Genomic DNA, 42596 nt, shown 5'->3' with positions numbered 1-42596 from the left:
TAGGAATGGATAAATTATCAAAAGGCGGGATCTATGTAATTATGTATCTATTGATGGTAGCGATACATTTTGCGATATGGAAATGGTTGGATGCGGGTCCGACATCAATTTTTATTAGGTATTACATTTTTATGACGATGCTTTTTTTTACGGTCTTTACGGTTTTGACTTTAATGAAATCTATTTTTCCTCAATATATAGGGTTTGCATTTTTGGGTCTTCTATTCTTCAAATTGTCTATTATTTTATTGGTAATGAAAAAGTTAAATCTTTCCGAAGTTCCTCATTATAAAATGCATTTTATTCCACCTTATTTGATTTCACTAATGATCGAAACCTTCTATGCGATTCATCTGTTAAAAAATGAAAAAAATCAGTAAGCCTTTATTTGTAGAGTTAGTTTTTTTACCTACTTTTGCAAAACTTTAAATGAAATATGTCAATGCTGAAACAAATTGTAGTATTCGTAGGTCTTTTTATCTCATTTTCTTTTGCATCTGCGCAACATTCTGAAGGTGCTGCTCCTGAAAATCACGAGGTTACCGAAAGTAAAGCTTTAACTCCTGAACAACAGGAAAAAGTAAAAACCCAAAAAGAAAACAAAGATTTTATTGATCATCACTTGTTGGATGGTCACAGCTTTGATATCATGGTGGAAAAGAAAGAAGATGGATCAGAGCATCACATCAGATTCTCTCTACCAGTTATTTTTTATGATCAAGATAATGGATTGCATTATTTTATGAGTTCTAAGTTTCATCATGGTGAAGAAAAACTAGATGCTCACGGAAAGAAATATCAAGTGATTGAAAGCAAAGGTCAAAAATATGCTTTATATCACGAAAAAATCTATAAAACAGATGCAGCAGGAACGATCAATCTTGATAAGAGTGGTCATGCAGAAAATGCTAAAGTAATTGATTTGTCAATTACGAAGAGTGTATTAATGATCTTGGTTGTATCATTAATGATGATTTGGTTGTTCGGCTCTATGGCTAGAAATTACAAGAATTCGGCTTTACCTAAGGGTGCTGGTAGGTTCTTGGAGCCAATGATTATTTTCGTAAGAGATGAAATTGCAAAACCAAATATTGGTGCGAAATATAAGAAGTATATGAATTACCTTCTAACGGTTTTCTTCTTCATTTTATTCTTAAATATTTTTGGATTAATGCCTTTTGGTATTAATGTTACAGGTAACATAGCTGTTACTGCTTCTTTAGCTCTTGTAACTTTTATCTTAACTCAATTTACTGCAAATGGTAATTATTGGAAGCATATTTTCTGGATGCCGGGTGTTCCTGTTCCAATGAAAATCGTAATGGCTTTCATCGAAATTATCGGAGTTATTATTAAGCCTTTCTCATTGCTAATACGTCTTTTTGCAAATATGACAGCTGGGCATATTGTAATCATGACTCTAATTGGACTAATCTATATTTACAAAAACTGGATAGCAGGGTCATTATTTCCTTTGTTAACCGTAATGTTATATTTAATTGAAATCCTTGTTGCATTTCTTCAAGCGTACATCTTCACTATGTTATCTGCGGTATACTTTGGTATGGCTAATGAAGAGCATCATCATGAAGGTGAAGAAGGAATGGCACATTAATCTAGAAACTAATTTTTAAAATTATATTATTATGAACATGCCAAGAATTATTGGAGCAGGTCTAATCGTAATCGGAGCTGGTATTGGTATCGGTAAAATCGGTGCATCAGCTTTAGAAGGGATGGCTCGTCAGCCAGAACAAGCAGGAAAACTTCAAACTGCGATGTTGATCGCTGCTGCTCTTGTAGAAGGGTTAGCGTTTGCAGCTTTATTTGCAACAAGCGAAGGTTAATTCCTTGAAAAATTTATCATTGACCGATTAACGGTTGGTTACGGTCAATGATTTAATTCAATTTTAAAAATTATACAAACTTATATTAGATCATAAATCATGGCAGATTTACTTAATCAATTTTCATCAGGATTATTTATTATCCAATCCATCATCTTTGTATTCCTACTTTTTGTTTTAGGAAAATTTGCATGGAAGCCAATTCTTAATTCAATTAACGAGAGAGAAGTTTCTATTCAAGATGCTTTGAATCAAGCTGAATTAGCAAGAAAAGAAGTTCAAAATCTTAAATCTGAGAACGAGCACATCATCCGTGAAGCAAAAATGGAAAGAGATGCTATTTTGAAAGAGGCAAGAGAAATTAAGGACAAAATCGTTAACGAAGCAAAAGATGCTGCTAAATCAGAAGGAGATAAGATGATTGACAATGCAAGACAATCTATCCAGGCTGAGAAGTCTGCAGCTATGGCTGATATTAAGAACCAAATTGGTGCTTTGTCAGTGAATATTGCTGAACAGATTTTGCAACAAAAATTAGACAATAACGATGCTCAGAATGCATTAGTTCAAAATATTCTTAACCAATCTAATCTTAACTAAAAATGCGTACATCTAAAGTAGCAAAAAGATACGCTCAAGGTTTGTTAGAATTTTCACAAGAAACTGGTGTTACTTCTACCGTTTTTGGTGAGATGAAGGATATCGTGAAGATTATGAAGGAATCTAAAGAGTTGAATCAATTTTTTGGAACTCCTTTTATTGATGCTAAAAAGAAGATTGCTGTAGCAGCTCAGATTTTTAATCAATTTTCGGTTTCTTCACGTAACTTTATTACTTTGGTGATAAGACAAGGAAGAGAGAAACAATTGGGAGGTATTGCACAAGAATTTATAAAAAAAGTGGAAGATATCAATGGAATCCAAAGGATAACATTGACTTCAGCTACTGCTCTTACGTCACAAAATGTAGATGCTATTCTTAAGAATTCTGGAATGTTGAAGGAAGGGAAGCAATTTGATTTGACGACTAATATCAAACCTGAGATTCTTGGTGGATACATTCTTAGAGTAGGAGACCAGCAAATTGATGCTTCTGTTCAATCTAAATTGAATGGAATCAGAAAGAATTTTCAGATGAATTAATATCTTTTTGTGATGAAAAAAATATTATTATTATCATTATTCTTTTTTTCTTGTTTTGCTTTTGGACAAAATGTGAAATTAAAGGATGGTTTTGTCTTCATTAATAAAGAAAAGTGTATGAAGTATACTTCTAAAAGTATGTCTTATTATAACAATTTTTATTCCTTAGATGACAAAAAGTTGTTTTATATTGACGGAGCAAAATCAAAATATGATAAAACTTATTTTAAGATTCAGTTTTCAGGTTCTGACGAATTTGTTACTTTGGACGCAATGGCAATGAATTTTAAAACAGATTTTATTGAGAAACTGATTGAAGAAGGTGTAATAGATTCCAAGTCTTGTCAAATTAATTTAGAAAATTTTAAAAATTTCAAAATTAGATATCATAAAGACTACAGTGATACTGATACTACTGTAATTATTAATCAGAATAGTACTCCAAGTCCTCAGAACAGTGTTAATATTGGAGTAGGAATTGGAAAATAATTTTATATAAGACAAAAACAACCATACAATGGCAGAAATAAATCCGGCTGAAGTTTCAGCAATTTTAAAACAACAATTAGCAAATTTTGATACTCAATCCAATGTGGAAGAAGTTGGTACTGTACTTCAGATTGGTGATGGTATTGCTCGTGTTTACGGTTTAGAAAATGTTCAATACGGGGAGTTGGTAAGATTCCAATCTGGTATTGAAGGAATTGTACTTAACTTGGAAGAAGACAACGTAGGTGTTGCGCTTTTGGGTGAGTCTAAATTAGTAAAAGAAGGAGATACTGTTAACAGAACCAAGAGAATTTCTTCAATCAAAGTTGGAGAAGGAATGTTGGGAAGAGTTGTTGATACTCTTGGAAATCCAATCGATGGTAAAGGTCCAATTGCTGGAGAGCTTTATGAAATGCCATTGGAAAGAAAAGCTCCTGGAGTTATCTATCGTCAACCTGTTAACGAGCCTTTACAAACAGGTATCGTTGCGATTGACTCTATGATTCCGGTAGGAAGAGGACAAAGAGAGCTTATTATTGGTGACCGTCAGACTGGTAAGACGACTGTTGCTATTGATACAATCCTTAACCAAAGAGAATTCTACGATGCTGGTCAACCAGTATATTGTATTTATGTTGCAGTAGGACAAAAAGGTTCAACTGTAGCTCAAATTGTAAAAACATTAGAAGATAAAGGAGCTTTAGCTTATACAGTAGTAGTTGCAGCTAATGCATCTGACCCTTCACCAATGCAGGTATATGCGCCAATGGCAGGTGCTTCCATCGGAGAATTTTTCCGTGATTCAGGAAGACCAGCTTTAATTATTTATGATGATTTGTCAAAGCAAGCGGTTGCTTATCGTGAGCTTTCTCTTCTTTTGAGAAGACCACCGGGACGTGAAGCTTATCCTGGAGACGTTTTCTATCTTCACTCAAGATTATTAGAAAGAGCTGCAAAAGTAATCAACGATGATGCTATTGCTTCTCAAATGAATGACCTTCCTGAGTCTTTGAGACCAATCGTAAAAGGTGGTGGTTCATTAACTGCACTTCCAATTATCGAAACTCAAGCAGGTGACGTTTCTGCATATATTCCGACCAACGTAATTTCGATTACTGACGGACAGATTTTCTTGGAATCAGATTTATTTAACTCTGGGGTTCGTCCAGCGATTAACGTAGGTATCTCTGTATCTCGTGTAGGAGGTAATGCTCAGATTAAATCCATGAAGAAAGTATCTGGTACTTTGAAATTAGACCAAGCTCAATACAAAGAATTGGAAGCGTTTGCTAAATTTGGTTCTGACCTTGATGCTTCAACTCTTGCTGTTATCTCTAAAGGGGAGAAAAACGTGGAAGTTTTGAAACAACCAGTTAACTCACCACTTCCTGTAGAAAATCAGGTTGCAATGGTGTACGCTGGAACTGAAAACTTAATGAGAGATATTCCTGTAAGAAAAGTTAAAGAATTTACTAAAGAGTATGTAGATTTCTTAAGAACTAAGCATCCAGAAACAATGGCTGCAATCAAAGCAGGAAAAATCGATGACAGTGTTACTTCTGTATTGAAGCAAGCTGCGAAAGATTTAGTTGGAAAATATAATTAAAAATTAATTGTTTGAGGGTTTGATATTGTTTGACTTTGATTGAACTATATCAAACCACATCAAACTTTCAAACAATAATAACCCATTATCTAAATGGCAAACTTAAAAGAAATACGTGGACGAATTGTTTCGATAAGTTCTACAATGCAGATTACCAGTGCAATGAAGATGGTTGCTGCAGCAAAACTTAAGAAAGCTCAAGACGCCATTGTAATGTTGAGGCCTTACTCCGAAAAGTTAACTGAGTTAATCGAAAATGTTAGCTCTGGAACGGATTTGGAAGATAATTCAACCTTTATCGCTCCACGTGATGTTAAGAAGATTTTGTACATTGTTGTAACTTCTAATAGAGGTTTGGCAGGAGCATTTAACTCTTCAATCATTAAGGAATTTAATCAACAGGTATCTAATGTTTCGCAAGAAGTACAAGTTTTAACTGTTGGTAAAAAGGTATATGATTCTTTAAAGAAAACTCGTACCATTTACGGTAATGAGAGTTCTATCTTTGACCACGTTAATTTCCAGTCCGTTTCCGAATTTATGGATGGAGTTATGATGGATTACAAAGATGGAGTATTCGATAAAGTATATGTTGTCTATAACAAATTTGTTAATGCTGCAACTCAAGTAGTAACTACAGAGCAGGTAATGCCAATTTCAATGCCTGAGAAAAAAGCTGGGGCTAATACTGATTATGTTTTTGAACCTAACAGTAAAGAAATTTTGGATAATTTGATTCCAAAATCTATCAAGACTCAAGTTTATAAGGCTATTTTGGATTCAGTAGCATCAGAGCATGGGGCAAGGATGACAGCAATGCATAAAGCTACGGATAACGCCCAAGCTTTGAAGAACGAGTTAGTTATTAACTACAACAAAGCTAGACAGGCCGCTATTACAGGTGAGATTCTTGAAATCGTATCTGGAGCAGAAGCTTTAAAAGGCAGCTAAAAAGCAGAAAAATTTATTTTATATAAAAAGGCGTCAGAAATGATGCCTTTTTTTCATTATAGAGCTTGCTTAATTTTATTTTTTTTAAATTTGTTAACCACTTAGTTTTCCAATGAACATCAAGAATACATTATTTCGAAATAAAATATTTATTGCATTGTTATTCGTGAATTTTTTGTCGTTGGTGGTGGTACTACTTATCATTTTTTACCAAAATAGTAATCGTATAAAAGATAATAAACGAAAAAGTTTAGCTCTTGTTGAGAACAGAGTAGTAGATTCATTTAATTATATTTTAGGCAATAAGAACTATACAAAGGCAGAATCCGATTCTTTGATTAAGTCCAAAGTCTACGAATTGGCAAATGTCTTTGATACTAACGTTATAGTTTATGATTTAGAAGGTAATTTTATTGCAGGAAGTAAGAACATTGTTCGGCCACTTAATAAGAGTATTTTAAAGGAAATGCGAGCGACTGGTGAAAGGATTGAGATAGATAGTAGCATCAGTAAGTCTAAAACTAATTTTGTTGGCACCTATAATTATATTAAGAAGGATAGAGTTCCTGTCGCTATTGTTAATACCCAGTCCATCCTTAATTATTCTTCTACGGAGTATCAGACCAATGTGATCATCAAGCAGTTTTTGCTGCTGTTAGTATTTTTAATGGTGTTATCAGGGCTTATTTCGTGGTATATTTCCAAGTCTTTAACTGAGAAAATCAATGATGTGGCATCCAAGCTGCACGATACTAATGTAGTATATCTTAATGAGCCTTTGGAATATGCTTATAATGATGAGATTAAACCTTTGGTTATATCTTATAACTATATGCTTGATAAAATCAAAGACCAAACACACCTTTTACAGAAGACTGAGAGGGAAGAAGCATGGAAAGAAATGGCGAAGCAGGTGGCTCATGAAATTAATAATCCTTTGACACCTTTACGTTTGACAGTTCAGAATTTTCAGAGAAAATATGACCCAGAAGATGAAGAAAACCCTGAAAAAGTAAAGAATCTTACCAAATCAATTATTCATCAGATTGACCTCATTTCATCAATTACAAAGTCGTTTTCGGATTTTGCAAAAATGCCTGTTAATAATGATGTAGAGATTGACGTGGTCGATACCATTAGAAGATCGTTAAGCATTTATCCTGAAGAAACTGTTAAGTTTGAAACCAATGTGGACAGTCTCTATTATGTCATTGACCATCTTTATCTAACAAGAGTTGTAACCAATATTGTGAAAAATGGACTACAAGCGATTCCTGATAGAAGAAATAAAAAAATTAATGTAAATTTGTATGCATCTTTCAATAAATTTTTAATTACAATTGAAGATAATGGGAATGGGATTCCAAAGGATTACCAAGAAAAAGTATTTCTTCCAAAGTTCACCACTAAAAGTTCTGGAATGGGATTGGGACTTTCAATGGTTAAGAAGATTGTGGAGGATTATAATGGAAAAATCTGGTTTAATAGTGTGCAGGATCAGGGAACACAGTTTTTTATTGAATTTTATTTAAAAAGTGAAGAATAACATCATAACCATTTTATCGATTCTCCTTCTAGGAGTGACAGGCTATCTGCTATATGATAGCTTTAATAACGATATGTCCAAAGCCGAGATTCAATCGCAATTCAACGATCTCAAGACAGAGTATGAGTACATGCAAAAAGACTTGGAAAATGCTATGATTGTAGTTGGTGCTAATAATGAGCAGATGATGGTCCAAAAGAAGAAGATTGATGACCTGATGAAGAAGAGTGAGGTGAGTGAGGAGGAACTTAAGGAGGTAAAGAAAATCATGAGAGATATGAATCAAATGGTTCTCACTGATTATCGCGAAAAGATTAAGTCTTTGCAAGCAGAAAATCAATCACTTACTGGTGATAATACCACTCTTAATGGGATTAAAGCTAAGAACGAAAGCGAGATTGAAGAATTGATGAGAAAAATTGGACTTTTGGATAAAGATAAGAAGAGTCTTGCATCTAAAATTGTGTATGTCCAAAAAGAATCAGACAAGAAAGATGAGCTATTAGAATATGCTTCAAAGTTGAGATTATCCAACTTTGCACTTCGAAGTTTCAAAGTTAGAAGTAACGGAAAAGAAGTTGAAACAGAGAAAGCTTCCAAAATTGATAGAATTAAATTAGGTCTTGATATTGAAGAAAATAAAGTTGCAGATTCCGGCGTTAAAACCTTGTATTTGGTCATGAGAAAGCCAGATGGAAGCGTTTTTACGTTTTCTAATCGTCCTTCTGGAACCTTCAGTTATGATGGGGTATCCACGACATATTCTGATAAGACGACGGTTGATTATACAAAAGGAGAACACAAAACCATCGAATTGGTTTGGGATAGCGAAAACTTTGAAAGAGGAGATTACATCATTGAGGTATACGAGATTGACAAAGTCTCTAATAATGCGATGAGAATTGGAAAAGTGACCAAAACATTGGAATAATTATTAAGAAGAAAAAAATATTTATCTTTGCAACAATTATTAAAATTTTAAATGGATTCAGACATAGTCAAGCTTTTGATAGCTTTGTTTTTAGTACTTCTTAATGGTTTTTTCGTAGCCGCTGAATTCTCAATAGTAAAAGTCCGGTATTCTCAGATTCAGTTGAAGGCAGCTGAAGGAGATTCCATGGCTAAACAGGCGGAGCATATTATAAAGCACCTGGATGCTTATCTATCTGCAACACAGTTGGGTATTACTTTGGCCTCTCTTGCACTAGGTTGGGTAGGAGAAAGCGCTTTACATCATATTGTTGAGAATATCTTCCATTATTTTAATTGGAATATTTTAGATTCTACAATAACAACGATTTCTTTAGTAATCAGTTTCTTGATTATAACTATCATGCATATTGTCTTTGGCGAATTGGTTCCAAAGTCAATCGCTATTAGAAAGGCAGAATCTACTACTTTATTGATTGCACCACCTTTGAAATTGTTCTATAATATTTTCAGACCATTTATATGGATGATGAATACGTTTTCTAATGGCTTTTTAAGGCTGATAAAGATACATCCCGTATCAGATCACGAAATCCATTCTACAGAGGAATTGCAGCTGCTTGTGAAGCAATCTGCTGATTCGGGTGAGATTCAAGAAGAAAACTACGAGATTATCAAAAACGCTTTTGACTTTACCGATCATTCGGCGAAGCAAATTATGGTTCCAAGGCAGAATATTTTATCAATTGATATCGAAGATCCAGTTGAAGATATCATTAATGAGATTATGGATAGTGGATATTCTAGAATTCCGGTCTATGAGGATTCCATTGATAAGATTATTGGTATTTTGTATACTAAGGAGATTATTCGCGAGTATATCAAAAGAAAAGGAGTAATGGATCATGAAGTACTCCGAACTTTAATGAGAGACGCTTTCTTTGTAGTTGGAAGTAAGAAAATTTCAGATTTGTTAAAGGTTTTTCAACAGAAAAAACAACATATTGCAATTGTCATTGATGAGTTCGGTGGGACAGAAGGTATTATTACTTTAGAAGATATTTTGGAGGAGCTAGTTGGCGAAATTCAAGATGAGGAAGATGACGAAGATAAGGTTGTTGATAAAGTAGGAGAGAACACCTATTGGGTGCAAGCAACTCAGCCTTTGGATGAAATCAACGAGTTTCTACCAGAGCAATTACCGGAAGAAGGTGAGTTCAATACTTTGGCCGGTTTTATCTTGCATCATTTAGAAGATATTCCAGAAGAGAATCAAGAATTTAATATTGGTCATTATCATTTTAAAATTTTGAAAATGGTCAATAAGAGTGTTGAAGTGGTAGAGCTTCAACTTCTTGATCCGGAGACTGAAGAAGAGGATGAGTCTAACGAAGAAACCAAGTAGCATGAAGAACAAGGTTTTTTATAATATCCATGATTATGAGAATCCAAAGCGAGAGTACGAAGAGGACATCGCAGTTTTGGATGAAACCGACCAAGTTAGTAAGCTGGTACTTTGGAATGATGATGTGCATACTTTTGATTTTGTTATTGATTCTCTCATCGAGATATGTGGTCATTCCGTTGAACAAGCAGAGCAATGCACAATCCTTGTTCATTACAAGGGAAAATGCACTGTTAAAAGTGGTAGTATTGATATTCTTAAACCAATGCACGAGAAGCTATTATCCCGCGAGTTGACCAGCGAAATAATTTCCTAAAATTTATTCAAAATATAAATTATTTTACACGGCCTAACAAATGTTTGTTTTTGTACGTGTAGTTTAGTCTACTTTTGTTTTTAATATTGACGTAAGTCAATGTAAAACACAAATGATAATGCCTCAATTGATTGAGGCATTTTTTAGTAATTTGTTGAAATTCTTTTTCTTATTCTACTGAGGCTATTAGGATGTACTCCAAGGTATCCTGCAATGTGTTTTACTGGTATTCTATTAACTATTTCTTCATTTTCTTGCACCAATTTAATGTACTTTTCTTTTGGGCTCAATGTTAACATTTCATGGTGGGATTTCATGAATTTTTCTGAAATCTTTTCTAGAATTTTTCTTCTTGTAGTTTCAACATCATGATATTTTTTACATAAGTAATCAAATTTTTCCTGATGTAATTTCAGTAATTTGGTGTCAAAAAGACATTGTTGTCCAATTTTAGAATCGTTCTGCATATCAAGAGGCATTATATATGATTTTTTGAAGTAGAAATTAAGATTGCGTTCTTCTCCGTTATCCTTAATTGCGAATTCTCTTACACAGCCTTCAATTACATAATATGAGTTACGTCCTATTTCATTAAAGCGAAGTAAATCTTCATTTTTTTTTAGTTCAATAATTTCAAAACATTTTGCAAGCTCTGCTTTTGCATCCTGATCTTTTATCGTGCACAAAAGTAGAATTTGTTCGATTTCCTCCATAGTTAATAGTTAGTTTTTCTAGATTTCAATTTTTTGGGTAAAATAATTCTGTAAAAAATAATATAAGTGCGAAATTTTACACTAATTATATTTTATAAATAGGTCTATTATTTCAAAAAATTTGAGATAAAGATAATATTTTTTTAAATTATAAGAAATATTGTTGTTTTTTTTATTGTTTTTAACAATTTAGTAATGCTAAAAAATGGTGATTTTGCAATAGCTTGACCAAAAGTTGTAGTTATAAGAATGTACCCTCATTAGAATTCATTCGGTTACAAAAAAAAACCTGTTTTGAAAAACAGGTTTTGATATGATTGCATTTGATGATTCTATTGATCTTTTAGCTCAACATCCATCCAAGGACCTCCAGCTTTCTTATATCTTACCAATTCAAAGTCTTTGAAATCTTTGGTTTTGTAAACGATGTTATTGCTGCCTACTTGAAATGGAGTGATGAAATAATATCCTTCCGTTCTTTTATCTCTTTTATCACCTACCTCAACGGTTGGTACAAATTTAGGGATTTCGAATCCAGGTATGTACTTATTTAATTTTTCTTTGAAAGCCTTGTCTTTTTCTCCAGGAAAAGCCTCAACAAATTTATAGTCATCTTTTCCTTTTGGAATCCAGAGGTAATACGTTTTCTGCTCAGTATTGTTTTTGTTTTTAGTTGTGAAGGTAAAAAGCTCTTTTGGAACCAATTCAGCAACTTTTTCTGGATCAACTTCTGCTACATATTTTTCTCCAGTTGGATCCACAAACGTATCTAGGTTTTGAGGTAATAATGGACTATCGAACTTTCTGTTGATAAAAAAATTAGTTAAAGCTTCGTCCGAATCTTTTCTCAGTTGTTTTTGCTTGTCGTCAAGACCTTTGTTGGGAATAACCGGAGTAATCTCGCTTACAAATTCATAAAAAACGATAGGCTTGATAGAGCTTAGATGTTTGAAAGAACGCAGATATTCTGCTTTGCTTACCCAATAATACTGTTGAAAGAAATCTGGTTTGTCACGCTCTTTTACTTCTTTTTTATAAGCATATCCTAACTTCTTGGTATTAAGGATATCGCTAAATTTATTTTTATTTTGTCCAAAGGCAAAACTTAACGCCACTAAAGAAAACAATAGAATAACTCTTCTCTTCATTTTATCAATTTTTTTAAACTTTTTTCAAATATAACTATTTCTTCGATAATAATTGGGATAGAATGTTAAATTTATCCGAATGATGTTTTACCATAAAAAAATCCTCTGCGTGTCAGAGGATTTATGTTGTTATTCATTAATAGGCGGTGTCGTGTACATTGACAGCTCTTCCGCTTGGGTCATTCATTTTTTTGAATGCTTCATCCCATTCTAAAGCAATTGGTGTTGAGCAAGCCACAGATGGGACAGAAGGTACTGTTGCAGCAGCTGTTTCACTTGGGAAGTGTTCCTCAAAAATGGTTCTGTATCGATATTCTTCTTTGTTTTGCGGAGTGTTAAGAGGAAATCTGAATTTTGCATTTGTCATCATTTCATCACTCACTTCTTTTTCTGCAACCTCTTTCAAGGTATCAATCCACGAATATCCTACACCATCGGAGAATTGCTCTTTTTGTCTCCATGCAATATTCTCTGGAAGCAAGTCTTCAAAAGCTTTGCGAAGTACCCATTTCTCGATTTTTGGTTCGTGAGAGCCTACTAATTTGTCGGTTGGGTTGATGCGCATTGCGACATCCATGAATTCTTTATCCAAAAACGGAACGCGCCCTTCAATTCCCCAAGCCATCAGTGATTTGTTAGCTCTTAGACAATCATAAAGGTGAAGCTTCCCAAGTTTTCTTACTGTTTCCTCATGAAGTTCTTTGGCATTTGGCGCTTTGTGGAAATATAGATAGCCCCCAAATAACTCATCGCTTCCTTCTCCAGAAAGCACCATTTTAATACCCATAGATTTGATAACTCTCGCCATCAGGTACATCGGTGTAGAAGCACGAATCGTTGTCACATCATAAGTTTCTAAATGATAAATAACATCTCTAACGGCATCTAATCCTTCCTGAATTGTAAAATGAATTTCGTGATGTACAGAGCCAATATGTTCTGAAGCTTTTTTTGCAGCTGCTAAATCAGGTGAACCTTCTAATCCTACGGCAAAACTATGTAATCTAGGATACCATGCTTCTTGCGTGTCACCACTTTCAATCCTTTGTCTTGCATATTTTGCAGCGATTGCAGAAGTAATGGATGAGTCTAATCCTCCCGAAAGCAGAACGCCATAAGGTACATCACTCATTAGTTGTCTGTGAACAGCTTCCTCCAAGGCCTTTCTTAGCTCTGCTATGTTGGTTTCGTTGTCTTTTACGTTTTCGTAGTTTTCCCAGTCTCTAACGTACCACTGTTGAAGCTCGTGACCATCTTTATTGAAAAGTAAATGGCCAGGAAGAAATGATTCTATTACGTTACAAACTCCTTCTAAAGCCTTAAGTTCCGAAGCAATATAATAATTACCACTTTTGTCCCATCCTTGATACAATGGACAGATTCCCATGTGGTCTCTTGCAACTAAATAAGTATCGGTCTCCGAATCATAAACAGAGAAAGCAAAAATTCCATTCAGTTTATCCAAAAAGTCTTTTCCATATTTTTGGAATAGAGGGATAATTACTTCGCAATCAGATTCGGTTTGGAAGGCGTAGTCGGGAAATTCTCTTCGAAGTTCTCTATGATTATAGATTTCTCCATTAACAGCCAACACGATTTTTCCGTCGGTTGAAAAAAGAGGTTGTTTTCCAGAAGTTGGGTCAACAATAGCCAGTCTTTCATGAGAAAAAATCACTTGATCATCTTGATATACACCACTCCAATCTGGTCCGCGATGACGGATTTTTTTTGACATTTCTAACACTTGCGACCTCAAAGTTTCCGTCTTTTGTTTTGCATCAAACAGGCATACAATTCCACACATATTTTAAGTTGTTTTTTTAAGATTTAGATTAATTGTAATGCAATGATATTAATGTGATTTAAAAATTGCAAGTAAAATTACACTTTAGTTAATATTTTTCTTTAAAAATTTAATTTGAATTAAAATTTTACGTTTTTTAATGTTTTTTGGTTGGTTTCAACGAAAATTATTTAGTTAAAATACCGAGAAGCTGAAACCACCTTTTGATTTCTGAATATCGAAACAGATTTTAAATAAAATTTTCCTTTCTTGGGTGTCAATAAACTTTCCGTAGGAGTTACCAAAACGGTCTTCGTCGTAATCAGAAGCTAATTGGTTGTAGTAATTGACAATATTGTCGGAAGTCATTGTGTGTTTTTTTTTGTTTTGTATTTTTGAGGTTAATCGTTATTTGGGAACCTTGCCAATCAGCGTGCCACTAATATTCCAACTACTATAACTTCCGCCATCAGGTTTACCTAAAGGAATCTGAACTTTTATTGTGTGTTTTCCAGCCTTTAGGTTGCCTAAAGGGATAAAGATTGGGTTGGTTGTAGTCCCAGGACACCAATTGCTTCGACTAAAATCTGAAGAGGAAAGTCCGTTGTTGAAATTACCAGAAGCAGGATTGTAAGAACGATAGCTTCCACAATCCGTTCTCCATGGAATGAAATTAAAAATCATCTGACCATCCAACGAAATTTTATTCTCTTTTGGTAAAAATTCATCGCCAGCTTCCCAACCTCCGTGACCAGTTGATACGTATCTTAGGTAAGCGTTGTCTAGATTTTTTTCTAAATTAAAACTTACTTCTAATCCTTCTGGGTCGCTAAATAAATCAACATACGAATTGTCCCAAATTGGTATTTGATTGACAGTGTTGAAAAGAGGTTTTGTATAATCTCCACCGAAAACTACTAGTCCGTCGTTATGAATGGAAATATCCAAATCAATGAGATGTCCACCCTTGTCATAGTTTTCAATAGAAACGCCTACCCAAATTTCTTTACCACTTAATTGGTTTGCCATTTCTGAGATGTCTTGTCGGTAAGGAGCTTGGTCTTCCCATGATTGACCTTTTAGCTGAATTTTTTCATTGTATTTTCCAACTCCAAAAGGAGTGTAGAAGCGCATTAATTCTAATGGAACTTCATAATTGTCAGCTGAGATAGCACCTCTATAAGAATTTCCGTTTCCGCTTTTGTAGGATGGGATCTTCGATTTCTCGTTTTCGTCAAAGAAGTATTTTTCTTTTCCTTCAGGAATCAAGAATACAGAACCCGTTCTATCATAGGCATCGCCGTTGGATTTTTCAGTAAGTTGGATAAAAACGTTTTCATCTGACTTTATTACTGGGAATTTTACCTTTTTCAAAACCGTTGTTCCCGAATTGAATTTTTTAATGATAAGATCAGACTGATTTTCCTTTAGAAAATTAAGCGTTTGATTCTTAAATACAGAAATATTGGTGAATCTACTTTTCCAAAGTTCATCTGCATAAGTAATGGCATCAACTTCTTCAATTTTTTTATCTGCAAATAGTTTTTCTTGGTTAAAATTTTTGATTTTCTTTACATCAGTAGCTACAGAACCGCGGTTACCGTTCCAAGATATTTCCAAAACAAGACCTAGATTTTGTCCGTAGATTCTCGGCCCACCATTAATTTTAAGGTCATTGGTATACCAGACTTCTACGGTATTAGAGTTGACAACAGTCGTTGCTTTTTTACAATGATAGCCTAGGATTTTCTTGCTACCCTCCTTTAACTCAAATTGATATTGGGAGAGTGTCTTTTCGTCTACACTATATACAATCCTATTGTTTTGTAAGAAAGCAAATCTTTGAAATTTTCCTGCCTTGATTTCCGTTTTTTGAATTTCGTAAGGAATCTCTTTCTTTCCGGTCAAAATACTTTCTGTCAACATATAACATTCCGTTGAGTTGGCATAAGTTATTGACTTGTCTTGGTCTGTAACTTCCTTTCCTTCGAATGTGTTGGTATAGGTTATTTGATAGGTTTGAGCTGATAATTTAACAAAAAATAAAACGGATAGTAGGACAAATTTTTTCATCTGACCAATTTAGGCATTCCTCACCAATTGCGCCATGTAAAAACCATCAAACCCCTCACTCGGCATCACGCTCTCGTCTTTAACTAATTGAAAATCTGGATTATTTTTTAAAAATAAATCAACTTGTCCTCGGTTTTCACTCGGTAAAATGGAGCATGTTGCATACACTAATTTGCCTCCTTTCTTGATGATTTTGGAATAGTCTTGGAGGATTTGAGCTTGTTCTCCTTTAATTCTGTCAATAAAGTCTTGGTCGATTTTCCACTTGCTGTCTGGATTTCTTTTGAGAACTCCAAGTCCAGAACAAGGTGCATCAATGAGTAAGCGGTCTGCTTTGTCGTACAATCTTTTGATAACTTTGTTATCAGAAATCATTCGGGTTTCTATATTATGAGCACCTGCGCGTTTTGCACGTCGCTTCAATTCTGCTAATTTCCATTCGTAGATGTCTAATGCGATGATTTGACCTTTGTTCTCCATGATGGCAGCCAAATGCAAGGTTTTTCCACCAGCTCCAGCACATGCATCAACTACACGCATCCCTGGTTCTACCTCCAAATATTCGCCGATTTTTTGAGAACCAGCATCCTGAACTTCGAACAAACCTTCTTTGAAGGCAGAAGTTAAAAACACGTTTTTCTTTTCTTTTAATTCGATAGCGTCTTTAAAGCCACGGATTTCGAAACATTCAACATTTTCTTCCAATAACTCCGAAATAAGATGTTTTGGAGAAGTTTTCAAAGTGTTGGTTCTGAGAACTGTTGGCGCTTGTTCGTTGAGAGCTTTCATTTCTCTTTCCCAGTTTTTACCTAATTCTCTTTCCAAAGTTTCGGCCAACCAATCAGGAATTGAGTATTCAATTGCTTTTGAAGGTACAGTATTTTTCTCTAGTTTTTTGAGAATATCTGCCATCTTAATTCCTTCAAATTCTTCAAATTTTTTGAATTTGGTTTTGCTCCAAAGCAAATAAGCCATAATGAGCTTGTAGACATTTCCTGGTTTAACGCCTTCTCCCATGTAATATTCGCATCTTCTTTTCCATCGGATGATATTATAGAAAATCTCCGAAACAACAGCTCTGTCTTGGCTTCCCCATTTTCTGTGAGCTTTAAGAAGACGTTCGATTACTTTATCGGCATATTTGTTTTTTTCGAAAAATGTTTCTTGTAATGCATCGTGGATGCCAATAAGAAGATTGCGGTGTATAAGTTCCATTGGGAGATTTTAAATTAAAAATTTTAGATTTCAAATTCTAAAAAGTTTTGCAAAAATAGCGTTTTATTTATAGATTTTGGATAGAGTGTAGGGTGTTTCTTGTTACTTGTGATGTGTTTCTTGATTATTGTTTGGAATCGTTTAGATTTTTTTTTCTAATTCACGCATCATCCATCATCATTCACTTACCATCAACGTAATTTGTAAAAAACTATCTTTGCAAAAAATCGAGAAATAATGAGCGAAGCAATTCATTGCCCAAAGTGTAATTCAGAATTCACCTACGAACAAGATAATTTGATGGTTTGTAGCCAATGTTTTCATGAATTTGACCCAGCTGAAGTTGGTTCAGAAGATAAAGTCTTGGACAGCAACGGGAACGAACTTCAAAACGGAGATTCTGTTGTGGTTATCAAAGATTTGCCTGTAAAAGGAGCACCCAAACCTGTAAAAGCCGGAACTAAAGTTAAAAATATCAGATTAAGACCAGATTCTGACCACAATATCGATTGCAAAATTGATGGTTTCGGTTCTATGGCTTTGAAATCCGAGTTTGTAAAGAAAGCATAAAAGCGTGCATATAAATTCAACCCAATCAGATTTTTTAATTCTGAAGGGGTTGAATTGCATTATTTTTTTTTGAAGATTTTAATTCTGAAAAAAAATCTTTTTCAATGAATGTTCCTTTCTTAAAGAAACTGTATATAATTCTGATTCTTCCATACACTGTTTATTTATTTTATCTAATGATTTTTGGTTTTGGAAGAACGATGATGGAAGATAATATTGTAAGATTGAAACCAATTTTTTCAACGATTTCTTTTGTCGAAAGTTGTATTGCGCACCGAGATTGGATGCATTTGATAGGGAATTTAGTCGGGAATATTGTACTTTTTGTTCCTTTTGGTTTTTTAGGTTGGATTTTTCCGAAGTTCCAAAATTTTCGGCCGCTGATTTATGCATTTATCTCTGCAATAATTTGTGTTGAAGCTCTTCAATATTTTACAAGAATGGGTATTATGGATATTGACGATGTTTTGTTCAATAGTTTTGGCGTTTGGTTAGGCTTTTTAATGTGGAAGAAGCTAAAGAAGGTAGAATCTATTGTTAAATCTTAATAATTTGTAATGATATATTTGTTTGTCATTCTGAGCACAGACTGAAGGTCTGCGAACGAAGTTCTGAAGTGGAGTTGAAGAATCTATATAGATGCTTCCTTCGTCAGCATGACATTTTAAGTAGATTTGACTATAAATAAATAAAACTCCAATTCCTACTATGGAATCGGAGTTGGTATTTTTTAAGAAAAAACTTCTAATTATCCGTTAAGTTCTTTTGCGCGTCGTTCTGCTGCCAGAATTCCTTTATTTAGAGTTCCTTTCAAATCGTATTCGTTAAAGGTTTTGAGTGCGGCTTCTGTGGTTCCACCTTTTGATGCGACATCTTTGATTAATTCTTCTAACGATTTTTCCGAATTATTAATGAGATGATATGCTCCAAGCATGGTTTGTTTCACAAAAAGTTTGGAAAGGTTTTCATCAATACCCATTTGCATTCCAGCTTTAATCATCGCATCGACGATATAATAAAAATATGCAGGTCCACTTCCAGAAAGTGCGGTGACTCCGTCCAAAAGATGCTCTTCTTCCAAATAAACTGACCTTCCAGTAGAGTTAAGGAGTCTTTCGACTTGAATTATTTGATTGAAAGATATACCTGAAGCTGCGGTGTATCCGGTAATTCCCATTCCAAGAAGGGTTGGCGAATTAGGCATTGCTCTCACAACGAGTTGATGACCTAAAGCATTCTGAATCTTATCAATGTAAATTCCGGCCATAATCGATAAGACCAATGATTTTTCTGAAATTTTGAAAGGTAAATTTTCGGATACAAAACTGAAATCCTGTGGTTTGACTGCAATAATGATTAGGTCGGCTTCAAGATTTTCGATTTCGTCAAAAGAACAAACTTGAGAATTGGGAAATTCCTTCAATACGTTTTCTTTTTTGCTCTGCTTTCTGGTGATTAGTCGAAGGTCTTGAGGTTTGATAAGGTCGTATTTCAAAAAAGATTTGGAAAAAGAAATACCCATTTTTCCTGCTCCTAGTACGGCGATTTTCATGAATTTGAATTTTTTTTAGGCTGTAAAAATAACAAAACTTATGTAGTTATTTGCTGATAAAATATGTATTATTGTAAAATAATTATATCGTTTTATCGTTATATTTAGCAGATGAAGCGATTGAGTTTCACCAATGTAATTTTTTTGTGTTTTTTTTATGAAAAGGATTATCGAGTATTTTATAGAATATCTGATGAAGAAAAGATAGTTCTAGACATGGAGCCGCTTCTAAGAGTGGCTTTTTTTATTGGCTATTTCTCAGGAATTTTTATATTTGTCGCTTTAGAAAATTGATATCAAAGTATAATTATTTTTGACGAAAACTAAATTTTAAATATGAGGAGACGAATTTTATTAGCTGCCATGATTTCGGTCGCTTTGGGAGCTAACGGACAAGAAAAAGAAACAAAAATTGAGAGTGTAGAGATCTATGGGAAGATTCTTAATACACCTTATGCTGACGTTGTCGAAAATATAGAAGTGATTTCAAAAGCTGAGATTGAAAATATGCCTGCAAAAAGCATCGATGAAATTTTGCAATTGTACACAGGGATGGACATCAGAAGGAGGGGAGGAAATGGCGTTCAGTCTGATATTTCTGTAAGAGGAGGTTCATTTGAGCAGACTTTGATTTTGATTAATGGTGTCAGAATGAATGATTCGCAAACTGGACATAATTCTATGAATATTCCGGTTGATTTAAAAAGCGTTGAAAGAATTGAAGTGATCAAAGGTCCCGCTGCAAGACGTTTCGGTAATGGTGCTTATAGTGTTATCAACATTGTGACTAAGACTTCTTCTAAAGAATCTGCCACTTTATCAATGGTTGGAGGTGATTTTAAGACGTATAATCTTGGTCTTAATGCTACTTTTGGGAGTGAAAAGCTAAGTCATCTTTTCCAAATCAATAATGGAGGCTCGGACGGTTATCGTTATAATACTGATTATAAAATTCGTAATGTTTTTTACCAAAATCAGTTAAAAATAAAAAATGGAAATCTTGGTTTGCAAGCAGGGATACAAGAGAAGAAATTTGGAGCCAACGGTTTTTACGCATCTCCTAAAGCAATAGATCAATACGAAGAAACTATGGCGTCGATTGTGGCTTTGCGATTAGAGCAGAAGTTTGGGAAGTGGGGTGTTAATTCTAACCTCTATTGGAGAAGAGGACAGGATATGTACGAATATATCAGGAATAAGCCTGAAATCTATCGCAATATGCATATTGGAAATAATGTCGGTGGTGAGATCAACGCAAGCTACCAATCATCTTTGGGAACAACTGGTGTAGGTGTAGAATTGAGAAAAGAGTATTTAGCTTCTAATAATTTGGGTCACCGAGATCGATTCTTGACACAGATGTTTCTTGAACATCATTTTTCCTTTTTGGAGAAAAAGTTAAAAATCGTTCCTGGAATTACATGGGCTAATTATTCTAATCGCGGAAACTTCTTTTATCCAGGTCTTGATGCTGGATATTCTTGGAAGGAGCATCACAAGGTTTTTGGAAATGTTTCAAAAATTCACAGAATTCCATCTTTTACGGATTTGTATTACAAAAGTCCAACAGAACAAGGTAACGCAGATTTGAAGCCAGAAAGTGGTTGGTCTTCTGAGATAGGATACCAGTACAATAATAAAATTGTTGAGGCCAAAGTTAGTGGATTCATGAGAAACTCAGACAATGCCATCGATTGGGTCAAAGCAAGTTCTTCCAATCCTTGGTCTGCTCAAAATGTTGGTAATGTTGGCTTAAAGGGAATCGAAGCTTCTTGGTCACATCAACTAACTCAATGGTTAGATTATAATCTTAGCTACACATATATCGATAGCAAAAACGAGGTAGCTAATCAGGATTTTTCAAGATATGCGTTGGATTATTTGAGACATCAGTTCATTGCAAAAGCGGGAGTTAAATTTTTGAAAAACTTCAGGAACGAACTTTCTTACCGTTATTTGGACAGAGTCAATTTGGACAGTTATCAAGTTTTGGATAACCAGTTGAGTTATCGTTGGAAAAATTTTGATACCTATTTGTTGGTGAACAATATTACTGCAACGGAATATACAGAAACCTTTGGAGTACCAATGCCTGGAAGATGGTTTCATGTAGGTATTTCCTATACTTTGTAAAGAAATGAAATTTGAAATAAAAATTGAAAAGCGGACATCAGTCCGCTTTTTTTATGCTGCTTTATATTATTCCGAAGAATTAGCTTATTTGTTGATTTTTAATACTTTTCGGTTAAGTATCGATAGGCTTTGAGATACTTATTGAATCTCTTGATATCGCGGGGAGTAAGTTCTCGATTGACTCTTCTCAAATCCATATTGTCCCTTAAATCATTAATTTTGACGGCAATAGCAAGAGGTGACTTTTCCGTTCTTTTGATAAATTCGTCATAATCTTCTTCTGGGTCAATTTTACTAAGGCATTTGATCGCAAACAAAATATATTCTGGAAAGCCCTTTATTCTTAGATATTCGAAGTCGTATTCTGGGCAATCTTCCACTACGTCATGAAGGACACCAACGATTTTCTCATCAATAGTTTTTCCGTAATTCATTACGCGCATTATGTGTCCAATGTATGGAGCATCATATTTATCAGTCTGTCCGGTATGAGCTTTTTGCGCTATTTTAATAGCTCGGTTAAGTAGTTCTTCTTTAGTCATCGTCATCTTGATTACGAAGCACAAAAATAAAAAATGCTTCACACATATTGAAGCACTTTTAAATATTATTTACATGAAGATTTTCTAACGATTTCAAAGAGGCTATGATTCCTTTTGAATAGGGATTTTGTTAAATTTCAACAATACGACAGTTGATCAAATGGTGAAAGTTAGTCAATTCGCTTTCCAAGAATCTTCAAATCTCGTTCTTCACCGTCCAGGATGGCAATTTTGGGTAAATTTCCCCAATCTTCAAAACCTAAATTTTTAAATAATTGAATGCTTGGTTCATTATGTCCGAAAATGAAACCAAGTAAAGTCTTTACCTCTCGTTTTGGTGCTTCATCGATACAGAATTGAAGGATTTCCTTACCAAAACCTTTTCCTCTCTGATTTTCATCGAGATAAATACTGATTTCGACGGTCTTATCGTAAGCAGGTCGTCCATAGAAAGATTGAAAACTTGCCCAGCCTATGATTGAATTTTCATTATTTTCAACCACCCAAAGTGGTCGAGTTGAAGAATTGTGGTCGTAGAACCATTTTTCTTTGCTTTCCTCAGAAACTGGCTCGGTATCTGCAGTTACCATTCTAGACGAAATGGTCGAATTGTAGATGTCAACGATTTTTTTGAGATCTCCTCTTTCAGCAATTCTATATCGAAGCGACATTCTTATTTCTTTTCCTGAGGTAATATTTCTAAAAGTTCTTTTTGTGGTGCTGGAGTTGCTTCTGTTTTAAAAGCATTTTTCATGGGGATGGTTCCGGCCACGTTACCAGGAACAATAAGCATTGCATATTTTTCCGGGTCTTTTGGATTGTAGTTTTTAATATCTCCCGGCTTTAAAGAAAATGTTCTCAAATCTTGTATGGTACCATTTTTTGGAATCACGGGTAATTCACCTTTTTTTAAAGTAAAAGGTTCAAATTTTTTAATTGGAGGTGTAGCAAGCTTTGTGCTATCAGATTCTTGTGCGCTAACTATTGAAAAACCAACAAGTAGAACGGGAATAAAAAGTTTCATCGCTTAAATTTTGCATAAAATTATTAAAAAAAATCTCTCGTTGATTGAAATTAACTTTTTCTAACATTTTCGGTAATTTAAGAAGCGAATAAAAAACTGAGACTCTCATTAATTTGAGAGCCTCAGTTGGTAATTTTTAGAACTATTTTTTATAAATTCATAAATAATTTGGGGTTAACTGGAGTATTGTTTTTGTGCACCTCGTAATGAAGGTGTGGTCCAGTTGAACGTCCAGAATTGCCTGATTTTGCAATTACTTGATTGACTGTTACTAGCTGATTTGCTGTTACCAATAGCTCAGAAAGGTGTCCATAAAGAGTCGCTAAACCATTTCCATGAGAAATAATAACGCAGTTACCATAACCACCTTTTTTTCCCGAGAAGATGACGGTTCCAGCAGCGGCTGCTCTCACATCGCTTCCGTAAGCAACGGCAATATCCATCCCTTTATGAAACTGAATTTGATCTGCTTCGGCTGGTGCATTATTTTGCTCTTTTACTGCAGGTTTCACCGAATTGGATTTCATGGAAGCATTATTTTTGGAATAGACTTTAACTTCTTTCACCACATTTCCAGCACTATCTTTGACTTGTATAGTTTCTGGCTCAGCTTCCTCGGTTGAGGTTCCTGCGGCAGGTTTTCCCGCAGATGCCATCAGAATATTGGTGGGCTTGGTTGGGATTGGATTTTTTCGGTTTCCAAAATTAGAGGAAATATAACCGTTGGTTGGGATCCCAAGAGGAACGTTTTGTAATTTTTTTTCCAAATCAACCAAATATTGACTGTATCTGTTACTTGCTTTTGCAAGATAGATGGCATTGTAGATACTGTCTTCTTGCAATTGAGTGACAGTGATATCACTCATGTTTTTTGTTGCCAAAAAGCCATTGATTTTTCTGGCAATTTGGTCGATGTTTTGCAAGTTATATTTCATTTTCAGATAATCGATACTGTCTTTTTCAGTATTGATTTTTACCAAATTGACTTCGTAGCTCCTTTCGTTTTTATCAGAATAAAGCTTCATCAGAGCGAAGAATTGAGCAAATATGATGGCTAATAGGGCACCAATAAAGATATTCTGTTTCTTTTTGCTTTTCAAAAATGATAACATATTTTCTAATTTCCGTTTCATAAAATAGGAGGCAAATTTAATTAAAACTTATGTACTGACTAATAATTTCATAGAAATTCATTCACTTTTTGAAATGTGTTTGTTTTGAGAACGAGTTATTTCTAGTTTTATTTTATTTCTATAACTTTGTTGGATTAGACTTTAAGAATTTATGGCTAAAAATAAATCGACTGAAGAAGGTTCCTCAAAATCAAAAGTGAGGGTAGGAGTATTAGGAAGTGGAAGTTTTGCAACTGCTATTGTCAAGATGCTTTTGGAGAATTGCAAAGAGATTAATTGGTGTGTTCGTAATGAGTATGTCGTTGGTGCGATTAAGCAGAGGGGTCATAATCCAACTTATCTCACTTCGGTAAGTTTTAACCCCAAAAATCTCACTCTTACAACTGATATCAATGAGATGGTATCTCAAAGTGATATCGTTATTTTGGCTACTCCTTCAATTTATCTTACAGAAGTAATGGATAAAATGTCGTGCGATTACGAAAACAAAGTTTTTGTGTCTGCCATCAAAGGAATTGTCCCGAAAGTGAATGATGTCGTTGCTCATTATCTGAAGAATCAGTTTGGGATTGGTTTCCGTCGTCAAGCCGTAATCGCAGGTCCATGTCACGCTGAAGAGGTGGCAATGGAAAGACTTTCCTATCTTACGATTGCGACCGTAGAAGCAGAAGTTTCAGAAGTTTTGATGCAGATTTTTTCTTCGGACTTTATCAAAGTTCATGCGAGTTGTGATATTCTAGGGAATGAATTCAGCGCTATTTTGAAGAATATTTATGCTATTGGAGCGGGTATAGCAAGTGGTTTGGGTTATGGAGACAACTTTACGGCAGTATTTGTTTCTAACGCTATTCGCGAAATGGAATTGTTTCTTGATGCCATCCATGAAACGCCAAGAGATGTTAATGATAGCGCATATTTGGGAGATTTATTAGTAACAGCCTACTCTTTATTTTCACGAAACAGAAGTTTAGGTAATTTAATTGGGAAGGGATATACTGTGAAATCTGCAATTCAGTCTATGAATATGATTGCAGAAGGTTATTATGCGGCGGATTCGATTTATGAAACTTCTAAAGAGAAGAATGTTAGAACGCCCATTATTGATACAATTTACAGTATTCTTTATGAGGAAAAAAATGCTGAAAAGCAGTTTCGAAAATTAGCTTCTAAATTGAATTAATCTTCAAAAATTTCTCGAACGATTTCTAGCGATTTTGGAATTCTAAAATTCTCAAAATGAAATTGATAATAGATCAAAAGAGAATCCATAAAATTCTTTTTTAGTCTTTTGGGTATTTTTATTTCATACCTAATGCTTTCTTCTAAAATGAATTTCCAAAGTGAGGAAGTGTCTTCATCAAAGATCCAATGACTTTTATTGGTATCGAATGTCCCCGATTCTGGGTTCAGATAGTTGTTTCCGTTGTTCAATGGCAAGTGTCCCAAATGGTAAAGCATGTGGAATAGCAGAAGATAATGAGCTCCATAATTTTTTCTATTGACTTCCTCAAGAAAGGACTTAATTTCTTGGTAGATTTCAGTCGATTGATTTTCATTTCGTAATATTTGATTAAGAAACTCTGATGCAAAAAACAAAATGCTATTTGTTTTGACATTGGGTTCCTGTTCAAATTTTTGAGCAAATTCCATTGAAGAAACCGATTGCATTTGGCTCTTGCTTCCCTTCGAATGGATATTAATATACAATTCATTGAGGGGTGCTAGAAAAGCCTTTTTCTTGCTCTTGGGATTAAAAATTCCTTTTGCAAAAAAGCTTACATATCCAGCTTCCTGAGTGAAAACATGTAAAATACCATCGTAATCTCCATACTTGAGATAGGAGAGGATAAAACCATTATAAGAATTCATGTTTGGTTAGTTAACGACGGCTATTTTTGCAGTGGCAGAATCACTACCATCTTCATTGGTCAATAAGACAAAGTACACGCCCGAAGCAACTCTTTTACCTTTTTGGTTATTCAAATTCCATTCATAGAAACCACCCCTTGCGACAGCTTGATGAACAAGGTTCCCAGCGGCGTCAGTAATTCTAATGTTAGTTTTTTCAGCTAATCCTCTTATGGTTACATTTCCTTTGAAATTAGAATAAACAACGGGATTAGGATATACTAACACATTTCCAAAATTGGAGTTGACTCCGACAACATCACCTTGATAGGTAACTATTCCCGTTAGTCCTACAAAATATACAAGGCCCGTTTTTTCATCCACCTGAATGTCTGTAATACTATTGTCTGGTAAAGGAGAATTTTCACTGGTAAAGTGTTTGTAAACTTGTTCTCCATTGGGACTCAAATAATAAACTCCTCCACCATCAACAGAAACCCATTTTTGATTTCCTGAATCAACAGCAATTGCTAAGATGTTACTATCTCTGAAAAGTTCTTCGGCAATTCCGTTTTGTTCAATTATAATTTCTTCTGTCTGCGGTGATGATTCTGTGATAGCATCAAAGCCATCACTTAAAACACGAAGACCAAGTTTTGATCCAATCCAAAAGTCATCATTTTTATCTATTGCGAAAGAAACGGTTCCATCAATAGGCAGGTTATTTTGAGAATTGATAATTTTAGTCAATGAACTAGGCTGTGAAGGACTGTTACCATAATATTTAACAACAACTCCTCCTCCTCCTCCCCAAGGACAAGGTGATAAAAAATAACCGTCTTTTAGAGTTGGTCTACCAGCTCCACCTGCAGTTATAACTGGAACACGAGTGAAGTTATCGCCAGAAGTATTATATAGATAATATCCAAAAGTAAGTGGAGATGGGAGCCCAAAAGATGTTACAAAAAGATTGTTGTTTTCATCATAACCAAGGCCAATTGGACGAAAACTTTCATAAACATTTGGAGGCTCATTAGTTAAATAGCTTTTCTTAAAAGCATTATTTTCCATTTTGTAGATGCCTTTGTCTACAGTAAATACATAATTCGTAAAAAATACCTCATTAAGATTGGATGGATTAGGCATTACATCCATCACATTAAACTGGATTGGATTATCGATAAAGTAGTCAGGATAGATCCATTGAGATCCATTAAAGTGATAATACCCTAAATCTCTGGGAGCTGGCGAGTTATAGCTTGCTTGCGCACCAGAAGCAATCCAAATTTGATTGTCTTTCAAATGTATTTTATAAGAAATATTGCTGTAAGGGCCATCTGGTTTGTATTTGTTTCCAGCAATATCTTTAAGTCCAGAAAGTTTAGTTCCTCCATATACAGCACCATTGACAAATCCTGCCGTATTACAACTTTCCCCAAAAGTTACATTATTAACCGTATTTCCCGTTGAATTTAAAACATAAATTCTCGTGTCATCAGTTACAACAATATTTTGGTTGGAGACTACAAGATCTTTGATACTGGTAAAGGCTGTCGAGACCGAGTTAAAGCTAGTTCCATTGTGGAGGAAAATATTGTTTGCGGTTCCACAGGTTAAAATTGAGTTATAACAATCAGCTTGAGTGAAGTTTCCCGCCATTTCGGTAGTCCATGTAGAATACACAGGAAATGTCACATCTATAAGATGAGACATCAATCCATTGGAAGTAGCCGCAAATACTTTTCCATCTTTGATAGCAGCTTCATTCACAGGTTGGTAGATTCCTGCAGTAATAAAATAACAAGACAAGCCAAATTCTTTTCTTGCCAGGTTAAAAACCGACACTCCATAATCCGCCGAAATAACAGCTTGATTGCCAGTGATAGCAATATGATTAATGTTTTTATCTCCCGTGAATCCAGTTGCAATAGGTATATCTACGGATAGTAAAACTCCACTATCATTAAACACATCCATTGATCCTGTTGCATAGCCCACAAGGCCGATGTTGGTCTCTGGGTTATAGTCAAAAGCGGTGATTTTGACGTCATGAAGACCGTTAGCTTTAGAAAGCTTGGTAATTTCACCAGACGAATAATTATAGAAAAAAATTCCGTTTTCTGTTGCTGCAACGACCTTTCCATCATCGTCTTGAAATGCCAAAACATTGTTATAAGAAAAAAGGTCTTTCCATTTTTTCGATGAAATATTTTGAGCGAATATGAGATTCGCAACCGTAACTCCAATAACTAATAAAACCTTTTTCATACTTAGTCAAATTTAAGCAAAAATTTCATCTAAAAGTTTTGCTAATCGTAATCCTCCTCTTTCAAGTTGTTGTTTTACAATTCCAAAATTGAGATATTGATATCTGTATTGTAGATTTTCGCCAGTTTTTGCCGAAGGATAAACTTGATTAAATGCAATTTTCTGTGATTCGTAAGCCCAATCTAAAACGCTTCCTGATTGGATGGATTTCTTTTCGGTTTTGGTCAAATAGGGCAAATCGTTAGAAAGCTCGGTGTAGCTCATCTGATAGTGGTCTATCATGTCACTGTCCCAAACTCTATGTAAGTTAGTTTCCTCACCAAACCAAGTAAGTTTGATATCGTTTCCTCCTTTGTCTGCACCATTTCCAACATGTAAAGGCTGGTGTAAGTCACCAACTAAATGAACTAAAAATTTCAAGTGAAATGCTTTATCCGTATCAGACGAATTTTTATCCTTTAAAATGTCAATACATTTTTGAATTCCGCTGATAATATCTCCTTCGTCATTATGAGGACAGTCTTCATATTTTTTACCAAATTCAAAATTGACAAAATGCCAAGAATAATACTTGTTGTAAGCTTTGTCCGATTTCACATCATCACCATAAGTGGAGATGGAAGCAAGACTTTGATAGTTCAGAAGATGATTGATCTTTTTGAGTGTTCTTTTTTTGATATTCTTTTCAGCAACTTGTCCAATTACACGATGACCAGTGCTAGCCCAGGCAAAAACCAAATTGATATTCGCTAAAAGTAGTGCTGCAACAAGATATTTTTTTAACATAAATTTTATAAATTATTCTTCGATTTCAAATAAAAAGAATTGCGTTTTTTGCTCTTTCGAAAAGTTATTATCCGCAACCAAAATAATACTTTTTTTGTGATTTTTCAATGTGGGACCATAAGTAATCCCTTCAATATTATCTACAAATATACCTAATTGATCGAGATTGAGAATCAATTTTTTATCCATTGTTTTAGCTTCGCTTGGTTGATTCTTTTTCAAGATGTTGTCTTCCTTTTTGTATTGAGCTAAAAATATTTTGATGGTACAAGAAGGAGTACCGACAGAGAAAGAACGTTCTACCACCCAAAAAGATTGTTTGCCATAAGCTAAAATTGCAGAGACACCATTAACCGAAAAAGCATCTTTGGGTTGAGGTTCTTTTGCAACAGGTTCAAGCATGTAAAAATATTGTGCAGTGTTTTTTAAACTTTTCGCATCGAATTCAAAAAATCTGATTTTACCTCCATTTGTTGTATTAGCTTGCGCTCCGTCTTCATACAGTGGCTCCTCAACATTAGTATACAATTTTGAATAGTTAGAATTAAATGTCAACCCCTCCAAAACACCATTTCGGCGTGGTCCACTCTCGGCTTTATTCATTTTTAAATTAGCGGGAATCTCAAATTGAGAAACCAAATTTCCATCTAAATCGGAGCAAATTACCGTTGGGTCAAGCAAAATATTAGGATTTCCAAGTTTGCGGTCTCCCTCGTTGGACCAACAAACTTGATTTTTTTTCGGAAAAAATCGCACGTCTTCTGGGTCAATAGATTTTTCAGGGCTCTTTTTATAACTGTCGAAATAATTGCCACTTTGGTTTTTCAAATAAATGACTTTTGAAAATTCTACATTAGAGATTTTTTCGCCATAGATGTTGATTTTGGCTTCGTAGATTCTGGAAGGATTCTGATCAGATCGATCATCAGAGATGATAAAATATCGGTTGTTTTTTTTATCATAATCTATCCCAGAAAGTCCACCGACTGCAGTGTTTTGAAAAGTGGTTTCAAAAGGAATGGTATGGACGTCTAATAGCTTAAGAGTAGGAGTTTTTTCAAGGTTAGCAGTAGCAGTGCAACTCACCAATAATGTTGAACCCAAAACAAAATAAAAAATCTTCAAATAGTGCTTCATTCCGTAAAAATCATTGCACAAATATATTAATTTTTTTGGCTTCCATCTCGATGACGTTGGTCACGCTTGGATAGACTTGTGATATTACAGAATTTTGAAATATTTTACCCAAATGACCTTTAATTTTTTCTTTAAAATGGCAAAAATTGACTACTTTTGGAGGACAAAATTCAATCCTCAAATATATGAGCAATTTAAAAGGTGTAGGAGTAGCATTAGTCACTCCATTTCATGAAGATTTATCTGTAGATTTCGATTCATTGGCTCGTTTGGTAGAGTACAATATCGAAAATGGAACCAATTTTTTGGTGGTACTCGGGACTACCGCTGAAGCAGCAACGCTTTCTAAGGACGAGAAGAAACAGGTGATTGATTGTGTTGTGAAGGTTAATAATGGTAGATTGCCTTTGGTTTTGGGAATCGGAGGAAATAATACAATGGAAGTCAAGAAGCAAATTGAAGAAGCGGATTTGTCAGCTTTTGATGCAGTGCTTTCAGTTTCACCTTACTATAACAAACCAAATCAGGAAGGCTTATACCAGCATTATAAAATGTTGGCTTCTACTGGTAAACAGATTATTATCTATAACGTTCCGTCAAGAACGGGACAGAATATTGAGGCTTCTACAACGCTTCGTTTGGCAGAGGAATTCCCTAACTTGTTTATGATTAAAGAAGCAGCACCTAATATTTTACAATATTTTGATATTTTAAGAAAGAAACCAGTTAATTTTCAATTAGTTTCGGGAGATGATGAATATACACTATCTGTAACTTTAGCAGGTGGCGATGGTGTGATTTCGGTAATTGGTCAGGCATATCCAAAGGAGTTTTCAACAATGGTACAATTGGCTTTTGATAGAAAAGTTGATGAAGCGTACGAAATCCATAACAAATTGGTAGAAATTACTCGATTGATCTTTGCTGAAGGTAATCCATGTGGAATCAAAACTGTTTTGGCTGAAAAAGGAATTATCAAGAATTACCTAAGGCTTCCTTTAGTAAAAGCTTCTGAAGGGCTTCAGTCTAAAATTAAAGCAGAAATGGCTACGATTTAATATCAGTAATTTTGGACGATATAGAAGTGAAACTCAGCTTGAGTTTCACTTTTTTTGTTTTTTGGACGTCAGTTCGAGTAGGATTTTAAAAAAATCTGTATCAAGAACTTTTATTAAATGAACACTTCTCGATACATTTCGCTTCGCTACATTACTCGAAGTGACGAAGAGTACTTTTGTGTTATTTTTGTCCCTTTAAAGGTCGTGAGTGTAGTCAGTTCGAGTAGGATTTTGGAAAAAATCCGTATCGAGAACTTTTTAGTTTTAACTTCTCGATATGCTTCACTTCCTTTTACTAATCGAGGTGACGGAAAGTCGTCAGTTCGAGTGATTTTTCGAAATGTAGTGGAGAAAAATTGTATCGAGAACTGAAGTGGTGAAACTTCTCAATTCTGAGGTGACGATGTGTTATTTTAAACTTTGATTTTAACCAAAAAAACCATCAATAAATCAACTCAAAAACCGAGCAAAATTCTTTATATTTGTAAAAATAAATTAGAATGCTCGTTATAGGAATTGCAGGTGGAACCGGAAGTGGAAAAACCACCGTAGTAGAAAAAATTCTTCAACAATTGGATGCAGAAGGAGTTAATATTCTTTCTCAGGACAATTATTATCATGATAACTCTCATCTTACGTTAATCGAAAGAGAATCACTTAATTACGACCACCCAAAGTCAATTGACTTTGATCTCTTATTAAAGCATGTGAAGGACCTCAAAAACGGGAAAGCCATTGAGCAACCGATTTATAGTTTCGTTACCCATTCCAGAACGGGGGATTTCAATCACATCGAGCCAAGAAGCGTATTAATAGTAGAAGGAATCTTGGTATTGACCCATTACGAATTATTGAAGGAATTCGACTTGAAGGTGTTTGTTCACGCAGATTCTGATGAACGATTAATCAGAAGAATCCGAAGAGATACCCAGGAAAGAGGAAGAGACCTTAACGAAGTCTTGCATCGTTATCAGACAACACTTAAGCCAATGCATCAGGAATTTATCGAGCCATCCAAAAACGAAGCCGATATTATTATTCCTAATATGAGGCATAACACTGTTGCTATTGACTTTTTGACTACAGTCATTAATAACTCATTAAGAACACCGCATCATGAAAAATTTGATTAAAGACATACAGCCAACATCTTCGACGATAAAATGGATCAAAAAGTATGTTTTCAATAAATATTTTATTGCCATTTTTTTGTTTTTGGGATGGATGATTTTCTTTGATAGTACTTCTTTTTTGGTCATTAATGACCTTAACAAGGAGATTAATAAATACGAAGAACAATTAGCCTATTACAAAACCGAATACGAAAAGAATGACCAGTTTTATAAAAAACTCATGAATAATAAGGACCAGAAGGAGAAATATGCCCGTGAGAATTATTTCATGAAAAAACCGAACGAGGAAATTTTTATTCTTGTTGCGGACAGTACTCAGGTGAAGTAGGAGCTAAGTCATTTGTAATCTGAGGATTATTGTTAAAGAATCAAAGGGTGAAAAGTTAGACTTTTTCATCTAATAGTTAAAAACTCTTAGGAAAAAAACAGCAAAATCATGTTCAATACCGTTACACTTCAGGATTGGGAAAATCTGGTAAAAAAACAATTGAAAACGGAGGATATTTACTCGGTTCTTCACAAAGATAATTTGGAAGGACTGGAGGTGAAGCCTTATTATAATTCGCCTGAAAATGTGCTAAAGAATATCCCGAAAGTGGAGGAGAGCACTCATTTGGTAGCTCCATATCAATCGGGTTTAGAAGATGATGTTTTTGCATTTTTGATAAAAGAAAATGTTGAAGATCTTTCTGAAAAGGCCATTTTTATTGATGACAAGGATTTGGCAGAACATTTGCGCACTGATGAAAGCAATAGATATTTTTCTTTAATTGATATTTTTGATGAAGGTAATGGGACGCTTAACGAACAGTTAGGAAGAGAGTTGCTTTCTAAAAGCTACGAAAGGATGATAACGGTAGATATTGCTTTTCACCAAAATTCAGGAGCAGGGATTGTTCAACAAGTTGCCATTGCGTTGGCAAAAACCAAAGAATTGGTGGAGCTTTTCGGGAAAGATATTTTGAAGCAAATCATTATTAAAACTGCTATTGGAGGAAATTATTTCTTCGAAATGGCGAAGGTTAGAGCTTTGAAATTAGCTTTTAATGCTTTTTCTAAAGAATACGGAATAGACGAAATTCCTTTTGTTTTTGCAGAAACATCATTGAGAAATAAAGCGCAAAGTGACGAAGAAAATAACCTCATTCGTTCGACTTTGGAGTTGGCTTCCGCAATGATTGCTGGTGCAGATGCTGTCTTTTCTAATGATTACAAATTGCAAAATGAGACAACACTTTCTGAGGAGATCTCCTTCAAACAGCAGATTGTTTTGGCTTATGAAAGTATGGTTAATGTCTTCGAAGACGCTTCTAATGGAAGTTATTATGTCGAAGACTTGACGCAGCAAATAAGCGAAAAATCTTGGAAATACTTTTTAGAAATCGAAGAATTGAGTGGTTATTTGGAAACTTTGAAGTCTGGTAAAATTGCTCAAGACATCTATACTCACGCGGTAGCTGAACAAAGCTATGTTGAAAACGGAAAGATCAAACTGATTGGCGTTAATCTGTATCCAAGTCTGGAAAAAACCAAATCTTCTGAAGAGTTATACTCCAAGACGACTATTAAGCCTGTAAGATGGGCAGAGATGTTCGAGTAGTTTTTTTTGTTTCGGGTTGCGTGATCCGAGTTTCGAGTTTTGAGTTCAGGGTTTGGAAATTACGTCACTTCGAGTAGCGTAACGAAGTGAAGTGTATCGAGAAGTGTAATTTTTACTGTTCTCGAACAATTTTTCTACATTTCATTGCGAAAAATCACTCGAACTGACGGGGCGTCACTTCGAGTAATGAAGTGCAGCGGAATGTATCGAGAAGTGCAATGCTAATGGTCCTCGATACGGATTTTTTCAAAATCCTACTCGATCTGACGGAGTGTTAATTTATAGCTTTTCTTTAAAGTTCTTCTTGGCAAGATTTGGTAAATCTTCGAAACGTCCTTCTATTAATGCCAACTTTTTTGCCTGTGACCATTTTTTAATTTTCTTCTCATATTCAATTGCAATTTCTATATCCATGAAATGCGAATAGTAAACTAATTGAACAGGTCTTCTATTATATGTGTAGGAACCAAAATGCTTTCCTTCTTGATGTTCTTCTAATCGTTTTTCCAGATTACTTGTTATGCCGGTGTAAAAGGTACCGTCATTACATAAAAGGATGTAAACATAGGATGATTGCATAAAATAAAGTTAGTGATTTTTTTGTTCTCGATACAATTTTTCTCCACTTTGTTACTAAAAATCACTCGAACTGAGGGCGTGCGTCACTTCGAGTAATGAAGCAAAGCGGAATGTAATGAGAAGTGTTGGTACATGAGTTCTCGATACGGATTTTTTCAAAATCCTACTCGAACTGACGATATCTCAGACTTTTATTCAATATTATTTCGGAAAATCGCTCGAACTGATGGCGTGCGTCACTTCGAGTAATGAAGCGAAGCGGAATGTATACAGAAGTTTTGGTACATGAGTTCTCGATACAATTTTTCTCCACTTCGTTACAAAAAATCACTCAAACTGACGGGGCGTCACTTCGAGTAATGGAGCGGAGCGGAATGTATCGAGAAGTGCATTGTTAAAGGTTTTTGAAATTTGGGTTTGTCGAAAAGTTCTCGATACAATTTTTCTCCACTTTGTTACGAAAAATCACTCGAACTGACGACGGGCGTCACTTCGAGTAATGAAGCGAAGCGAAATGTATCGAGAAGTTTTGGTACATGAGTTCTCGATACAATTTTTCTCCGCTTCGTTACGAAAAATCACTCGAACTGATGGCGTGCGTCACTTCGAGTAGCGTAACGAAGTGAAGTGTATCGAGAAGTGCATTGCTAATGGTTTTCGATACGGATTTTTTTCAAAATCCTACTCGAACTGACGATATTATCAAAATTCTACGGGAACTGATGATGGAATAGGTTTTATTTTGAAATTTTGGTCGTACTTGTAAAGACTGCGTTGCGCCCCGACCTGAGTGGAGCTCTTCCAAAATTGGGTTTGGAATTGTGGTTCGGGATTTTTGGAAAGCGGGAACGGAGGGCGGATACAGGCGCCCAAATTATAATTATGCTAAATTTTGTCCAATGGTGAATCGACTTTGCTGATACTGCGGTCGGTGATCTGCGTGTAGGTGAGCGTAGTCTTGATGTTGTTGTGCCCTAATAGTTTCTGAATGAGCGATATGTCGGTGCCCATTTCCAGAAGATGAGTGGCGTAACTGTGACGGAGGCTGTGGATTCCGACGGATTTTCGGATTCGTGCTTTTTTCATGGCGTTGCTGAAAACGTGTTGTGCACTGCGTTTGGAATAGGGTTGACCTTCTTGTCCTTCGAAAAGATAGGTGGTTGGTCGATAGAGCTTGTAGTACTCGCGGAGCTCTTCCAAAATGCTTTTGGGGAGGTTGACGTAACGGTCTTTTTTGCCTTTGGCTCTTTGGATGAGGACCTTCATGGCTACGGAATCGATGTCGGCGATTTTGATGTTGATAATCTCGCTGACGCGAAGTCCCATTCCGTAGCAAAGTTTGATAATGAGTCGGTGTTTTGGGTTGTTGGTGCTGTTGATGAGTTTTTTGATTTCTTTGGTGTTGAGGGCTTTGGGAAGGAGTTGTGGTTTTTTGGGTCTTGGGATGTCAAGGAACATTTTGGGACGATGGAGGACTTGCTCGTAAAAGAATTTGACGGCATTCATCCGACTATGGATGGTTCCTTCTGCGAGTTGAAGCGTATTGGTGCAATAGAGAAAATAGGCTTGTAGTTTTTCTGGCGTTAGGTCTTCGGCATCGTGTTTTTTGATGGCGAGGAGAAATTGCGAAAATTCGATAGCGTAGGTTCTGATGGTGTTTTTGCTATAGGATTTGAGTTGGAGGCAATGGAGGAAATTGTCCAGATTTTTTCGATTGATTTCGTGGATTTTTGTGTAGGCATCTTTTCCAATAATGGGGGTTTGGATTCCGAGAAGTTCTCGATTGGTTTTTTTGTCGAAAATGTACCATTTTTTGGTGGTTCGTGACCAACGTGCAGTGACTGTCTTTCGGAGGAGGTTATTGTTTTCGATAGAGTAGGGGAAGTGTGCCCAAATGACCTTCTTATCTCGATGTGTTCCGAACGAAAATTGATAGATTTTGGGGTCGAGAACATGTTGCGTAAAACAAATATCCATAATTGCGCATTTTGAATATCTAAATTAAAAATATTTTTTTATTCGGCAATATTTTTTGTTTTAAATCTTTGATATCTAAATGATTAAAGGAGTTGAATTGAATTTTTATTTGGGTTTGTGATTTTGAAATAATTGCGTATATTTGAGAGTTGCCTGCAAGCTTAGAAAAACAGACCGCTGAAAAAAACATTCTGAAAATGTCCAAAATTGAAATAGCAAAATGTCTTTAGTTGAATTTAAATATAATTTACAATGAAACAATTTTTATTATTACTTCACGAAGACATTCAAAAAATGAGTGAATTGTCTCCAAAAGAAATGCAAGAAATTGCAAATGCTCATATAAATTGGGCGAATAAATTAGCCGAAGCAGGACATTTAATTTCTGGCGATGGACTACACGAAAAAGGAGTTTTAATAACAGGCAAAGATTCCGTAGTGAAAGATGGACCTTATTTGGAATCTAAAGAAATCATTGGCGGTTATTATTTACTACAAGCAGACGATTTGCAAACAGTTGTAGAATTAGCAAAAGAATGCCCGACACACCTTTTTGGTGGAACAACTGAAATTCGTCCCATAATGGAAATGGAGGATTATGAGTACTGATTTATTTCAAATAGAGGAAATAAATTATAGAGCTTTATATGGAAAGCTATACTCGGGTTTATTAGGTCAGTTTGGAGCAAATTATGTCTCTGAAATTGAAGATGCCATCCAAAATACTTTTTTGAAATCATTAAAAATTTGGAACGAAAAAAGCATACCCAATAACAAAGAATATTGGCTTTTCATAGTGGCTCGAAATGATGTTTTGAACCAAATTAAAACCAGACACAAACAAAGTAATTTAGAACCATTTGAATTGTCAGATGATAATCAAGTTTCAGAAAATGAAAAAGATTTGCGTTTGCAAACCATCATTTTCATTGCTTCTTTGGGAATTATTTCAACACAAGCCAAGATAACTTTCATTCTCAAAAATATTTTTGGTTTAAGCATAGATGAAATTCACGATTGCACTTTACTCAATCGTGAAACCATTTACAAAAGCATTAATCGGACAAAAAAAAGTATTATACAAGAATATGAATTAAAGCAAAAAGATATTCAAACTATTTCAGCAAATCAAACTACAATTTCTATTGTTGAAGAGATTTTGTATGCTGTTTTTAATATTGGTTTTGACTCATTTAGTGACAAAACAGAAGAAATAGTAAATAAAGACTTGTGTTTGGAAACCTTTTCATTGGCAAAACTATTATACAAAAATTATAATTTGGATTCTACAAGTAATTTATTGGCAATTTTTAGTTTACACACGGCAAGAATTCCTGCAAAAATTGAAAAAGGTAAATTGATTTCTTTTTTTTATCAAAAGCGAGAAAAATGGAATCAAGAGTTGTTTCAATTAGGGTTACAATTTATCACTAAACCAAAATCAACAAATAAATTTTATATTGAAGCTTTAATCGTTGCAAAGTATATGACGGTTGAAACCTTTACAGTGAGTGATTGGAACGACGTTGTAAATCTTTACGAAATAATACAACAAGTTTCGTCTTCACCTATTGTCAAACTCAACTATTGTTACGCTTTGAGTAAAGCAGGTAAAACGGAAATAGCTTTGAAAATATTATTTGAAGTCGAGAAAGAATTACCCAATAAACATACTTATTTCAATTTGGTAAAAGCAAAAATAGTGAGAGAAACAAATCCTATCGAATCAAGTAGTTTAATTAAAGCAACTATAAACAAGTTGAACCAAAAAATCAGAAAAGAATATTTATTAGAAAACGAAATAATACATTTATAAAACATGAAATTAATAGTTAAAATAAGTTTTGTGCTTCTAACAGCTTTTTCATTAACAATGTGTAACACAAAACAAAATGACCAAAAATCAACAACTCAGCCAACAGAAAATTTTGATTGGCTATTAGGAAATTGGAAACGCACAAATGAAGAAAAAGGAAAAGAAACTTTTGAAAATTGGAAAAAAACTAATGACACTGAATATAAAGGAATTGGTTTTACGCTTCAAAATAGTGATACTTTAAGTCAAGAACAAATGAAGCTAATACAGTCCAATGGAAAATGGAATTTATTAGTAAAAACCCCTGATGAAAAGGATTTTATAAAATTTGAAATGAGTGAAATAGCAGATGATAAATTTGAATGTAAAAATGATACTTTAGATTTTCCAAAATTGATAAAGTATTGGAAAAATGGAAACAAAATGAATGCAATTGTTTCAGGCGACAGTTTGAAATTATCATTTGAATTTGAACGAATAATATAAAGCCAGCAGGCAACAGCAGTTTGGCAAAATGGCGGGTTAAGTGCTAAATTGAACATTTGGTTTTCAAATGAACATTAGTGCTAAATTGAAGGTAAGTGTTTCTATATCCGCCACTTCGCCAAGCTGCAAACCGTTGTCTGCAATATTTCGAGCGCAGTCCTGAATACACGTTTCAGTATTTTTTTGATTTTTTTTTTTGAATGTTTGGTGAAAAATTAAATGTAAAATTCCGAAAAATTGAAGCCAAATAGACGAGGTGAATAAAATTGGACTCGAAAAAAATGATCGCTGAAAAACTGAATGTTGAAAACTTATGCCGAATAATGGTCCTGAAATAAAAATTTGAAAAAAAATATTTGAAAATAGTTTGTCTTTGCATTTTCACTTCTCTGAATCAAATTTCACTGAAATTTAATTCGCCGAACCGAAAATACTGCAGACAACAGGGTATTGCCAAAATGCGGGGTCGAAGTCTTAATTGCCCTAGTCTACTTTTTTAGTCGCAATTGCTTTTCCGTTTCAACTTTTTTCTTTAATTTAGTTTCACAGAAAAAGCAATTGCTAAGGTTGGACTAAGTTGTACTTTTCGGGTGTAAAAGCCCGCACTTCGGCAATACTTTTTCGTTGGTGGCAAGCAATGACCGACACAAATCGACAAGACAAGTAAAATGAATTTAACATACAGACAAGGGACGAAAGACGATTTACAAAGTTTGAAAAAATTAGCAATTAAATCTTGGACACCGTTTCAAAAACAGTTGACAGATGAAAATTGGAATTCATTAAAACAAACTATTTTAGACGACAAAACTTACGAAGAACTTATTGACCAATCAACTTGCTTTGTTTGTATTTCTGACAATGACAATATTATTGGAATGGCTTTTTTAGTTCCAAACGGAAACCCGACAGACATCTATTTGAAAGAATGGAGTTACATACGTTTTGTTTCAGTTGACCCAGATTTTGGTGGACAAGGTATTGGTAGAAAATTGACAATTATGTGTGTTAACTTAGCGTTAGAAAATGGCGAAAAAACAATTGCATTGCACACATCAGAAATGATGGACAAAGCACGACATATTTACGAGAGTTTAGGCTTCAAAATTTTAAGAGAAATTGACAAACGACTAGGAAAAAAATATTGGCTATACAAACTTGAACTTGATGAATACAATGCATAGAAAGTATAACGAAAATAATTTGCCTGCCACCAACATCGGTTTGGCAATATGGCGGCTGAAGTGGTTCTATGAAACATTTGTGCAAGGTTCAACAGCAGGAATTCTATTGAAAATAAGTGCTAAAAATCCGCCACATCGCCAAGCCGAAAACCGTTGTCAGCTATTTTAAACAAACTGTCGCATTAAATTTCAGATAAAATGAAAAAAATATTTTTGCTTTTTTTTCTTCTACTTTTTTTTAAAGTTTTTTCACAAAAAAATGAAGAATATAACCAACTAATTGAACAACTTAAACAAGATTCAAAAGTTGATAAGACTGATAAAACTGTTCTGAATCTATTAAATGATTTTTATGAGCAAGTATTGCAATCTGAAAAAGGAGAATTAAATTCTGATATGCCAGAACGAATTCAAAAAATATATTCTGACCCAAATACTAAAAATTTACACATCCTAAATATGTTCTTGGTATATCAACAACATATAACAGAAACTGCGGCAGTTGGTAAACAGCCAGACTCAAATTTTCAAGTAAACCTAATGACTGACTTAGAAAGCGAAACAGTGAAAATTTATGGAAGTGCACCTATTATTGTATTGATTTATAAAGCAGAAGCTCTAAACTCTGATGGAAAAGTAGATGAAGCAACAAAATTGATTTCCGAATCCTTGATAAAATATCCAAATTCAATTCCTTTAAAAGTATATAAATATATTGATTCTAAGGATGAAAAGCTTAAGGACGACCTAATAAAAAATCATTCGAATCATTGGATGGTTCAACAATTTGAAATAAAATAAAAACAGCAGACAACAGTGTATTAGCAAAAGCGGGCTTGAATACTCAAATTGAAAATTTGAATATTCTTCGCCGCCACTGCTTTTCTATTCCACGATTTTTTTGTAGTTTAGTTCCATAGAAAAAGCATTGGCTCAGTTTGGTTGAAAATTGAACTTTCAGTTCACTTTTCGCCCGCCTTCGCTAATACTTTTTCGTTGGCGGTCATTGTAAAACGACTAAAAACTAAACATTGAGAAAAAGTTTTAAAAACAAATAATTACAAACAGAATGACCATACGTTTTCTTTTTTTAAACCTTGTATTACTTCTGACAGGCAAAACTATTTTTGGACAGACTAAGCAAGACAGCCTAGAAATAAAACAAGTGGCTCTTGATTACATTGAATCACAACACAAACCAAATCCTCTACAAATGGAACGTGCCTTGCACCCAAGAATGGTAAAGAGGACATTTTGGAAAGACAAAGCAACAGGCAAAGACTATGTTCGGGAGACGACTACTGAATCTATGGTCTTACTTGCCGAAAGCTATAATAAGAATGGTAATAAGTTTCCACCTTCGCCAAAGAAAGAGGTAAAAATACTTGATGTTTCGGAGCGGACAGCATCTGTAAAATTAATTGCTGACGAATGGATTGACTATATGCACATTGTCAAACTAAATGGAACTTGGAAAATTGTAAATGTGCTTTGGCAGTTTAATGACACCAAACAACACTAAATAATCTAAAAAGTTCAAAAAATAACAACGAACCGCCAACAAGGGTTTTGCGTCAGGCGGGCTGAAGTGCAAAACCCAACGTTAGTTTTTCAATTGAACTTTAGTAATAATATCAGCTTTTGTGGTTTGATTTCCCGCCCGAACGCAAAGCCACAAACCGTTGTCTGCAATTTCACAAAACCAGTAATGAAATCAATGTTTGTAATTTCTTTTGTTATTTTCTCACAATTAGTTTTTTCTCAAGAAATTGATTGTGAGAAAATGTTTAATGAAGCAAAAAAAAATTATGAAGAAAAATTTAATGATGTTAAATTAATAGATTATTCTAATTTGGGAAAAGTCATCATTAATAATTTTGATTTCAAAAGAGTAACTTCAAATAACCTGGTTCTTCATTTTCCAGGAGGAGATTATTGTCCAGTTGGAGTTCCAAATCCAAAATGTGATTTTTTTTCCCCCGAAACTCCATATTATAATATCGAGCAATTATGGAGTGGTAAAAATATTTTATTATTGCAATCCTTAATTAAGAAAAACATTATTCCTGAAACAGGAAATGGATTTATTAGCAATAAAAGTGAATTTGAGAATATGTTCAAAACACAAAAATACAGAGAAGGTTTAATGAAGTTAGCTAAGGAAATCTATTATCCAAACTCTGATAAGAATTTTTTGTATTTTCCTATTGATTCTAAAAACTTAATTTTAGAAAAAGGAAATTCGCAAAACAAGAATAATTACGAATTTTCACATTTAGAAACCAGAGTTCAACATGTAAATTCAAAAGAAGTTCGAGTTGAGTATGTTTTTCGATATATTCCAGAAAAAAATTATTATCAAATTTACAATTACAAAGGAGGAGATTGGAAATTAACTACAAGCAAATCTTTGCAATAAAGAAACTGCAGACAACATTGTATTTATGTTATGCGGGGTTGAATCCGAAATATGAAAATTCGTCATAATTTGTCCGCAAAAATGCTTTTCATATTTTCAATTTTTTGTAATTTAGAAATCTAAAAAAGCATTTTTGCTGGTGTTGGGAATCGTTGAAAACTTAGTTATCAAAAGCCCGCACAACATA

Annotated in this window: 46 protein-coding genes; 29 read left to right on the top strand and 17 right to left on the bottom strand. The window is 34.4% G+C overall.

The features are described 5' to 3' along the window. The 12 genes from AC4AGG_RS04820 to AC4AGG_RS04765 all read left to right on the top strand — a co-directional run. Positions 1 to 380: hypothetical protein (locus AC4AGG_RS04820; RefSeq protein WP_489770853.1), on the top strand; the 380-nt coding region annotated here is incomplete at its 5' end. 62 nt (positions 381 to 442) lie between these two features. Beyond that, positions 443 to 1615: a F0F1 ATP synthase subunit A gene (atpB, locus tag AC4AGG_RS04815; protein WP_489770852.1), complete on the top strand. Its 1173-nt coding sequence runs from the start codon at positions 443 to 445 to the stop codon at positions 1613 to 1615. 31 nt (positions 1616 to 1646) lie between these two features. Further along, on the top strand, positions 1647 to 1847 hold the full coding sequence (gene atpE / locus AC4AGG_RS04810) for an ATP synthase F0 subunit C (protein WP_489770851.1): 201 nt from the start codon (positions 1647 to 1649) through the stop codon (positions 1845 to 1847). 99 nt (positions 1848 to 1946) lie between these two features. Then, complete coding sequence (locus tag AC4AGG_RS04805; RefSeq protein WP_489770850.1) at positions 1947 to 2447, top strand: F0F1 ATP synthase subunit B; 501 nt, start codon at positions 1947 to 1949, stop codon at positions 2445 to 2447. A 2-nt stretch (positions 2448 to 2449) separates the two neighbouring features. After that, a complete protein-coding gene (gene atpH / locus AC4AGG_RS04800) occupies positions 2450 to 2989 on the top strand; it encodes an ATP synthase F1 subunit delta (RefSeq protein ID WP_489770849.1) in 540 nt (179 codons plus the stop codon). A 12-nt stretch (positions 2990 to 3001) separates the two neighbouring features. After that, entirely contained in the window at positions 3002 to 3478 is a 477-nt protein-coding gene (locus AC4AGG_RS04795; RefSeq protein ID WP_489770848.1) for a hypothetical protein, read from the top strand. A 28-nt stretch (positions 3479 to 3506) separates the two neighbouring features. After that, positions 3507 to 5084, top strand: a complete 1578-nt coding sequence (gene atpA / locus AC4AGG_RS04790) for a F0F1 ATP synthase subunit alpha (protein ID WP_489770847.1) — start codon at positions 3507 to 3509, stop codon at positions 5082 to 5084. Positions 5085 to 5177: 93 nt separating this feature from the next. Continuing rightward, positions 5178 to 6035 carry an ATP synthase F1 subunit gamma gene (gene atpG / locus AC4AGG_RS04785; protein WP_489770846.1) on the top strand — a complete coding sequence of 286 codons (858 nt, stop codon included), beginning with the start codon at positions 5178 to 5180 and terminating at the stop codon, positions 6033 to 6035. Between the two features lie 112 nt (positions 6036 to 6147). Beyond that, the gene (locus AC4AGG_RS04780) at positions 6148 to 7581 is read left to right on the top strand and encodes an ATP-binding protein (RefSeq protein WP_489770845.1); all 1434 of its coding nucleotides are present in this window, start codon (positions 6148 to 6150) and stop codon (positions 7579 to 7581) included. Continuing rightward, on the top strand, positions 7571 to 8512 hold the full coding sequence (locus AC4AGG_RS04775) for a DUF8428 domain-containing protein (protein WP_489770844.1): 942 nt from the start codon (positions 7571 to 7573) through the stop codon (positions 8510 to 8512). Before AC4AGG_RS04780 ends, AC4AGG_RS04775 begins: the two co-directional genes overlap by 11 nt. Before the next feature lie 51 nt (positions 8513 to 8563). Beyond that, on the top strand, positions 8564 to 9916 hold the full coding sequence (locus AC4AGG_RS04770; RefSeq protein WP_489770843.1) for a hemolysin family protein: 1353 nt from the start codon (positions 8564 to 8566) through the stop codon (positions 9914 to 9916). A gap of 1 nt (position 9917) precedes the next feature. Then, the gene (locus AC4AGG_RS04765) at positions 9918 to 10232 is read left to right on the top strand and encodes an ATP-dependent Clp protease adaptor ClpS (RefSeq protein WP_489770842.1); all 315 of its coding nucleotides are present in this window, start codon (positions 9918 to 9920) and stop codon (positions 10230 to 10232) included. 143 nt (positions 10233 to 10375) lie between these two features. Here the strand turns inward: AC4AGG_RS04765 and AC4AGG_RS04760 are convergent, their stop codons facing one another. The 6 genes from AC4AGG_RS04760 to AC4AGG_RS04735 form a co-directional block, all read right to left on the bottom strand. Beyond that, entirely contained in the window at positions 10376 to 10945 is a 570-nt protein-coding gene (locus AC4AGG_RS04760; RefSeq protein ID WP_489770841.1) for a Crp/Fnr family transcriptional regulator, read from the bottom strand. 332 nt (positions 10946 to 11277) lie between these two features. Next, positions 11278 to 12093, bottom strand: coding sequence for a hypothetical protein (locus tag AC4AGG_RS04755; RefSeq protein ID WP_489770840.1), 816 nt, complete (start codon positions 12091 to 12093; stop codon positions 11278 to 11280). A gap of 136 nt (positions 12094 to 12229) precedes the next feature. Further along, positions 12230 to 13897, bottom strand: a complete 1668-nt coding sequence (gene asnB / locus AC4AGG_RS04750) for an asparagine synthase B (protein WP_489770839.1) — start codon at positions 13895 to 13897, stop codon at positions 12230 to 12232. Positions 13898 to 14071: 174 nt separating this feature from the next. Continuing rightward, positions 14072 to 14245 carry a hypothetical protein gene (locus AC4AGG_RS04745; RefSeq protein WP_489770838.1) on the bottom strand — a complete coding sequence of 58 codons (174 nt, stop codon included), beginning with the start codon at positions 14243 to 14245 and terminating at the stop codon, positions 14072 to 14074. A gap of 39 nt (positions 14246 to 14284) precedes the next feature. Further along, entirely contained in the window at positions 14285 to 15949 is a 1665-nt protein-coding gene (locus AC4AGG_RS04740) for a GLPGLI family protein (RefSeq protein ID WP_489770837.1), read from the bottom strand. 9 nt (positions 15950 to 15958) lie between these two features. Further along, entirely contained in the window at positions 15959 to 17164 is a 1206-nt protein-coding gene (locus tag AC4AGG_RS04735; RefSeq protein ID WP_489770836.1) for an RsmB/NOP family class I SAM-dependent RNA methyltransferase, read from the bottom strand. A gap of 237 nt (positions 17165 to 17401) precedes the next feature. Between AC4AGG_RS04735 and AC4AGG_RS04730 the strand changes: the two genes are divergently transcribed. Both AC4AGG_RS04730 and AC4AGG_RS04725 read left to right on the top strand, forming a co-directional pair. Next, complete coding sequence (locus tag AC4AGG_RS04730; RefSeq protein WP_489770835.1) at positions 17402 to 17734, top strand: zinc ribbon domain-containing protein YjdM; 333 nt, start codon at positions 17402 to 17404, stop codon at positions 17732 to 17734. 104 nt (positions 17735 to 17838) lie between these two features. Then, on the top strand, positions 17839 to 18282 hold the full coding sequence (locus AC4AGG_RS04725) for a VanZ family protein (RefSeq protein WP_489770834.1): 444 nt from the start codon (positions 17839 to 17841) through the stop codon (positions 18280 to 18282). Positions 18283 to 18482: 200 nt separating this feature from the next. On the opposite strand, the gene proC is transcribed toward AC4AGG_RS04725, so the two are convergent. Further along, positions 18483 to 19286 carry a pyrroline-5-carboxylate reductase gene (gene proC, locus AC4AGG_RS04720; RefSeq protein ID WP_489770833.1) on the bottom strand — a complete coding sequence of 268 codons (804 nt, stop codon included), beginning with the start codon at positions 19284 to 19286 and terminating at the stop codon, positions 18483 to 18485. A gap of 336 nt (positions 19287 to 19622) precedes the next feature. Here proC and AC4AGG_RS04715 point away from each other — a divergent pair, with 336 nt between their 5' ends. Further along, positions 19623 to 21419: a TonB-dependent receptor plug domain-containing protein gene (locus AC4AGG_RS04715; protein WP_489770832.1), complete on the top strand. Its 1797-nt coding sequence runs from the start codon at positions 19623 to 19625 to the stop codon at positions 21417 to 21419. A 98-nt stretch (positions 21420 to 21517) separates the two neighbouring features. On the opposite strand, the gene AC4AGG_RS04710 is transcribed toward AC4AGG_RS04715, so the two are convergent. The 4 genes from AC4AGG_RS04710 to AC4AGG_RS04695 all read right to left on the bottom strand — a co-directional run bounded on the left by AC4AGG_RS04710 (position 21518) and on the right by AC4AGG_RS04695 (position 24118). After that, complete coding sequence (locus AC4AGG_RS04710) at positions 21518 to 21961, bottom strand: phosphohydrolase (protein ID WP_489770854.1); 444 nt, start codon at positions 21959 to 21961, stop codon at positions 21518 to 21520. A 170-nt stretch (positions 21962 to 22131) separates the two neighbouring features. Continuing rightward, on the bottom strand, positions 22132 to 22632 hold the full coding sequence (locus AC4AGG_RS04705; RefSeq protein ID WP_489770831.1) for a GNAT family N-acetyltransferase: 501 nt from the start codon (positions 22630 to 22632) through the stop codon (positions 22132 to 22134). 2 nt (positions 22633 to 22634) lie between these two features. Continuing rightward, entirely contained in the window at positions 22635 to 22985 is a 351-nt protein-coding gene (locus AC4AGG_RS04700; protein WP_489770830.1) for a hypothetical protein, read from the bottom strand. A 149-nt stretch (positions 22986 to 23134) separates the two neighbouring features. Continuing rightward, complete coding sequence (locus tag AC4AGG_RS04695; protein WP_489770829.1) at positions 23135 to 24118, bottom strand: peptidoglycan DD-metalloendopeptidase family protein; 984 nt, start codon at positions 24116 to 24118, stop codon at positions 23135 to 23137. Positions 24119 to 24269: 151 nt separating this feature from the next. On the opposite strand from AC4AGG_RS04695, the gene AC4AGG_RS04690 reads away from it, so the two are divergent. Then, positions 24270 to 25298: an NAD(P)H-dependent glycerol-3-phosphate dehydrogenase gene (locus AC4AGG_RS04690; RefSeq protein ID WP_489770828.1), complete on the top strand. Its 1029-nt coding sequence runs from the start codon at positions 24270 to 24272 to the stop codon at positions 25296 to 25298. On the opposite strand, the gene recO is transcribed toward AC4AGG_RS04690, so the two are convergent. The 4 genes from recO to AC4AGG_RS04670 are packed head-to-tail and all read right to left on the bottom strand — an operon-like array spanning position 25295 to position 30178. Further along, entirely contained in the window at positions 25295 to 25987 is a 693-nt protein-coding gene (gene recO / locus AC4AGG_RS04685; protein ID WP_489770827.1) for a DNA repair protein RecO, read from the bottom strand. The two genes, AC4AGG_RS04690 and recO, sit on opposite strands and share 4 nt — an antisense overlap. A gap of 6 nt (positions 25988 to 25993) precedes the next feature. After that, entirely contained in the window at positions 25994 to 28234 is a 2241-nt protein-coding gene (gene porZ / locus AC4AGG_RS04680; protein WP_489770826.1) for a type IX secretion system anionic LPS delivery protein PorZ, read from the bottom strand. 12 nt (positions 28235 to 28246) lie between these two features. After that, entirely contained in the window at positions 28247 to 29020 is a 774-nt protein-coding gene (locus AC4AGG_RS04675) for a S1/P1 nuclease (RefSeq protein ID WP_489770825.1), read from the bottom strand. A gap of 12 nt (positions 29021 to 29032) precedes the next feature. Continuing rightward, positions 29033 to 30178 carry an esterase-like activity of phytase family protein gene (locus AC4AGG_RS04670; protein ID WP_489770824.1) on the bottom strand — a complete coding sequence of 382 codons (1146 nt, stop codon included), beginning with the start codon at positions 30176 to 30178 and terminating at the stop codon, positions 29033 to 29035. Between the two features lie 164 nt (positions 30179 to 30342). On the opposite strand from AC4AGG_RS04670, the gene dapA reads away from it, so the two are divergent. The 5 genes from dapA to AC4AGG_RS04645 all read left to right on the top strand — a co-directional run bounded on the left by dapA (position 30343) and on the right by AC4AGG_RS04645 (position 33948). Beyond that, on the top strand, positions 30343 to 31215 hold the full coding sequence (gene dapA / locus AC4AGG_RS04665) for a 4-hydroxy-tetrahydrodipicolinate synthase (RefSeq protein ID WP_489770823.1): 873 nt from the start codon (positions 30343 to 30345) through the stop codon (positions 31213 to 31215). 117 nt (positions 31216 to 31332) lie between these two features. After that, on the top strand, positions 31333 to 31587 hold the full coding sequence (locus AC4AGG_RS04660) for a hypothetical protein (RefSeq protein ID WP_489770822.1): 255 nt from the start codon (positions 31333 to 31335) through the stop codon (positions 31585 to 31587). A gap of 128 nt (positions 31588 to 31715) precedes the next feature. Next, complete coding sequence (gene udk / locus AC4AGG_RS04655) at positions 31716 to 32348, top strand: uridine kinase (protein WP_489770821.1); 633 nt, start codon at positions 31716 to 31718, stop codon at positions 32346 to 32348. Continuing rightward, positions 32332 to 32676, top strand: a complete 345-nt coding sequence (locus AC4AGG_RS04650) for an FtsB family cell division protein (protein WP_489770820.1) — start codon at positions 32332 to 32334, stop codon at positions 32674 to 32676. Before udk ends, AC4AGG_RS04650 begins: the two co-directional genes overlap by 17 nt. 108 nt (positions 32677 to 32784) lie before the next feature. After that, positions 32785 to 33948, top strand: a complete 1164-nt coding sequence (locus AC4AGG_RS04645; protein ID WP_489770819.1) for a methylmalonyl-CoA mutase family protein — start codon at positions 32785 to 32787, stop codon at positions 33946 to 33948. A 279-nt stretch (positions 33949 to 34227) separates the two neighbouring features. On the opposite strand, the gene AC4AGG_RS04640 is transcribed toward AC4AGG_RS04645, so the two are convergent. Together AC4AGG_RS04640 and AC4AGG_RS04635 are read right to left on the bottom strand one after the other, a co-directional pair. Continuing rightward, complete coding sequence (locus AC4AGG_RS04640; RefSeq protein ID WP_489770818.1) at positions 34228 to 34527, bottom strand: GIY-YIG nuclease family protein; 300 nt, start codon at positions 34525 to 34527, stop codon at positions 34228 to 34230. Between the two features lie 885 nt (positions 34528 to 35412). Beyond that, entirely contained in the window at positions 35413 to 36504 is a 1092-nt protein-coding gene (locus AC4AGG_RS04635; RefSeq protein ID WP_489770817.1) for a tyrosine-type recombinase/integrase, read from the bottom strand. Between the two features lie 294 nt (positions 36505 to 36798). Between AC4AGG_RS04635 and AC4AGG_RS04630 the strand changes: the two genes are divergently transcribed. From AC4AGG_RS04630 to AC4AGG_RS04595, 8 genes are all read left to right on the top strand, one after another. After that, the gene (locus AC4AGG_RS04630; protein WP_489770816.1) at positions 36799 to 37113 is read left to right on the top strand and encodes a YciI family protein; all 315 of its coding nucleotides are present in this window, start codon (positions 36799 to 36801) and stop codon (positions 37111 to 37113) included. Continuing rightward, on the top strand, positions 37103 to 38320 hold the full coding sequence (locus AC4AGG_RS04625; RefSeq protein WP_489770815.1) for an RNA polymerase sigma factor: 1218 nt from the start codon (positions 37103 to 37105) through the stop codon (positions 38318 to 38320). Before AC4AGG_RS04630 ends, AC4AGG_RS04625 begins: the two co-directional genes overlap by 11 nt. Before the next feature lie 3 nt (positions 38321 to 38323). Continuing rightward, positions 38324 to 38806, top strand: a complete 483-nt coding sequence (locus AC4AGG_RS04620; RefSeq protein WP_489770814.1) for a DUF6265 family protein — start codon at positions 38324 to 38326, stop codon at positions 38804 to 38806. Positions 38807 to 39474: 668 nt separating this feature from the next. After that, entirely contained in the window at positions 39475 to 39990 is a 516-nt protein-coding gene (locus AC4AGG_RS04615; protein ID WP_489770813.1) for a GNAT family N-acetyltransferase, read from the top strand. Next, positions 39974 to 40159 (top strand): hypothetical protein, encoded by a 186-nt coding sequence (locus AC4AGG_RS04610; RefSeq protein ID WP_489770812.1) that lies wholly within the window; start codon positions 39974 to 39976, stop codon positions 40157 to 40159. The genes AC4AGG_RS04615 and AC4AGG_RS04610 overlap by 17 nt, the downstream gene beginning before the upstream one ends. 29 nt (positions 40160 to 40188) lie before the next feature. Continuing rightward, positions 40189 to 40791, top strand: a complete 603-nt coding sequence (locus tag AC4AGG_RS04605) for a hypothetical protein (RefSeq protein WP_489770811.1) — start codon at positions 40189 to 40191, stop codon at positions 40789 to 40791. Positions 40792 to 41059: 268 nt separating this feature from the next. Continuing rightward, entirely contained in the window at positions 41060 to 41512 is a 453-nt protein-coding gene (locus AC4AGG_RS04600) for a nuclear transport factor 2 family protein (protein ID WP_489770810.1), read from the top strand. Positions 41513 to 41698: 186 nt separating this feature from the next. Continuing rightward, complete coding sequence (locus tag AC4AGG_RS04595) at positions 41699 to 42409, top strand: hypothetical protein (protein ID WP_489770809.1); 711 nt, start codon at positions 41699 to 41701, stop codon at positions 42407 to 42409. Positions 42410 to 42596 lie beyond the last annotated feature (187 nt).

This window comes from Chryseobacterium sp. CG10_8 (assembly GCF_058117085.1).
Note: the sequence above shows the minus strand (reverse complement) of the source record. Positions and strands in the feature narration are given on the sequence as shown.

Excerpts from the sequence above, each read along its gene's own strand:
- udk (WP_489770821.1), top strand. The coding sequence starts at position 31,716 with ATGCTCGTTATAGGAATTGCAGGTGGAACCGGAAGTGGAAAAACCACC.
- AC4AGG_RS04700 (WP_489770830.1), bottom strand. The coding sequence starts at position 22,985 with ATGAAACTTTTTATTCCCGTTCTACTTGTTGGTTTTTCAATAGTTAGC.
- AC4AGG_RS04600 (WP_489770810.1), top strand. The coding sequence starts at position 41,060 with ATGACCATACGTTTTCTTTTTTTAAACCTTGTATTACTTCTGACAGGC.
- AC4AGG_RS04630 (WP_489770816.1), top strand. The coding sequence starts at position 36,799 with ATGAGTGAATTGTCTCCAAAAGAAATGCAAGAAATTGCAAATGCTCAT.
- AC4AGG_RS04640 (WP_489770818.1), bottom strand. The coding sequence starts at position 34,527 with ATGCAATCATCCTATGTTTACATCCTTTTATGTAATGACGGTACCTTT.
- porZ (WP_489770826.1), bottom strand. The coding sequence starts at position 28,234 with ATGAAAAAGGTTTTATTAGTTATTGGAGTTACGGTTGCGAATCTCATA.
- AC4AGG_RS04745 (WP_489770838.1), bottom strand. The coding sequence starts at position 14,245 with ATGACTTCCGACAATATTGTCAATTACTACAACCAATTAGCTTCTGAT.
- AC4AGG_RS04690 (WP_489770828.1), top strand. The coding sequence starts at position 24,270 with ATGGCTAAAAATAAATCGACTGAAGAAGGTTCCTCAAAATCAAAAGTG.
- proC (WP_489770833.1), bottom strand. The coding sequence starts at position 19,286 with ATGAAAATCGCCGTACTAGGAGCAGGAAAAATGGGTATTTCTTTTTCC.
- atpH (WP_489770849.1), top strand. The coding sequence starts at position 2,450 with ATGCGTACATCTAAAGTAGCAAAAAGATACGCTCAAGGTTTGTTAGAA.
- AC4AGG_RS04710 (WP_489770854.1), bottom strand. The coding sequence starts at position 21,961 with ATGACTAAAGAAGAACTACTTAACCGAGCTATTAAAATAGCGCAAAAA.
- atpE (WP_489770851.1), top strand. The coding sequence starts at position 1,647 with ATGAACATGCCAAGAATTATTGGAGCAGGTCTAATCGTAATCGGAGCT.
- recO (WP_489770827.1), bottom strand. The coding sequence starts at position 25,987 with ATGAATTCTTATAATGGTTTTATCCTCTCCTATCTCAAGTATGGAGAT.
- AC4AGG_RS04645 (WP_489770819.1), top strand. The coding sequence starts at position 32,785 with ATGTTCAATACCGTTACACTTCAGGATTGGGAAAATCTGGTAAAAAAA.
- AC4AGG_RS04805 (WP_489770850.1), top strand. The coding sequence starts at position 1,947 with ATGGCAGATTTACTTAATCAATTTTCATCAGGATTATTTATTATCCAA.
- AC4AGG_RS04715 (WP_489770832.1), top strand. The coding sequence starts at position 19,623 with ATGAGGAGACGAATTTTATTAGCTGCCATGATTTCGGTCGCTTTGGGA.
- atpA (WP_489770847.1), top strand. The coding sequence starts at position 3,507 with ATGGCAGAAATAAATCCGGCTGAAGTTTCAGCAATTTTAAAACAACAA.
- dapA (WP_489770823.1), top strand. The coding sequence starts at position 30,343 with ATGAGCAATTTAAAAGGTGTAGGAGTAGCATTAGTCACTCCATTTCAT.
- AC4AGG_RS04780 (WP_489770845.1), top strand. The coding sequence starts at position 6,148 with ATGAACATCAAGAATACATTATTTCGAAATAAAATATTTATTGCATTG.
- AC4AGG_RS04625 (WP_489770815.1), top strand. The coding sequence starts at position 37,103 with ATGAGTACTGATTTATTTCAAATAGAGGAAATAAATTATAGAGCTTTA.
- AC4AGG_RS04610 (WP_489770812.1), top strand. The coding sequence starts at position 39,974 with ATGAATACAATGCATAGAAAGTATAACGAAAATAATTTGCCTGCCACC.
- AC4AGG_RS04740 (WP_489770837.1), bottom strand. The coding sequence starts at position 15,949 with ATGAAAAAATTTGTCCTACTATCCGTTTTATTTTTTGTTAAATTATCA.
- AC4AGG_RS04620 (WP_489770814.1), top strand. The coding sequence starts at position 38,324 with ATGAAATTAATAGTTAAAATAAGTTTTGTGCTTCTAACAGCTTTTTCA.
- AC4AGG_RS04705 (WP_489770831.1), bottom strand. The coding sequence starts at position 22,632 with ATGTCGCTTCGATATAGAATTGCTGAAAGAGGAGATCTCAAAAAAATC.
- AC4AGG_RS04735 (WP_489770836.1), bottom strand. The coding sequence starts at position 17,164 with ATGGAACTTATACACCGCAATCTTCTTATTGGCATCCACGATGCATTA.
- AC4AGG_RS04770 (WP_489770843.1), top strand. The coding sequence starts at position 8,564 with ATGGATTCAGACATAGTCAAGCTTTTGATAGCTTTGTTTTTAGTACTT.
- AC4AGG_RS04605 (WP_489770811.1), top strand. The coding sequence starts at position 40,189 with ATGAAAAAAATATTTTTGCTTTTTTTTCTTCTACTTTTTTTTAAAGTT.
- AC4AGG_RS04650 (WP_489770820.1), top strand. The coding sequence starts at position 32,332 with ATGAAAAATTTGATTAAAGACATACAGCCAACATCTTCGACGATAAAA.
- AC4AGG_RS04675 (WP_489770825.1), bottom strand. The coding sequence starts at position 29,020 with ATGTTAAAAAAATATCTTGTTGCAGCACTACTTTTAGCGAATATCAAT.
- AC4AGG_RS04660 (WP_489770822.1), top strand. The coding sequence starts at position 31,333 with ATGAACACTTCTCGATACATTTCGCTTCGCTACATTACTCGAAGTGAC.
- AC4AGG_RS04765 (WP_489770842.1), top strand. The coding sequence starts at position 9,918 with ATGAAGAACAAGGTTTTTTATAATATCCATGATTATGAGAATCCAAAG.
- AC4AGG_RS04595 (WP_489770809.1), top strand. The coding sequence starts at position 41,699 with ATGAAATCAATGTTTGTAATTTCTTTTGTTATTTTCTCACAATTAGTT.
- AC4AGG_RS04730 (WP_489770835.1), top strand. The coding sequence starts at position 17,402 with ATGAGCGAAGCAATTCATTGCCCAAAGTGTAATTCAGAATTCACCTAC.
- AC4AGG_RS04615 (WP_489770813.1), top strand. The coding sequence starts at position 39,475 with ATGAATTTAACATACAGACAAGGGACGAAAGACGATTTACAAAGTTTG.
- asnB (WP_489770839.1), bottom strand. The coding sequence starts at position 13,897 with ATGTGTGGAATTGTATGCCTGTTTGATGCAAAACAAAAGACGGAAACT.
- atpG (WP_489770846.1), top strand. The coding sequence starts at position 5,178 with ATGGCAAACTTAAAAGAAATACGTGGACGAATTGTTTCGATAAGTTCT.
- atpB (WP_489770852.1), top strand. The coding sequence starts at position 443 with ATGCTGAAACAAATTGTAGTATTCGTAGGTCTTTTTATCTCATTTTCT.
- AC4AGG_RS04725 (WP_489770834.1), top strand. The coding sequence starts at position 17,839 with ATGAATGTTCCTTTCTTAAAGAAACTGTATATAATTCTGATTCTTCCA.
- AC4AGG_RS04795 (WP_489770848.1), top strand. The coding sequence starts at position 3,002 with ATGAAAAAAATATTATTATTATCATTATTCTTTTTTTCTTGTTTTGCT.
- AC4AGG_RS04635 (WP_489770817.1), bottom strand. The coding sequence starts at position 36,504 with ATGGATATTTGTTTTACGCAACATGTTCTCGACCCCAAAATCTATCAA.
- AC4AGG_RS04695 (WP_489770829.1), bottom strand. The coding sequence starts at position 24,118 with ATGAAACGGAAATTAGAAAATATGTTATCATTTTTGAAAAGCAAAAAG.
- AC4AGG_RS04760 (WP_489770841.1), bottom strand. The coding sequence starts at position 10,945 with ATGGAGGAAATCGAACAAATTCTACTTTTGTGCACGATAAAAGATCAG.
- AC4AGG_RS04755 (WP_489770840.1), bottom strand. The coding sequence starts at position 12,093 with ATGAAGAGAAGAGTTATTCTATTGTTTTCTTTAGTGGCGTTAAGTTTT.